53 protein-coding genes and 2 tRNA genes (1 of these 55 running past the window's edge) are annotated in these 57,671 nt (G+C 48.4%); 19 read left to right on the top strand and 36 right to left on the bottom strand.

What is annotated here, in order from left to right; translation table 11 throughout:
- Both HC229_RS12305 and HC229_RS12300 read left to right on the top strand, forming a co-directional pair.
- A protein-coding gene (locus tag HC229_RS12305; RefSeq protein WP_191020797.1) for a FecR family protein crosses the window boundary here: on the top strand, window positions 1-633 show its 3' portion. It extends 267 nt beyond the left edge of the window; 633 of the gene's 900 nt are visible here — the last part of the coding sequence; its start codon lies beyond the left edge, outside the window; its stop codon occupies window positions 631-633.
- Window positions 634-3,135: a TonB-dependent receptor plug domain-containing protein gene (locus HC229_RS12300; RefSeq protein WP_191020796.1), complete on the top strand. Its 2,502-nt coding sequence runs from the start codon at window positions 634-636 to the stop codon at window positions 3,133-3,135.
- Here HC229_RS12300 and HC229_RS12295 read toward each other — a convergent pair.
- Both HC229_RS12295 and HC229_RS12290 read right to left on the bottom strand, forming a co-directional pair.
- The gene (locus tag HC229_RS12295) at window positions 3,132-3,779 is read right to left on the bottom strand and encodes an NAD-dependent epimerase/dehydratase family protein (RefSeq protein WP_191020795.1); all 648 of its coding nucleotides are present in this window, start codon (window positions 3,777-3,779) and stop codon (window positions 3,132-3,134) included. The two genes, HC229_RS12300 and HC229_RS12295, sit on opposite strands and share 4 nt — an antisense overlap.
- A gap of 12 nt (window positions 3,780-3,791) precedes the next feature.
- Entirely contained in the window at window positions 3,792-4,217 is a 426-nt protein-coding gene (locus tag HC229_RS12290) for a helix-turn-helix domain-containing protein (protein ID WP_191020794.1), read from the bottom strand.
- A gap of 152 nt (window positions 4,218-4,369) precedes the next feature.
- On the opposite strand from HC229_RS12290, the gene HC229_RS12285 reads away from it, so the two are divergent.
- A complete protein-coding gene (locus HC229_RS12285; RefSeq protein ID WP_191020793.1) occupies window positions 4,370-4,972 on the top strand; it encodes a helix-turn-helix domain-containing protein in 603 nt (200 codons plus the stop codon).
- 491 nt (window positions 4,973-5,463) lie between these two features.
- Here HC229_RS12285 and HC229_RS12280 read toward each other — a convergent pair.
- The 15 genes from HC229_RS12280 to HC229_RS12210 all read right to left on the bottom strand — a co-directional run bounded on the left by HC229_RS12280 (window position 5,464) and on the right by HC229_RS12210 (window position 22,199).
- Window positions 5,464-5,535, bottom strand: a tRNA-Arg gene (locus tag HC229_RS12280).
- 7 nt (window positions 5,536-5,542) lie between these two features.
- Window positions 5,543-5,992, bottom strand: a complete 450-nt coding sequence (locus HC229_RS12275; RefSeq protein WP_191020792.1) for a GatB/YqeY domain-containing protein — start codon at window positions 5,990-5,992, stop codon at window positions 5,543-5,545.
- A 90-nt stretch (window positions 5,993-6,082) separates the two neighbouring features.
- Window positions 6,083-8,062, bottom strand: coding sequence for a cell division protein FtsZ (gene ftsZ, locus HC229_RS12270; RefSeq protein WP_191020791.1), 1,980 nt, complete (start codon window positions 8,060-8,062; stop codon window positions 6,083-6,085).
- Window positions 8,063-8,112: 50 nt separating this feature from the next.
- Window positions 8,113-9,558, bottom strand: a complete 1,446-nt coding sequence (gene ftsA / locus HC229_RS12265) for a cell division protein FtsA (protein WP_191020790.1) — start codon at window positions 9,556-9,558, stop codon at window positions 8,113-8,115.
- 7 nt (window positions 9,559-9,565) lie between these two features.
- Entirely contained in the window at window positions 9,566-10,285 is a 720-nt protein-coding gene (locus HC229_RS12260; protein ID WP_191020789.1) for a cell division protein FtsQ/DivIB, read from the bottom strand.
- The gene (murC, locus tag HC229_RS12255; RefSeq protein WP_191020788.1) at window positions 10,282-11,622 is read right to left on the bottom strand and encodes a UDP-N-acetylmuramate--L-alanine ligase; all 1,341 of its coding nucleotides are present in this window, start codon (window positions 11,620-11,622) and stop codon (window positions 10,282-10,284) included. The genes HC229_RS12260 and murC overlap by 4 nt, the downstream gene beginning before the upstream one ends.
- A 201-nt stretch (window positions 11,623-11,823) precedes the next feature.
- A complete protein-coding gene (gene murG, locus HC229_RS12250; protein WP_191020787.1) occupies window positions 11,824-12,927 on the bottom strand; it encodes an undecaprenyldiphospho-muramoylpentapeptide beta-N-acetylglucosaminyltransferase in 1,104 nt (367 codons plus the stop codon).
- 70 nt (window positions 12,928-12,997) lie between these two features.
- Complete coding sequence (locus HC229_RS12245; protein WP_191020786.1) at window positions 12,998-14,335, bottom strand: FtsW/RodA/SpoVE family cell cycle protein; 1,338 nt, start codon at window positions 14,333-14,335, stop codon at window positions 12,998-13,000.
- A 118-nt stretch (window positions 14,336-14,453) separates the two neighbouring features.
- A complete protein-coding gene (murD, locus tag HC229_RS12240) occupies window positions 14,454-15,788 on the bottom strand; it encodes a UDP-N-acetylmuramoyl-L-alanine--D-glutamate ligase (RefSeq protein ID WP_191020785.1) in 1,335 nt (444 codons plus the stop codon).
- A gap of 2 nt (window positions 15,789-15,790) precedes the next feature.
- Window positions 15,791-17,026, bottom strand: a complete 1,236-nt coding sequence (mraY, locus tag HC229_RS12235; protein WP_191020784.1) for a phospho-N-acetylmuramoyl-pentapeptide-transferase — start codon at window positions 17,024-17,026, stop codon at window positions 15,791-15,793.
- A 3-nt stretch (window positions 17,027-17,029) separates the two neighbouring features.
- Window positions 17,030-18,493 carry a UDP-N-acetylmuramoyl-L-alanyl-D-glutamate--2,6-diaminopimelate ligase gene (locus HC229_RS12230; protein WP_191020783.1) on the bottom strand — a complete coding sequence of 488 codons (1,464 nt, stop codon included), beginning with the start codon at window positions 18,491-18,493 and terminating at the stop codon, window positions 17,030-17,032.
- A complete protein-coding gene (locus tag HC229_RS12225) occupies window positions 18,490-20,502 on the bottom strand; it encodes a penicillin-binding protein (protein ID WP_191020782.1) in 2,013 nt (670 codons plus the stop codon). Before HC229_RS12225 ends, HC229_RS12230 begins: the two co-directional genes overlap by 4 nt.
- The gene (locus HC229_RS12220; RefSeq protein WP_191020781.1) at window positions 20,493-20,834 is read right to left on the bottom strand and encodes an FtsL-like putative cell division protein; all 342 of its coding nucleotides are present in this window, start codon (window positions 20,832-20,834) and stop codon (window positions 20,493-20,495) included. Before HC229_RS12220 ends, HC229_RS12225 begins: the two co-directional genes overlap by 10 nt.
- Window positions 20,831-21,745, bottom strand: coding sequence for a 16S rRNA (cytosine(1402)-N(4))-methyltransferase RsmH (rsmH, locus tag HC229_RS12215; protein WP_191020780.1), 915 nt, complete (start codon window positions 21,743-21,745; stop codon window positions 20,831-20,833). Before rsmH ends, HC229_RS12220 begins: the two co-directional genes overlap by 4 nt.
- Window positions 21,720-22,199 carry a division/cell wall cluster transcriptional repressor MraZ gene (locus HC229_RS12210; RefSeq protein WP_191020779.1) on the bottom strand — a complete coding sequence of 160 codons (480 nt, stop codon included), beginning with the start codon at window positions 22,197-22,199 and terminating at the stop codon, window positions 21,720-21,722. Before HC229_RS12210 ends, rsmH begins: the two co-directional genes overlap by 26 nt.
- A 384-nt stretch (window positions 22,200-22,583) precedes the next feature.
- Here HC229_RS12210 and HC229_RS12205 point away from each other — a divergent pair, with 384 nt between their 5' ends.
- The 3 genes from HC229_RS12205 (at window position 22,584) to HC229_RS12195 (ending at window position 24,798) form a co-directional block, all read left to right on the top strand.
- Window positions 22,584-23,348 carry an alpha/beta fold hydrolase gene (locus tag HC229_RS12205; RefSeq protein WP_191020778.1) on the top strand — a complete coding sequence of 255 codons (765 nt, stop codon included), beginning with the start codon at window positions 22,584-22,586 and terminating at the stop codon, window positions 23,346-23,348.
- Between the two features lie 173 nt (window positions 23,349-23,521).
- Complete coding sequence (gene yihA, locus HC229_RS12200) at window positions 23,522-24,136, top strand: ribosome biogenesis GTP-binding protein YihA/YsxC (RefSeq protein ID WP_191020777.1); 615 nt, start codon at window positions 23,522-23,524, stop codon at window positions 24,134-24,136.
- A gap of 59 nt (window positions 24,137-24,195) precedes the next feature.
- A complete protein-coding gene (locus HC229_RS12195) occupies window positions 24,196-24,798 on the top strand; it encodes a hypothetical protein (protein WP_191020776.1) in 603 nt (200 codons plus the stop codon).
- A gap of 16 nt (window positions 24,799-24,814) precedes the next feature.
- Here the strand turns inward: HC229_RS12195 and gldC are convergent, their stop codons facing one another.
- Together gldC and gldB are read right to left on the bottom strand one after the other, a co-directional pair.
- Complete coding sequence (gene gldC, locus HC229_RS12190) at window positions 24,815-25,153, bottom strand: gliding motility protein GldC (protein ID WP_191020775.1); 339 nt, start codon at window positions 25,151-25,153, stop codon at window positions 24,815-24,817.
- The gene (gldB, locus tag HC229_RS12185) at window positions 25,153-26,109 is read right to left on the bottom strand and encodes a gliding motility lipoprotein GldB (protein ID WP_191020774.1); all 957 of its coding nucleotides are present in this window, start codon (window positions 26,107-26,109) and stop codon (window positions 25,153-25,155) included. Before gldB ends, gldC begins: the two co-directional genes overlap by 1 nt.
- A 62-nt stretch (window positions 26,110-26,171) precedes the next feature.
- Here gldB and nadE point away from each other — a divergent pair, with 62 nt between their 5' ends.
- Window positions 26,172-26,984: an NAD(+) synthase gene (gene nadE, locus HC229_RS12180; RefSeq protein WP_191020773.1), complete on the top strand. Its 813-nt coding sequence runs from the start codon at window positions 26,172-26,174 to the stop codon at window positions 26,982-26,984.
- 75 nt (window positions 26,985-27,059) lie between these two features.
- A complete protein-coding gene (locus HC229_RS12175) occupies window positions 27,060-27,689 on the top strand; it encodes a LuxR C-terminal-related transcriptional regulator (RefSeq protein ID WP_191020772.1) in 630 nt (209 codons plus the stop codon).
- Here HC229_RS12175 and dnaG read toward each other — a convergent pair.
- From dnaG to HC229_RS12150, 5 genes are all read right to left on the bottom strand, one after another.
- On the bottom strand, window positions 27,686-29,671 hold the full coding sequence (gene dnaG / locus HC229_RS12170; protein ID WP_191020771.1) for a DNA primase: 1,986 nt from the start codon (window positions 29,669-29,671) through the stop codon (window positions 27,686-27,688). The genes HC229_RS12175 and dnaG overlap by 4 nt on opposite strands.
- 431 nt (window positions 29,672-30,102) lie before the next feature.
- Window positions 30,103-31,149: a hypothetical protein gene (locus HC229_RS12165; protein ID WP_191020770.1), complete on the bottom strand. Its 1,047-nt coding sequence runs from the start codon at window positions 31,147-31,149 to the stop codon at window positions 30,103-30,105.
- Window positions 31,150-31,172: 23 nt separating this feature from the next.
- The gene (locus tag HC229_RS12160; RefSeq protein WP_191020769.1) at window positions 31,173-31,883 is read right to left on the bottom strand and encodes a hypothetical protein; all 711 of its coding nucleotides are present in this window, start codon (window positions 31,881-31,883) and stop codon (window positions 31,173-31,175) included.
- Window positions 31,870-32,430, bottom strand: coding sequence for an RNA polymerase sigma factor (locus tag HC229_RS12155; protein WP_191020768.1), 561 nt, complete (start codon window positions 32,428-32,430; stop codon window positions 31,870-31,872). The genes HC229_RS12160 and HC229_RS12155 overlap by 14 nt, the downstream gene beginning before the upstream one ends.
- A gap of 1,283 nt (window positions 32,431-33,713) precedes the next feature.
- Complete coding sequence (locus tag HC229_RS12150) at window positions 33,714-34,691, bottom strand: polyprenyl synthetase family protein (protein ID WP_191020767.1); 978 nt, start codon at window positions 34,689-34,691, stop codon at window positions 33,714-33,716.
- Between the two features lie 123 nt (window positions 34,692-34,814).
- Here HC229_RS12150 and HC229_RS12145 point away from each other — a divergent pair, with 123 nt between their 5' ends.
- Window positions 34,815-35,639: a hypothetical protein gene (locus HC229_RS12145; RefSeq protein WP_191020766.1), complete on the top strand. Its 825-nt coding sequence runs from the start codon at window positions 34,815-34,817 to the stop codon at window positions 35,637-35,639.
- Window positions 35,640-35,673: 34 nt separating this feature from the next.
- On the opposite strand, the gene rlmN is transcribed toward HC229_RS12145, so the two are convergent.
- On the bottom strand, window positions 35,674-36,717 hold the full coding sequence (gene rlmN, locus HC229_RS12140) for a 23S rRNA (adenine(2503)-C(2))-methyltransferase RlmN (RefSeq protein ID WP_191020765.1): 1,044 nt from the start codon (window positions 36,715-36,717) through the stop codon (window positions 35,674-35,676).
- Between the two features lie 310 nt (window positions 36,718-37,027).
- Here rlmN and HC229_RS12135 point away from each other — a divergent pair, with 310 nt between their 5' ends.
- Together HC229_RS12135 and HC229_RS12130 are read left to right on the top strand one after the other, a co-directional pair.
- Window positions 37,028-37,543, top strand: coding sequence for a hypothetical protein (locus tag HC229_RS12135; protein ID WP_191020764.1), 516 nt, complete (start codon window positions 37,028-37,030; stop codon window positions 37,541-37,543).
- The gene (locus HC229_RS12130) at window positions 37,543-38,184 is read left to right on the top strand and encodes an O-methyltransferase (RefSeq protein WP_191020763.1); all 642 of its coding nucleotides are present in this window, start codon (window positions 37,543-37,545) and stop codon (window positions 38,182-38,184) included. Before HC229_RS12135 ends, HC229_RS12130 begins: the two co-directional genes overlap by 1 nt.
- Here HC229_RS12130 and HC229_RS12125 read toward each other — a convergent pair.
- The 8 genes from HC229_RS12125 to HC229_RS12090 all read right to left on the bottom strand — a co-directional run bounded on the left by HC229_RS12125 (window position 38,140) and on the right by HC229_RS12090 (window position 45,019).
- Entirely contained in the window at window positions 38,140-38,757 is a 618-nt protein-coding gene (locus HC229_RS12125) for a phosphatase PAP2 family protein (protein WP_191020762.1), read from the bottom strand. The two genes, HC229_RS12130 and HC229_RS12125, sit on opposite strands and share 45 nt — an antisense overlap.
- Window positions 38,754-39,080, bottom strand: a complete 327-nt coding sequence (locus tag HC229_RS12120) for a Sec-independent protein translocase subunit TatA/TatB (RefSeq protein WP_191020761.1) — start codon at window positions 39,078-39,080, stop codon at window positions 38,754-38,756. The genes HC229_RS12125 and HC229_RS12120 overlap by 4 nt, the downstream gene beginning before the upstream one ends.
- A 72-nt stretch (window positions 39,081-39,152) precedes the next feature.
- Window positions 39,153-41,390, bottom strand: a complete 2,238-nt coding sequence (locus HC229_RS12115) for a M1 family metallopeptidase (protein ID WP_191020760.1) — start codon at window positions 41,388-41,390, stop codon at window positions 39,153-39,155.
- Window positions 41,391-41,424: 34 nt separating this feature from the next.
- On the bottom strand, window positions 41,425-41,925 hold the full coding sequence (locus tag HC229_RS12110; protein WP_191020759.1) for a DUF6702 family protein: 501 nt from the start codon (window positions 41,923-41,925) through the stop codon (window positions 41,425-41,427).
- Window positions 41,926-41,934: 9 nt separating this feature from the next.
- Window positions 41,935-42,675, bottom strand: a complete 741-nt coding sequence (locus HC229_RS12105; RefSeq protein WP_191020758.1) for a peptidase associated/transthyretin-like domain-containing protein — start codon at window positions 42,673-42,675, stop codon at window positions 41,935-41,937.
- Window positions 42,659-43,333 carry a hypothetical protein gene (locus HC229_RS12100; RefSeq protein WP_191020757.1) on the bottom strand — a complete coding sequence of 225 codons (675 nt, stop codon included), beginning with the start codon at window positions 43,331-43,333 and terminating at the stop codon, window positions 42,659-42,661. The genes HC229_RS12105 and HC229_RS12100 overlap by 17 nt, the downstream gene beginning before the upstream one ends.
- A gap of 64 nt (window positions 43,334-43,397) precedes the next feature.
- Window positions 43,398-44,141 carry a hypothetical protein gene (locus HC229_RS12095; protein WP_191020756.1) on the bottom strand — a complete coding sequence of 248 codons (744 nt, stop codon included), beginning with the start codon at window positions 44,139-44,141 and terminating at the stop codon, window positions 43,398-43,400.
- Between the two features lie 125 nt (window positions 44,142-44,266).
- On the bottom strand, window positions 44,267-45,019 hold the full coding sequence (locus HC229_RS12090; protein ID WP_191020755.1) for a hypothetical protein: 753 nt from the start codon (window positions 45,017-45,019) through the stop codon (window positions 44,267-44,269).
- A gap of 159 nt (window positions 45,020-45,178) precedes the next feature.
- On the opposite strand from HC229_RS12090, the gene pepE reads away from it, so the two are divergent.
- Complete coding sequence (gene pepE / locus HC229_RS12085) at window positions 45,179-45,889, top strand: dipeptidase PepE (protein ID WP_191020754.1); 711 nt, start codon at window positions 45,179-45,181, stop codon at window positions 45,887-45,889.
- A gap of 277 nt (window positions 45,890-46,166) precedes the next feature.
- Here pepE and HC229_RS12080 read toward each other — a convergent pair.
- A tRNA-Gly gene (locus HC229_RS12080) sits at window positions 46,167-46,242 on the bottom strand.
- A 196-nt stretch (window positions 46,243-46,438) separates the two neighbouring features.
- Between HC229_RS12080 and HC229_RS12075 the strand changes: the two genes are divergently transcribed.
- Entirely contained in the window at window positions 46,439-46,876 is a 438-nt protein-coding gene (locus HC229_RS12075; protein ID WP_191020753.1) for a GNAT family N-acetyltransferase, read from the top strand.
- A 5-nt stretch (window positions 46,877-46,881) separates the two neighbouring features.
- On the top strand, window positions 46,882-48,456 hold the full coding sequence (locus tag HC229_RS12070) for a L,D-transpeptidase family protein (protein WP_191020752.1): 1,575 nt from the start codon (window positions 46,882-46,884) through the stop codon (window positions 48,454-48,456).
- Here HC229_RS12070 and HC229_RS12065 read toward each other — a convergent pair.
- Window positions 48,445-49,158, bottom strand: a complete 714-nt coding sequence (locus HC229_RS12065; RefSeq protein ID WP_191020751.1) for a murein L,D-transpeptidase catalytic domain family protein — start codon at window positions 49,156-49,158, stop codon at window positions 48,445-48,447. The genes HC229_RS12070 and HC229_RS12065 overlap by 12 nt on opposite strands.
- Window positions 49,159-49,428: 270 nt before the next feature.
- On the opposite strand from HC229_RS12065, the gene HC229_RS12060 reads away from it, so the two are divergent.
- Window positions 49,429-51,846 (top strand): DUF5916 domain-containing protein, encoded by a 2,418-nt coding sequence (locus tag HC229_RS12060; protein ID WP_191020750.1) that lies wholly within the window; start codon window positions 49,429-49,431, stop codon window positions 51,844-51,846.
- A gap of 180 nt (window positions 51,847-52,026) precedes the next feature.
- Window positions 52,027-53,544, top strand: coding sequence for a 2,3-bisphosphoglycerate-independent phosphoglycerate mutase (gene gpmI, locus HC229_RS12055; RefSeq protein ID WP_191020749.1), 1,518 nt, complete (start codon window positions 52,027-52,029; stop codon window positions 53,542-53,544).
- Window positions 53,545-53,621: 77 nt separating this feature from the next.
- Here the strand turns inward: gpmI and HC229_RS12050 are convergent, their stop codons facing one another.
- Window positions 53,622-54,893: an acetyl-CoA hydrolase/transferase family protein gene (locus HC229_RS12050; RefSeq protein WP_191020748.1), complete on the bottom strand. Its 1,272-nt coding sequence runs from the start codon at window positions 54,891-54,893 to the stop codon at window positions 53,622-53,624.
- Window positions 54,894-55,044: 151 nt separating this feature from the next.
- Between HC229_RS12050 and map the strand changes: the two genes are divergently transcribed.
- The 3 genes from map to HC229_RS12035 all read left to right on the top strand — a co-directional run.
- Complete coding sequence (map, locus tag HC229_RS12045; protein ID WP_191020747.1) at window positions 55,045-55,866, top strand: type I methionyl aminopeptidase; 822 nt, start codon at window positions 55,045-55,047, stop codon at window positions 55,864-55,866.
- Window positions 55,866-56,630 carry a class I SAM-dependent methyltransferase gene (locus tag HC229_RS12040; protein ID WP_191020746.1) on the top strand — a complete coding sequence of 255 codons (765 nt, stop codon included), beginning with the start codon at window positions 55,866-55,868 and terminating at the stop codon, window positions 56,628-56,630. Before map ends, HC229_RS12040 begins: the two co-directional genes overlap by 1 nt.
- 453 nt (window positions 56,631-57,083) lie before the next feature.
- Window positions 57,084-57,671 (top strand): type IX secretion system plug protein (locus HC229_RS12035; protein ID WP_191020745.1); only part of this gene is annotated, 588 nt, incomplete at its 3' end.

Raw genomic sequence — 57,671 nt, 5'->3', positions numbered from 1 at the left:
TATTGGATGACGATCGCACGTACCACACAGTTTCGCACAGGTTACGCCCAATTCCAGAACATTACGTTGCCGGACGGATCACGGGTAACCCTGAATTCAGATGCGTCGCTGAATTACAAAAAATTCGACTGGAACGACAACCGCAAGCTGAACCTGGAAGGAGAAGCCTGGTTCAAAGTGGCGAAAGGCAAGCGCTTCTCGGTGGTGACGCCTACGGGAACGGTATCGGTTTTGGGCACGCAGTTCAACGTCAAATCGCGGGAAGGAAAAATGGAAGTCAGTTGCTTTGAAGGAAAAGTCGCGCTGGAATTCCACGGGAAGCGCGCCATTCTTACCAAAGGAAATTCGGTCGTAATCGAAAATGGCCAATGGACAGAAGCCTCAACAGCGTCGGCCGAACCCGAGTGGATGCACCGACAGATCGCGTTCAAATTTGCTTCGATACACGAAATCACTTCGGAATTGCAACGCGTGTACAACATCCGTATCGATTCCAAACTCAGGACATCCAGGACATTCACGGGCGTGATGCCGGCAGACGATCTCGACACCGCGCTGCGCATTCTCGAAACCGCTTTCGACGTGAAGAGATGGGAAACCGCTAAAGGCAGATACACGTTAAAACGGCATTGATTGGATTTTAGGAAACGCCTCTTTGCACTTGCATGCTTCTTCGCCTTGTCCGTATCGGCACAAAACGGCGAGGAACGAATCACGCTGCGCGATTTCCTGCGCCAGCTGGAGGCCGAAAAATCCGTCAACATCGGTTTTATAGACGAAGATATCGCAAATGTCGTCGTCACGCCGGTAAAGGGCGACTTAAAAACAATCGTGTCGGCACTCGAAAAGCAGACGGGTTTGTCGTTTGAATTTATCTCGGATACTTACCTCGTTGTGGGCGATTCCGTGGGCGAAAATCCAATTTGCTTTCTGGTTTTGGACGCCGATTCCTTTCTTCCGATCCCGTCGGCGACGGTCCAGCTTCCGCAGCAAAACCTTCAGAGCGACGATGGCGGAACTTTTTGTATTCCGCAATTTACCGGTTTCGCCGTCACGCATGTCGGATACGAGCCGGTCGTCATCCGATCACGTCCGCGAAATGACAAGATCCTGATGCGCCAATCGACGGAAATGCTCAAGGAAACCCAAATTGTGCATTTTTTGACGCGCGGCATAAAAAACCGTCCCGACGGCAGCTACCACATCAAATCGAAAAACACCGGGCTGTTACCCGGCCTGACCGAACCCGACGTGTTTCAGACATTACAGCAGTTTCCCGGAGCCGTGAGCTTTGACGAGACGATCTCGAATTTGTCGATACGCGGCGGGACGCACGACCAGAACCTGTTTTTATGGAACGGAATGCGATTGTTCCAAACCGGGCATTTCTTTGGGTTGATCTCGGCGCTGAACCCGAATTTGTCCCATTCGGTAACGCTTCACAAAAATGCGACGCCAGCTCAGTTGGGCGATGCGGTTTCCGGAACGGTGGTGATCGAAACGTTGCCGGAAACGGGAAGTTATTTTGAGAATTCCGTCGGGGCGAATATGCTCAACATGGATTTCAACACGGCGTTCAAGACTTCCGACAGAACGAGCTGGCAGTTCAGCGGCCGGCGTTCCACTACGGACTTTTTCGATTCGCCAACGTACCGAAGTTACTTCAAACGCATTTTCCAGAATACGAAAGTCACAAACCTTTTTCTCGACCAGGAAGTCGACTATAAAAGTTCCGAAAAGTTTTATTTTTACGATTTTACGGGACAGTTTAGACAAAAGATCGGGAACCGTTCCGAACTCCAGGTCAATTCGATTTTCATCGAAAACGAGCTCGAAGTCTTCCAGCGGCTTACCGGAAACAATGCCACGAACGATGAAGAAAGCGAACTCAAGCAACAATCCCTGGCCGCCAACGCCATTTTGCGCACCGATTGGAACGGGCGTCACCATACCAGCTTCTCGGTGTTTGCGACGCGTTACCGTGTGGATTCGGAAGACCGCTCGATCGAGGTCGGGAACCGCATCCTGAACCAGCGCAACGTCATCATCGAGAAAGGACTCACCGCACGTCATACGGTCACTTTTTCTGAAAACCTGAAAGTCAAGACCGGTTATCATTTGAACGAAACCGGCGTTGTCGACGAAAACTCCGACAACTTCGGACAGGACGAGGAATCGAGCCGCTTTTTGACGTCTCATGCGCTATTTGCCCAATCGGAATGGAAATGGAAAAAGTGGTTCCTTTTTGGAGGTGTGCGCCAAAATTTCTATCAAACTTTAAACCGATACCGCACCGAGCCCCGGTTGGTAGCCACTTACGATGCGGGAAAAGGTTTGGAAATCTCGGTGCTTGCGGAGATGAAAAGCCAGACGGTGCAGCAAACCGTCGATCTTCAGCAGGATTTTTTCGGATTGGAAAAAAAGCGATGGACCGTCGCCGACAACCAGGCCAACCCGTTGATTACTTCGCGCCAGGCGTCGTTGGCAATCCTCTATCGGAAAAATCGCTGGCTACTGTCGGCTGAACCGTTTGCAAAAAGGGTAAGCGACATCAGCAGCCGCAGCCAAGGCTTCCAGAACCAGTTCGAGTTTGCCGAGGCCATTGGCGGTTACAGCGTCTACGGAGCCGAACTTCTCGTGCAGAAACAGTGGCGAAATTTGACGACATGGCTAAATTACCAATACAATCGCAACGAGTACGATTTCAAGTCGTTTTCTCCGTCTGTTTTCCCGAATGTGTATAGTATTCCGCACGCATTCAGGGCCGGCGCGATTTACGACGACCTCAAATGGCAGTTTGCTTTGGGCGCCAATTGGTATTCTGGCAAGTATTATACTGAAACGGCTTCTCCGATCCCGATTTTCGACGAAGACCAAAATCTTGCGATTGCCTACAAAGAACCGAATACCGCACGATTGGACGATTACTTTCAGGTGAATGCTTCGGCAGGATTCACGCAATCATTGTCCGCCAAGGCAAAACTCAAGATCGGCGCATCGGTGCAAAACGTACTAGGCGCGCAAACGAGCATCAACCGAAGCTATCGTATCAATTCGATTGACGCGACGATACAACAGGTCAATATCTCGTCTCTGGGACGGACGTTCAACGGCTTCGTCCGGATTTTCTTCTAAGAGTTCGCTACGATTCGGATGTCCGCGACTTCGAGTATATGTCGCGAGTACCCTTTCGAGGTGGCCTTTATCATCGCTCTCCCGACATCTCCAACCGATAACACTGATTTTGGCGCAATGAATTTCATCATTTTTCCCATCCACTCGTAGAGGGTTTTCCAGTTTTTCTGGCCTTTCATCGGAAGCATGACGCCCGGCCTGAAATTGTAGACCGCCTTGAATGGCAACCGCATGAGGTCGTTTTCGGTTTTTCCTTTGACGCGCGCCCACATCAGGCGAGCGCTTTCCGTGCTGTCTGTATGGCTTCCCGAGACGTAGTGAAACACCGAATTCGGGTTGGCATCCAGAAACGCTTTTGCGAACGACAATGTAGTGTCATACGTGATCCTCTTGTATTTTTCCTCTCCCATTCCTATCGAGCTCACTCCCGAGCAAAAGAAACAGGCGTCGTAACCGCGAATCTCATGTTCGCGCTCGCCTAGCCTGAAAAAATCTGGGACGACCAACTGACTTAACTTCAAGTGTTGCCTGTCGTCATGCTTTCGGTTGATCGTCAACACTTTTGAGACTTCATCGTTTTGCAGGCATTCGAGCAACACGCCTTCTCCCACCATTCCTGTTGCTCCCGTTACTATCACTTTCATGTGTTATGACTTTTATTTGATATGGTTCAAATGGAAGATTTTTTCCAGATGACTGTATTTTTCCTGCTCCGTTTCCAACAACCGTTCATAAAGCGACTGTTTCTCGGCATGCAGCCGATTGTTGGCCTCGAATAGCTCGAACAGGTACCGGAACAGGATGTTGTGATCGATCGTCGCAGCGGTCGCAGTCGGTTCTACCGATTTTTCCAGGTATTCGAGGATTTTCGCTTCGTCGAAATTCCGGATGATCTCGGGATTCACATTAAGTGCTTCAGCAACCGATCTTAGCTTTTCCTCGTCGACCTTCGCATTTTTCTCGATAATGGATACCGACTGCTGACTGAGTCCCAACGAGAAGGCCAGCGTTTCCTGCTTGACGCCAAGCAGTTCGCGCACACGGCTGATATTGCGTCCGATATGTCGTTCAACTGCGTGCACGAGCTTTGATTAAAGTTAGGGATTGTTAGGAGATTATCGGCAAAAAGATAATGGGCAATTTGATTATCTTCGTAGTTACCTGATTGCAAATTTACAATACAAAGTTTATAACCTCACAGAAATTGGTATTTTGTGAATAACTATTTTTCGCCATGCAACACGACATCTCAGCCGAAAACGTAAAGTTCATCCGTAAAAAATTCAAGGAAACCCAGGCGGAATTCGCCAAGCGCATCGGATTGAGCCGGGAATCGATTGTCAAATACGAAAAAGGTTCGCCGATTCCGGAAAACAGGCGCTCTTTGTTCAGGGCGCTTCTCGCCGAGATCAAGGAAAACGACGGAACCAAAAATCTCGTACCGTATTTCAATGCGGAATTTGGGGATGACGTCGACAAGGTTTCCGAGCAACGTCCGACGCTTCGTCCGGATTACTTCATGGACATTCCTGAATTTGCCGGCTGCACTGCGTTCCGGACATATTCCGACAGCATGGAAAGCAAGATTAAGAGCGGTAGCATCCTATTCGGCACCAACATCGAAGCATGGCGCCAACATCTCGAATACGGCCAAATCTATGGGATCGTATGCGACGACGGCAGAAAATACCTCAAATATATCAGGCGCGATCCCGTGAATCCCTTTTCGAATTTCCTGTTGCAGTCTGAAAATCCCGCTTATGATGATTTTTCGATCCCGAAAGATGTCATCCGATCGATTTGGCTGATCAATGGGTGGCTGAATAAGCAGACGTGATTGGTGAGTGATAAGGTTCTAGCGATCTATTGTACATTTTATTTCCCTGCGCTACAAACATTTCGTTTGCGAACCTAGATTTTTTGAATTTTCGGACAACCAAGGACGTTCCGCCAACTTATTCCAAAACGCTGTGACGCTTTCTATTTTAAAGAATAGTTACGATGCTGGCATTTGCTAAAAGGCGCCGCGCGTATGGATAACGCAACGACAATATTTTTGATCAAACGAGCACTAGTAAATGATCGTGTATTGGATTTGTTCGCTTACAACCGCTGTCGGAATTGCGCTACAACAATGCGATCCAAAACCAAGTATGCTGCTACAAACGGCGGAGCGGTCGGGATTCGCGAAGAACCGATATCGGAATCATGAATGAGGACTGCGCTACGCACGGTCCTTGAGAGCTCCGCTGTCAAAGTGAAAAGGGTAAGCCCCACACAGCTGAAGCGGAGCTTGGCTGTGTGGGGCTTACCCTTTTCACTCTTTCGTGATCCCGAGAGGACTCGAACCTCCATCATCAGAACCGGAATCTGACATTCTATCCGTTGAACTACGGGACCTTTTATTTTACGCCAAAAGACGCTTTACTACCAAGGAGATGGTTTTGCCATCTGCCTGCCCGGCTAATTTTTGGGAAGCCAGCCCCATTACTTTACCCATATTGGCCATTCCGCCGAGGTTGCCTTCCGAAATGATTTTCTCGACGACGATCTCGATTTCCGCTTCGGACAATTGAGCCGGAAGGAATTTTTCGATGACGGCCGCCTGATCGATTTCAGGTTGCGCAAGATCGGCACGGCCCTGTTCGTTATAGATCGCAGCACTGTCCTTGCGCTGCTTGACCAAACGCTGTAATATCTTGATTTCCTCGTCCTGGCTGAGTTCCTCTTTTGCACCGCTCTCGGTCTGAGCCAAAAGGATAGCCGACTTTACTGCGCGCAGCGATTCCAAAGCGACGGTATCTTTTGCACGCATCGCATTTTTGATCTCTTCGGTAATCTGGACCTGTAGACTCATGGTACTCTTTTTTAGGTGGTGCGAAGGTAAAAAAAATAACCCGAAAACTCTTGTGGATTTTTCGGGTTAAAAAAGAAAAAATGGTTTTGGTTAGTCTACATTGTCGTGTAGAAAAGAGTTGTTCGACCGCAACTGCAAATCGTCGTTGCTGTCGGTTCCGAGCGACATGCGTGAATTGCCATTGTTGATCGGATTTGAACTTATGTCTATGCCGGAGCGCTTGTACGCCGGCTCTTTCTCAAATTCGTCAATGCGCGCATTGTGGAACTTGTAATTGAACTCCTTCAATTTGCGTCTTCTCTCGTCGGCGCGGTGTTTCAAAGTTTCCTCGATCGACATTTCGAGCGGGGAAACCTCTTCATAAGCCGAGCTGAAGTTCGATGTCGGAATTTGAGTTTCGACGTGCTTCATCTGGATATCCAGTTCCGGTTCGGTCGGCGCTACGGGAGCGCTCGCCGCTGGTTTGGAGTCCATTAGGCTTTTTTCGACTTCCATATATTCTTCAAGCGAATACTTGACAATACCGGTCTCGTTGAGCTCCGTGACCGGAACTACGTGAACCGCCTCGTTTACTTTGATATCGCGCGTTTCCTGGGTGAGGTCGAATACGATTTTATCTTCTGTAACGATATTCGACTGGATCGGAAGGTCGAAAGAAAAAGCAGCCTGCTCCTCTTTTACGAAAACCGGATCCTGGACTTTCATCTCCTTAACCTCTGGCGTCGTCATGAAAAAATCGAAGTCCTTAACGGCCGAAACGACTTCAAACGTAACGTCGAGGTTCTTGATGAATTCCGACGTCGGGACCAGGTCCATCTCAAAAACAGGACGCGGTGGCGCAACCGGGGCCGCGATCTCTACCTGTGCAATCGGAGCAGGAACGATAACCGGTTCCTCTTCGGTCAATTCAAAAACGACCTTTTCTACGATATCTTCAACGGAATTGTGAGGAGCGCTTTCCTCAACTTTCAAAAAATCAACCGACGGCAGGACGTTTCCCTTAGAAAGATTGTGCTCCATTTTTTGTTCGCCGTCGAGCGAATGGATGATGCGTTTTGGTTCCGTATTCACGATCTGGGTTTGCTGTTCGATGTTGAAACCCGTAGCAATTACGGTCACGGCTACAGATTCGCCCAACGTTTCGTCCTCGCCCACACCCATGATGATGTTTGCGTTGTAACCGGCTTCCGATTGGATATAGTCGTTGATTTCGCCGATTTCGTCAATCGTGATTTCACTGGTTCCGGACACGATCAAAAGCAAGACATTCTTCGCTCCTGCGATTTTATTGTCATTCAAAAGAGGGGAATCCAAAGCGGCAACGATCCCTTCTTTCGCGCGGTTTTCACCCATTGCCACAGCCGATCCCATAATGGCGGTCCCGGAGTTCGACAATACGGTTTTCGCATCTTTCAAGTCGATGTTTTGCGTGTAGTGGTGCGTGATGACCTCGGCGATTCCGCGGGAAGCGGTGGCCAAAACCTCGTCGGCTTTCGAAAACCCGGCTTTGAAGCCAAGGTTTCCGTAAACTTCGCGCAATTTATTGTTGTTGATCACGATAAGCGAGTCGACTTGCTTGCGCAGACGTTCCACGCCCTGGAGCGCTTGTTCCTGGCGGACTTTCCCTTCAAACTGGAACGGGATGGTCACGATTCCTACGGTAAGGATATCTTTTTCCTTTGCCAATTGCGCGATCACAGGAGCCGCACCGGTCCCCGTACCACCGCCCATACCGGCCGTGATGAATACCATTTTGGTGTTGCTGTCGAGCATTTTCTCGATCTCCGCAACCGATTCTATAGCCGATTGTTGCCCAACCTCAGGATTTGCCCCGGCGCCCAAACCTTCCGTAAGGTTCACACCCAATTGGATCTTGTTCGGAACCGGGCTGTTGCCCAACGCCTGGGAATCGGTGTTACAAACGATGAAGTCAACACCCTTGATGCCCTGCTTAAACATGTGGTTGATGGCGTTGCTTCCGCCGCCTCCAACTCCTATTACCTTAATGACATTCGACTGATTTTTTGGTAAGTCGAATGAAATGCTTCCGAATTCTGAGTTGCCTGTCATACTATCTGCTATTTAATTCTTGCTTTGTTTTTGTTTTGTTGCCGTTTTGGTTATTCGGCGTTGTCGAGGAATTCCTTGATCTTTTCGACGTATTTGTCAAAGAACGAACGCCTGATCTTGCCTTCGGTCGTTTGAGGCTCGCGCTTCACTTCGACATCGACGACTTCCATCCGTTCGAGGATTTTCTCCTCTTTGACCGGTTCCGGCTGGGCGAACACAGGCGGTTGGGCTTGGGTCGGCTGCTGATATTGGAACGGGTTGGCCTGCTGAACCGGCTGTTGCCTGAACACCGGCTGCACGATTTGCTCCATCTGGACGCGGACCGCACTTTGAGTTCTGTTATTCACGCTGTTCATGACAAGTCCGACTGCCGTCGCATACATCGGTGACGAAATGTCCTCGCTTGAATTCCCGGCCAGGTGCTCGTTCGGATACCCGATACGCGTATCCATCCCGGTAATGTATTCCACCAATTGCTTGATGTGCTTCAATTGTGATCCGCCTCCGGTCAATACGATTCCCGCGATGAGTTTCCTGCGCGGATCTTCGTGCCCGTAAGCTTTGATTTCGGCAAAAACCTGCTCGATGATTTCCACTACTCTCGCGTGGATGATTTTCGACAAGTTCTTCAACGAGATTTCCTTCGGCTCGCGACCGCGAAGACCCGGAATCGAAACGATCTCGTTGTCTTTATTTTCGCCCGGCCATGCCGATCCGAATTTCACTTTCAGCAATTCCGCCTGCTTTTCGATGATCGAGCAACCTTCCTTGATATCTTCCGTAATGACATTCCCGCCGAATGGGATGACCGCCGTATGACGGATGATGCCATCTTTGAAAATCGCCAAATCCGTAGTGCCGCCACCGATATCGATAAGCGCAACTCCGGCTTCTTTTTCTTCCTGGCTCAAAACAGCGTCGGACGAAGCCAGCGGCTCCAGCGTCAAGCCCGAAAGCTCGATTCCGGAACTCTGCACGCATCTTCCGACATTGCGGATGGACGAAGCCTGGCCGACCACGACATGAAAGCTCGACTCCAAACGACCGCCGTACATGCCGATCGGTTCCTTGATCTCGTGCTGACCGTCGATCTTAAATTCCTGGGGCAAAACGTGGATGATTTCCTCACCCGGAAGCATGGCCAGCTTATTCACCTGGTCGATGAGCAATTGTATGTCTTTATCGCCGATGACCTCGTCGGGATTGTTCCGCGACACGTAATCGGTGTGTTGGATGCTGCGGATGTGCTGACCCGCAATTCCCACGACGACGTCTTTGATTTTGTAACCCGAATTCGCCTCGGCCTCCATCACCGCTTGCTGGATGGATTGTATCGTTTGGGTGATGTTGTTCACCACGCCTCGCGCCACGCCAAGACTTTTGGATTTCCCCATTCCGAGGATCTCGAGTTTGCCGTACTCGTTTTTCTTACCGATCATGGCCACGATCTTCGTCGTCCCGATATCCAACCCTACTGCAATGTTCTCTTTTTCCATATCCGAATTATTTTGAGCAAACCACCTGTTGCGTAAAAATCAGGTTGATCCTCTTATAGTTGTTAATCGTACTGTCAAGCGCGGCTTTCTGGAAGAATGCCTTGTAATTCCTGAATTTCCTCTCTACGTGTATCGGTTTCCCGAAGTCGATCTCGTAAGCGTAATTCCTGTTCTTCATCACCAAAGCACCGTTTTCGAGCACTTTGATCCCGATGATGTTCTTCCTGAGGAAATCATCGTCGTTTATCATCCGGAAAACGTTCATGATTTCCTTGTTCTCAGGGTCGACCTTTCCCGTAACCAACGGCACTCTTGCAGTGTAAAGTTCCGAAAGCGGCATCGTCTTGCCCTTGTAATCGATATAGAAAGAACCGGTTGCACCGAAGACCCTCACGATGGGAGTTTTCTGTTTTACTTTTGCTTTCAATACGCCGTCCACACTCACGTAAACTTCTGATTCTTCAACCATTTCGTGGGCGTTGACGGTTTTTTCCAACTTGTTCAAATCTAAATTTTCTTTCCCAACGGTTTCGGAAGCCCTATTTTTTTCTATTAACAATTTATTAACCGCTTCGGGCGTCACGAACAGGTTTTCGATGCGGTCGAATTTGACCTCCGATTTTTGCAAAGCCCTGTGTTCATTGCGATTTGCGCTGAACGCGTACAAAAATCCTATCGCGATGAAAATCAGCAGTAAACGAATATTTTCCCAATTGAAACGCTTCATGACAATGCCTTTTTTATTTCCGGAACCAACTCCCCTATATCGCCTGCGCCTATCGTGACCACGACATCCGAATTACTGCTGAGGATCTCATGGATCAGGTCGTTTTTCGCCACGTGTTTTTTATTCGGATTTTCTACTTTCGAAAGCAGCCATTCCGAGGTGATGCCTTCCATCGGAAGTTCCCTTGCCGGGTAAATGTCAAGCAACAGCAAATCATCGAAATTCGACAAACTTCTCGCAAAATCGTCTGCAAAATCCTTGGTGCGGCTGAACAAATGCGGCTGGAAAACTGCGAGAATTTTTTTGTCCGGATACAATTCGCGCACCGCCTGGTGAACCGCGTCGATTTCGGTCGGATGATGGGCGTAATCGTCTATGTAGACGCGATCTGCGGTCTTGATCTGATACGAAAAGCGACGCTTGATTCCCTTGAACGAAATCAACGCTTTCCTGATTTTATCTGCCGAAACGCCGAACGTGCGCGCCATTGCCAACGCCATGAGCGCATTGCTCAAATTGTGCCAACCCGGCAGCGCAAACCGCATGTCGGGAATCGTCTCGTCCGGCGTTTGGACGTCGAATAAATATTCCCCGTTGACGATCCTGATGTTGAACGCTTTGAAATCCGCTTTGTTGTTGACTGCGACTGTTTTTCCGTCAAGCGGAAGTCCGTCGGCCACAAACAGCAGCCCTTTGTCGTCAACCTTATCTGCAAATTCACGAAATGACGCTTCAATCGTGGCCGAATCTCCGTAAATGTCGAGATGGTCGGCGTCCATCGAAGTGACGCAGGCGATATTCGGATGCAGGTGCAGGAACGAACGGTCGAATTCATCAGCTTCCACGACGGTCATTTTCGTACCGTTTCCGATAAGATTAGAGTTGTAATTCTCGACAATTCCACCCAAAAACGCGGTTACTTCAACACCCGATTCGAACAGGACGTGGCCCAAAATACTCGAGGTCGTCGTCTTGCCATGCGTACCGGCGACGGCAAAACAAAACGTGTCTTTGGTGATGATGCCTAAAACCTCTGCGCGTTTTTTCACAGTGTAGCCGTTTTCGAGGAAGTAGTTCCACTCCGCGTGCGACTTCGGCACGGCCGGCGTGATCACGACGAGTGTATTCTCCGCTTTGAAATTTTGTGGTATGTTTTGGATGTTATCCTGAAAGTGAACGCCGATTCCTTTTTGCTGCAACGCGAACGTGAGTTCGGTCGCCGTCTTGTCATAACCCATGACGTTCTTTCCCGCATATTTGAAATAGCGTGCCAGGGCGCTCATGCCAATGCCGCCGATGCCGATGAAATAGACGTTATGGATTTGGTTCAGGTTCACTTTTAATTCGTTGTTAGTTGTTAGTTGTTAGTTGTTAGTTGTTAGTTGTTAGTTGTTAGTTGATAGTTGTTCGCTAATTGTCTCATTCGTTAATTGCCCCATTCGTTAATTATCTAATTGACTAATTATCTAATTGACTAATTATCTAATTGCCTCATTCGCTAATTCGCTAATTGCCCCACTCGCTAATTATCTAATTATCTAATTATCCAATCGCCCAATCAATTTCACAATCTCCTCCACGATATCCTTTGTGGCGTTTTCCTTTGCCAGCTTACCGATGTTGTCTCCCAATTTTCGCTGAAGATTTTCGTCTGACAGCAAATTGCGGAACGTGGGCTCGAATTGCGTATCGAGTTCGATTTCACGCATCAGGATCGCGCCTTCCTTGTCGACGATGGCTTTCGCATTCTTGGTCTGGTGGTCTTCGGCTACGTTGGGTGACGGTATAAAAATCACGGGTTTGCCCACGAGGCACAACTCTGAAACCGACGACGCTCCGGCCCTCGAAATCACGATATCCGCGGCAGCGTAAGCCAGATCCATGCGATCGATGAACGACATGACCTGTACGGACGGTTTTTCGTCGAAATGCTTGTATTCGTCGAAATACAACTTGCCGCATTGCCAGATCAACTGCACGTTTTGCGAGGCGAAATTCACAAGCTCCTTGGCGATCAATTGGTTGATGCGACGCGCACCGAGGCTTCCGCCAAGCACCAAGACCGTCTTTTTATCGCGGTCGAGTTGAAAATAGTCGTAAGCTTCGCCACGCTTTCCTTTTAGATCGATCAGGTCCTGGCGCACGGGATTTCCCGTCAACGCGATTTTTTCTTTGGGAAAGAAGCGCTCAAGCCCTTCGTAAGCCGTGCAAATCTTTGCCGCTTTTCGCGACAGCATTTTATTTGTTATTCCCGGGTAGGAGTTCTGTTCCTGGACAAGTGTCGGAATTCCAGCCAAACCGGCAACCTGCAACAACGGGCCGCTTGCAAAACCACCGGTTCCGATGGCGACGTCCGGTTTGAAATCGCGAATGATGGAGCGCGCACGCAACAAACTCGAGATCAATTTTACCGGAAACATCGTATTGTCGAGTGTCAACCTGCGCTGCAAACCCGCGATCCACAAACCTTTGATCTTGTAGCCGGCCTGAGGCACTTTTTGCATTTCCATTTTGTCCTGGGCGCCCACGAATAGAAATTCCGCCTCTGGAAACCGCTGCTTCAATTCATTGGCAATCGCGATCGCCGGGTAGATATGTCCACCGGTGCCGCCTCCGCTTAATATGAATCTGGGTTTTTTCAATGTTGATTTGTTTATATGTTTATTTGAGGATCGTTCATTTGCTCATTCGCTAATTCGCTAATTCGCTAATTCACTTCCCTCTCACGGCATCCATCGGATTCGTGTTGTCTTCGATCGAAAAGTCTATCCCGTTCGCCAATGCGATAGCGCGTTCCTTCATCATTTTTTCGGCTTCCTCTTCTCGTGCGATCTGGGCATCGATCATCCTGCGCAAGGCCTCCTCCCGTTTTTCCTTATCGTCGATTTCCTGTGCGATTTCTTCTTCTTTTTTGGTCACGCCGATAATGATCCCGAGCGAAATGCACGTCATCCAGATCGACGAACCTCCGCTTGAAATCAGCGGAAGCGTTTGTCCCGTCACCGGAAGCAAATTCACCGCCACGGCCATGTTGATCATCGCCTGGAACACTATCGGAAATCCTAATCCGACGACGACGAGCTTGCCGAAAACGGTTGGTGCTTTGTGAGCGGCGACGATGAATCGGAAAAACAAAAGCAGGTACATTACCATGACGCCTATGCCGCCTATCAATCCCCATTCTTCTACGATGATTGCGTAAATGAAATCGGATGACGATTGCGGGAGAAAGTTTTTCTGTACGCTTTTTCCCGGGCCGAGGCCGTATAATTGACCCGATGCGATGGCGGTTTTGGCCAGGTCAGTTTGATAATGCTCATCTGAAGTATCGCGATCTTCGGTTCGCTGCCCAAAACTTTCGATACGGCTTTCCCACGTATGGACGCGATTGAAGAATTTCGCATCGGGAAACGCATGGGCCAAAGCGACGAAAATCACCAGCGCGCCAATTCCGGCTCCGATGATGATCCCGATATAGCGCAACGGATATTGTCCGATGAAAACCAGCATGACGACCATAGAGAACATTAGCGCAGCGGTCGAGAAATTCGCCGGCAACACCAATCCGATGGTCACAAAAACCGGCAGCCACAATTCAAAGAACGATTGCTTGAACGTGAGGGGCGCCTCGCGCTTTTTTGACAGATAACGCGCGACGAAAACCATCATTGCCAACGACGCCAATGTCGAGGTCTGGAATCCGATCCCGATAAACGGAATTTGTATCCAGCGCGCGGCGTTTGCCCCGGCGATTACCGTTCCCTTGACCAAAGTGTAAAGCAACAACGCCCAAACGATGGGCATGGCGATCATCGAAATTCCCTTGAAATAATGATACGGCACCTTGTGCACCCAATAGATCATCAAAAACCCGATGAAGATGTGCAACGCGTGTTTTACGAGAAAACTAACCGTGTTCCCCGTGCCAGATCCGACGTACGCCAAATTCGAGCTCGCGCTGAACACGGGCATGAACGAAAACAGCGCCAAAAGCGCGATGAACGCCCAGATGACCTTGTCTCCTTTTAAGCTGTATAGTAGATCTTTCACTTTTGATTTTGTTATTTTATTTGTTTAAAGTTTAATGTTTAAGGTTCCCTTCTAAGATCGACTCGTTATCTGTCTCCGACCAACTTTAAACCTTAAACTTTAAACCTTGAACCTGTAACTACAGATTCTGAACTGCATTTTTAAACTGCTTCCCGCGATCTTCGTAATTCTCGAATAAATCGAAACTCGCACAGGCCGGTGACAGCAATACGATCTCTCCTCTCTCGGCAAGTTTTTGGGAAGTGCGGACGGCATCGGTCATGTTGTCGACCTCTACCATCATGTCTACCACGTTACCAAAGGCGTCGATGATCTTGCGGTTATCGACACCCAGGCAAACGATGGCTTTGACCTTTTCGCGAACCAATGGCATAAGTTCCGAATAGTCATTTCCTTTATCGACGCCACCTACGATCCAAACCGTTTGGGCTGTCATCGAATCCAGCGCATAAAACGTAGCATTCACGTTCGTCGCTTTGGAATCGTTGATGTATTGGACGTTCCCGATCTTGAGCACTTTCTCGAGACGGTGCTCGACACCTTGAAAATTCGTCAGGCTTTCGCGAATCGTCGCTTTGCGGATCTGCATCAGCTTGGCAACCGAAGCCGCCGCCATGGCGTTCTTCAGGTTGTGCTTGCCCTCGAGGGAAATTTCTCCCGTTTCGATGATGAATTCTTCTTCGTTGATGTTGATCTCCATTTTGTTGTCTTTTAGGTAGGCGCCTTTCCTGAGCGTTTGGGTTAATGAGAAAGGAATCAGTTGTGCTTTTGTCTTATTGTTTTCGAGCCAGTTTACGATGGCTTCGTCGTCTGCGTCATAAATCAGGTAATCGTCTTTGGTCTGGTTCATCGTAATCCTGAACTTGGCCTCGATGTACTTCTCGTATTTGTAATCGTAACGGTCCAGATGGTCGGGACTGATGTTCGTGATTACCGCGATATGAGGCGCGTATTTGATGATTCCGTCGAGCTGGAAACTCGACAACTCGAGTACGTAACAATCGAAGTTGTCTTCGGCGACCTGCCAGGCGAAACTCTTTCCGATGTTGCCTCCGATGCCGGCGTTTAATCCACCGCTTTTGAGCAACCAGTGCGTGAGCATCGTGGTGGTGGTCTTGCCGTTGCTTCCGGTTATCCCGATGGTTTTGCCTTTGGCGTATTTCGAAGCGAACTCGATTTCCGAAATCACCGGAATGTCCTTTTTCCGAAGCTTCTTCACGATGTCGGCCTTATCCGGGATCCCCGGGCTTTTCATCACGATGTCGGCGTTGAGGACTTTGTCTTCGGTGTGTCCGCCGTCTTCGAACTTGATGCCGTTGAGTAAAAGAACTTCTTTGTAATTGTTTTTGATCTTCCCAAAATCCGACAGGAACACTTCATATCCCTGTTTTTTCCCGAGGATCGCCGTCCCGACGCCGCTTTCGCCTCCGCCTAAAATCACGAGTCGCTTCATTTCTATCGGAGTTTAAGCGTTACGATGGCCAAAATGGCGAGCAGGATCCCTGAAATCCAAAAACGGGTCACGATCTTGCTTTCGTGGTAGCCTTTTTTCTGGTAGTGATGGTGAAGCGGCGACATCAGGAACACCCGTCGGCCTTCGCCATATCGCTTTTTGGTCCATTTGAAATAACTGACCTGTATCACCACGGAAGCGTTTTCGATCAGGAAAATTCCGCAAATGAGTGGAATCATCAGTTCCTTGCGGACGGCAATCGCCAAAACCGCGATGATGCCGCCAATGGTCAGACTTCCGGTATCGCCCATGAACACGGCCGCCGGATACGAATTGTACCACAAAAATCCGATGAGCGCGCCCACAAAAGCCGCGATATAAACCGTCATCTCACCCGAATTCGGGATGTACATGATGTTGAGATAATTCGAGAAAATGATGTTTCCCGAAACGAACGTGAAAATCCCGAGCGCAAGCACCGAGATCGCCGAGGTCCCGGCCGCCAGTCCGTCGATGCCGTCGGTGAGGTTGGCCCCATTGGAAACCGCGGTGATGATAAAAATCACAACCGGAATGAAAATCAGCCACGCCCAATCCTTATAGTCGTCTCCCATCCATTTCAAGGCTTCGGCATAATCGAGTTCGTTGTTCTTGAAAAACGGTATCGTCGTAGTCGTCGATTTTTCTTCTACCGGCGCAGGATAAATCGTGGTTTCCATCGTGTTCTGGGTAGAAAAAACATCAGTGTATTGCGTGTCGGTGCGCACCGTGACCTCGGGATTGAAATAAAGCGTGCATCCGACGATCAGTCCCAATCCGACCTGGCCGATGACCTTGAAAATCCCTTTTAGCCCGGCTTTGTCTTTTTTGAAGATTTTGATGTAATCGTCAATGAATCCGATCGTGCCCATCCACAGCGTGGTCGTGATGAGCAAAATGATATAGATGTTGTTGAGCTTGGCGAGCAACAAAACCGGGATCAATGTCGAAATGATGATGATGAGACCGCCCATCGTAGGCGTTCCCGCTTTTTGCGTCTGCCCTTCCAAGCCAAGTTCACGCACGGTTTCCCCAACTTGCTGATTGCGCAAAAAGTTGATGATTTTTTTTCCGTAAATCGTCGAAATCAGCAAAGACAGCAACACCGCCAATCCCGACCGGAACGTGATGTACTGGAACACGCCCGTTCCCGGAATGTTCATCGACTTGTCAAAATATTCGAACAGATAGTACAGCATTGCTTATTTATTGAATTGGTCCAACAGTTCTTTTACGATCGCCATATCGTCGAAATCGTAGCGCACTCCTTTGATTTCCTGGTAGGTTTCATGTCCTTTTCCCGCAATGAGGATGATGTCGTTCGGCCCGGCCAACTGGCACGCCATCTTGATCGCTTGCTTGCGGTCGACGACAGCGACGGTCTTTTTATAGTTTTGCGGCTGCACGCCTTTTTCCATTTCGGAAATGATGTCCTGCGGATCCTCGCTTCTCGGATTGTCCGACGTCAGGATTACCTTGTCACTAAGCGTCGAGGCGATATCGGCCATGATCGGACGCTTGGTCTTGTCGCGATCGCCTCCACAGCCTACAACCGTGATCAATTGCTCGTTTTTGGTGCGGATATCGTTGATCGTTTTCAACACGTTCTCCAAAGCGTCCGGCGTATGTGCATAATCGACGATGGCCGTTATTTTTTGATCGGAAACGATAAACTGGAACCGTCCCGAAACGCTTTCCAGCTCCGAAAGCAAACGCAACACCTCAAGCGACTCAAGCCCGAGGTTGACGGCCGTTCCGTAAATCGCAAGCAAATTATAAGCGTTGAACGTCCCGATCAGCCTTACCCAGACTTCACTTTCGTTGATCTTGAGCAGCAACCCGGACAATTGGTTCTCCAAAATCTGGGCGCGATAATCGGCATACGATTTCAACGCATAGGTCAACTTTTGCGCAATCGTGTTCTGCAACATCACCAGGCCGTTCTTGTCGTCGAGGTTGGTGAGCGCGAAGGCTTGTCTCGGCAAATGGTCGAAAAACGACTTTTTCACGTCGCGATATTCCGCGAATGTGTCGTGATAATCCAGATGGTCGTGCGATAGATTCGTGAATACGCCTCCCGCGAAAAGCAACCCTTCGGTGCGTTTTTGGTGGATGCCGTGGGACGAAACTTCCATAAAGCAAAAGTCGACGCCGGCCTCGACCATCTCGCGCAGGTATTTGTTTATCGTCAGCGAATCGGGCGTCGTATGCGTCGCCTTGTGCTCCACCTCGTCTACCATGATTTTTACCGTCGATATCAAACCTGATTTATAACCCGCTTTCTTGAAAAGTTGGTACAAAAGCGAGGCGATCGTCGTCTTGCCGTTCGTTCCCGTGATTCCCGTCAGTTTGAGGCTTTGGGATGGATTTCCGTAGAAATTCGCCCCCAGGAACGCGAGCGCCTTATTGGTATCTTTGACCTGGATGTAAGTGATTCCGGTAACGATGATGTCCGGGAAACTATCGCAGACGATCGCCGTAGCGCCCTGGTTGATCGCTTTCTCGATGAAGTCGTGACCGTCTGAAACGCTTCCGCGGATGGCTACGAATACATCATCATCCCCGATTTTGCGCGAATCAAAGTCGATGTTGCGCACGGCAATGTCGGTCGAACCTTTGACGGCTTCGATCGATACCTTGTACAATAAATCCTTCAGTTGAGTCATGACAATTCAAGTGTGATTACGTCGTTCTCCCCAAAGCGTTGCCCCGGTTGGATCGATTGCTTTTTTACTTTTCCGATGCCGATCACCTTAACCTTTACGCCAAGGTTGCCGAGCAATGCCACGGCGTCCATTCCAGGCATTCCTTTGACGTTCGGAATCGTTTTTTCCTTGACCTTTTGGGTCTGTGTATAATAATCGTTGTAATTGATTTCCTGTTTTTTGCTCTTGCGCTCGAGGTTTTTCACTTCGTTCGTAGACGGGGCGTCAGTGTAAATTTTCTGGGCAATGCGCTTGAACACAGGCCCGGCAACATCAGCTCCGTAATAGTTGTTGCGCGAAGTGTTCGGTTCGTGCACGACGACGATCACGGAATATTTCGGATTGTCTGCCGGGAAATATCCGACAAACGAGGAGACGTAGTGCTTTTCGACTCCGTCGCGACGGTTGTAATTCGCCTGGGCGGTTCCTGTTTTGCCCGCCATCGGAAAGTTTTTGGAATACAATTTTTTCCCTGTTCCGTTCTTGACGACATTTTCAAGGCAGGCCTGCAATTTCTTGACGGTCGCCTCTGAACAGATTTGCGGATTGATCACCTGTTTGTCGAACTTCTTGATCGTTTTGTTCCACTCGCGGATTTCCGAAACAAATTGCGGCTTGACCATTTCGCCGTTGTTGGCCACGGCATTGTAATAGGTCAGCGTTTGCAAAGGCGTGATCGAGACACCGTACCCGAACGCCATCCACGGAAGTGCCAAATGGCTCCAGTTGCGTCCGCCTCGGACAGGGATGAACGGCTGGCCTTCTCCTTCGAAAGGCAATCCGAGTTTTTTGTCGAGCCCGTAATCCTGGAGGTGTTGTACGAATTGCATCGGGTCGTTTTTGTAGGCATCGTAAACCGCCTGGACCAAAACCGTATTCGACGATACTTCAAAGGCGCGCCCGAGCGAAATCTTGCCGTAACCGCCTTCGTGTGAATCGCGGACGTGTTTGCCCCGAATCGTAAAATCGCCACCACGGCTGTCGTAAATGTCGCTGGTGTCTGCTTTCTTATCTTCAAACAACGCCATGAGATCGGCGAGTTTGTACGTCGAACCCGGCTCGTGCGATTCAGAAATGGCATAATTGACGCGCTCGTAATACGTACTGTCTTCTTTTTTATTGCGGCCAAGGTTGGCGATCGCTTTGACGTAACCTGTTTTGGTTTCCATGACCACGACACAGCCGTGATCGGCGTCATAGTCGCGCAGCTGCTTGAGCAACGCATGGTGGGCGATATCCTGGATGTAGACGTCTATCGTCGAGATGATGTCGTAACCGTCAATCGGGTCGACCTCATTCACGTCGCGGATCGGCTTCCATTGCCCTTTCGCTATCTTTTGCTTGAGAATGCGGCCGTCTTTCCCATCGAGGTATTTTTTGTACGCACCTTCGATTCCTTTGGCGTAGTGCTTGCCGTCTGCGCGGATTTCGTCGTAACCGATAGTGCGCTTGGCAATCATGCCTATCGGATGTTCGCGAACCGTGTATTGCTCGGTGATGATGCCGCCTTTGAATGCACCTTTGTTGAACAGCGGGAACGATTTGATGCGGACGTATTCCGTATAACTCAGTCCTTTCGTGATCAGGTAATAGCGATTTCTGGTATTTCTCGCTTTGGTCAGACCGGCATAGAAATACGACTTCGGCTTTCCTAAAAGCACCGACAACGAATCCGCCAAAGCGCCTACATTTTTGGAAAAATCTTCCTGTTTCGGGGCAACGGCATCGAACCGGATGTCGTAATTGGGAATCGAGGTAGCGAGCAAACTTCCATCGGCAGAATAGACGTTGCCTTTATTGGCCGGAATCACGAAATTCTTTACTGTGCGCTCCTTTGCCAACTTGCGGTAATAGTCGCCTTCCACCCACTGGATGTTGCACAACTTCACCGTAATGGCCACCGCTATGATGAAAATCATAAAAGCGAACAGATAGATGCGGTACGATATGTTCTTTTCTTCTACTGCCATATTTTCGCGAAAAATCCTTTTTCTTCTGGCTTTTTGACTTTTATTTTTTGTGGCGGAACCGGCGATGGCACTATGCCTCTTTCGAGCATTTTATCGGAAACCGTAGATTCCATCTTGAGCTGCATCAATTCCGATCGTCGATCTACAAATTCCGACCTCAACTCTTTCACCTCATTGTTGAGCGCCACGATCTTGAACACTTTTTGTTCGTAACTCTGGGTGTTCGCAATCATGATGATGGCCAAAACGATCAAAAACACGATGAAGCGCCAGTTTTTGGTTGCGTCCTCGTTGATCAGGAATCTCGCCTTGAGTATGCTGTATACGTTCATGGCTGGATTTTTTCGGCTATGCGCAGTTTGGCGCTGCGTGCGCGGTTGTTTTCACGGATTTCGGCTTCGTCGGGAACGATGAGTTTGCCGATCGTTTTGAACGGAACCGAGAAATTCCCGAACATATCGCGCTCGGGCTCTCCTTCGAACATTCCATTTTTCATGAAGCGCTTTACCAGGCGGTCTTCGAGAGAGTGATACGAGATCACGCTCAGGCGGCCGCCCGGTTTCAGGATTTCAAGCGATTGCTCGATGAATTCCTTGAGCACGTCCATTTCCTGGTTGACTTCTATCCGGATCGCCTGATAGATTTGGGCCAGGATCTTGTTACTTTTATGTGCGGGCAAAAAGCGGTTGAGAACTTTCTTGAGTTGTTCGGTGTCCCGGATTTGTGAAACTTCACGGGATTCGATGATGGTGCGTGCGATCACGGGAGCGTTTTTCAGTTCGCCATAATCGAGGAACACCCGACGAAGGTTCGCCTCGTCATAGAAATTGACGACTTTGAACGCATCGAGTTCGTCTTTTTGGTTCATGCGCATGTCGAGAGCGCCCTCAAACCGTGTCGAAAAACCGCGCTCAGGCACGTCGAATTGGTGGGATGAAACGCCAAGGTCAGCGAGGATGCCATCAACTTGCTTTACGTTGTGGAAGCGCAGGAAACGTTTGATGAATCGGAAGTTCTCGTTTATGAGCGTGAACCTTTCGTCTTCGATCGCATTTTCCAAAGCGTCGGTGTCCTGGTCGAAGGCAAACAGTTTGCCGTTCGGCCCGAGTCGTTTCATGATTTCGCGCGAGTGTCCGCCACCGCCAAAGGTGACGTCAACGTAAATTCCGTCAGGCTTGATATCAAGGCCATCGACAGTCTCTTTCAGCAATACGGGATTATGATATTCCATTGTCGCCCTCATTTAAATTCCCCATTACATCTTCGGCCAGGTCGGCAAAATCGATTTCACTGTTGTCAAGCGACTTTTCATACAAATCCTTGTCCCATATCTCGACGATGTTCACCGCAGACGACAAGACGATGTCGCTTTTCGGCTTGATCTGGGCGAACTGCTGCAAATCTTTGGAGATCAAAAGTCTTCCCGCCGCATCGATTTCGACCAATTTCACGCCCGCCGTAAAGCGTCGGATGAAATCGTTGTTCTTTTTCACGAAGCGGTTGAGCTTGTTGATCTTGGCCATCATGGCATTCCACTCGCTCATCGGATACAATTCGAGGCACGGCTGAAAAACCGAACGCTTCAAGACAAAACCGTCCTGAAGCGACGCAGCCATCTGCTTCTTCAAAGGCGCCGGCAATGTGAGCCTGCCTTTGTCGTCTGCCTTGCATTCGTATGTTCCTATTATTGCCTCCAACTGCAGTTTTGGATTTGATTGTGACAAAAATATAACAAAATTTCCCACATTTTTCCATTTCCACCCACTTGTTGATAAGTTTTACCATTTGTTCACCCACCCAAATGGTTCAGCATCACAATAATTCAACGTCGATTGTTTAACGAATTCTTATAATTTTAGAGGTTTTTGGAAAATAATTTTGGGCTTGCGTCAAATCTCATTTTGAATTTTACGGATTTTAGAATTTGCGTACGATATCCGCGTGCAATCGAAACCATTTCAAAATGTTGATAATTGACTGATTGCCACACATCTGAAATACCGCATGCCGAATCAGCAAAAAATCAATTGCCTAATACCAAAACTGCTATCTTTGCAGCGACCTGAACAATACTCGCATTAATGGATAACGATCTTATCAAAGAAGGCAAATACAAATACACCGAGAGCGGTGAGGGCACGCCTATCATCGTGCTTCACGGCCTCATGGGAGGTTTGAGCAATTTCAGCGGTGTTTTCGACTATTTTTCGCAGCATGGCTACAAGGTCATCATCCCGGAACTGCCGCTCTATACCCAAAGCATCCTCAAGACCAATGTCAAGGCTTTTGCGCGTTGGGTCAAGGATTTTATCACGTACAAAGGTTTTGACCGCGTGATTTTGCTTGGAAATTCGCTTGGGGGACACATTGCTTTGTACCACGCGAAAATGTATCCGGAGAAAATGCTGGGATTGATCCTTACCGGAAGCTCCGGGCTTTACGAAAGCGCCATGGGTGACAGTTACCCAAGACGTGGCGACCGCGAATACATTCAGAAAAAAGCGGAAGAGGTTTTTTACGACCCGAAGATCGCTACGCCGGAATTGGTCGAAGAAGTCTACCAGGTTGCCAACGACCGCATCAAACTCATCAAGACCTTAACGATCGCCAAGAGCGCCATACGGCATAACATGGGAAAAGATTTGCCGAAAATGCACATCCATACCTGTTTGATATGGGGCGCCAACGATAAAGTCACGCCTCCTGAAGTCGCCGAGGAATTCCACCAGCTTTTACCGCATTCGGATTTGTACTGGATCGACAACTGCGGACACGCCGCGATGATGGAGCATCCCGAGGAATTCAACCGCGTTATGCACGATTGGTTGAGGAAACAGAATCTCTAATTAGCGAATGAAATCAATTAGCGAATTAGCGAATGAGAAAAATTAGTGAACTCGCACTCATTCCAATATCGACCATTCATTGCCGATGATTTGACATTTTTCCATTTGCAAATTATGTATCCGATCATTGCCATTCGCTAATTCGCTAATTTACTAATTCGCTAATTAAACCCATGAAAATCAACACCGCCGAATTCGTCATCAGCAATTCCGATCCGAAAAAATGCCCGAACGAGCCAATTCCGGAATATGCGTTCATCGGTCGTTCCAACGTGGGAAAATCGTCTTTGATCAACATGCTGACGAATCATAAGAATCTCGCCAAAACATCTGGAAAGCCGGGAAAAACCCAGCTGATCAACCACTTTAAAATCAACCAGAATTGGTTTCTCGTCGATTTGCCGGGTTACGGATATGCCAAAGTTTCCAAATCTGTAAAGGCGACGTTCCAGAAATTCATTACCGAGTATTTTGAAAAACGGGAAAACCTGACGTGTGCGTTCGTTTTGGTGGATATTCGGCACGAAGCCCAAAAAATCGACATTGAATTCATCAATTACCTTGGCACGATCGAGGTTCCGTTTTGCATTGTGTTCACTAAAGCAGATAAAATCGGGAAGGTAAAAGCCGACCAAGCAGTCGCAGCTTATCGAAAAGCGCTGCTATCGAACAATTGGGAAGAAATGCCCAAACATTTTGTGACTTCGTCGGAAGATGCGAGAGGCAAGGAAGAGTTATTGACCTTTATCGACGATGTAAACAAGCAGGTATTCAACCAAGGATTTTAATGCTTGTTCGCAAATCATCGATATCCCTTATGTTTTCCGATTGCAAACAAACCGCCACAATGATCAAAAAAATTGCATTGCTCTTAAGCATTTGCGCGTTATCCTCATGCAATGTCGCTGAGTATAAACTCGGACGTGACACCCGATTCGAACAACTGAATTTCTCGAACGGAAAATGGCTGCTGGGATTTGTCGAAGGTCCTGCTTTAATAAAGTCCGATATTACTGAAAAGGCTAAAAATGACCTTTCCGGACTATCCAATGGCCGAATCGACTATCTCGGCGACGTTCGGCTACTCATATCCGAAAAAACGCCGATGAATCCGACCAAAATCCAAATGAAAGCACTTCGCGACGGAACCGGATACGACTATTTCATCAATCTCCATTGCGTCAGCAGCCGATGGGTCAACGAACGTGATTTTACGACGCAATACGGAAACTATATCGCGATGAACACTGCATTCGCTCACGTAATATGCGAGGTTTACGACCTGAAGAACCAGAAAATCATCTATCAGCAGAGTTGCTCAGGGCGGCTTAGCGAAGACGAAAGCTTAACTTTAAAGCCAAGTTCGACGGTTCTGTTAAGTGCCTACCGGAAAATAATCAAGGACATGGAGAACGTTCTGAAAAGGCGCCGTAAGTCACAAGCGATTTAAGATATAACGCTCGTTTTTATTTTTTGACCAAATCCATCTTTTCCGCAAAGTATTCGCAGAAATCGCGCATCGAATCGGCCATTTTTTCGTCGTCGGTGGCGCGTTGGAACGTGTCCGACAGTGCCACGAGCGTTTGATGGAAGAATTTCTTCATCTCATCCACGGGCATGTCTTTCGTCCATAGATCGATGCGCAGCGTTTCCTGCGACTTGTGATCCCAAATCGACAACAGCATCGCCTTGGCACGCTCGTTCACGACGCCTCCGTCCTGGGCGGACCAATACATTTTTTCCGGAACGTGGTTTTCGTCTGTGGCAATCGTGATTTTTATTTCGGAATTTTTAAGCTTACTCATTATTTCTTGGGTTTGTATTTGGACTTTTCGAAGATGGTGCGGGCATCGGTCTTGAGCATGTCGGCCAACGCGACTTCGTTATTCTCCATATAAGATTTGACGATTTGCCATCCTATGTATTGACCGACGCGACCCGGGCTTTCATTGTCGATTTCGAGATAAAACTTTGAAAACGGAGCTTGGGCCAGGAATCGTTCAAACAGTTTTTGGTCGGTATCGTACAACACTTTACTTTCGATGAAATACGACCATATATAACCCTCGTTTTCTTCGCACCATGCATATTGCCCAGGCAAATAGCCAATTTTATCGGCACCGGCCTCATTCGGCAGGAAAAGGTCCTTCAGATACAATTGTTTTCCGAAATAGAGCATCTGCCCCAAAAAAGTATTGTCAGGCGGACGTATCTTGTATTGCGACCAGGCCGACACTATATCCGGCAAAATCTGGCTTTGTTCAAAATTCTGACGGATGTATTCCGGAAATTCGCCCGTGTAGAATTTATGGTTCTTACCGAGATAAAGCTCGAGCGAAACAATCAGCGTATCTTTGGCAAACAGCACTTTATTGCCATGATCCATCGTTCCGACGACGGTGTAGACGACAGGAGTTTTCGCCTGGGGAAAGTAATATTTAATGTGTCGGAACAAATCCTCGATCTTCTGGCGTTCTCCGCTGAAATCCGAATATTTCTTATCGACTTCCGTATAAACATCGCGCCACAACGGATCCTTAAGCCTTTCGATATAAGGTGCGTTTGACGAATCGGGAAAGAAGAACGGATACTCGTACCGAAGATCCTGCATCGTTTCGGGCGACGCTTCAAAAAAGGCCTTATCGAACCGGTGCACCTGCATGTTTACAGGTATTTCTTCGACCTCTTTTTCGATTTTGGATTTTTTGTCGCACGAGGCAAGTATGACAATTAAACCCAAAAATGTAAGCAGATTCCTCATTTGTTGATTAAATTAGCGTGATAAAATCCGGCTGCAAATATACCGTAAAAAACCTCAGCAACATGTCCAAAAAAAGCGCGATACGACCTGCAGAAACTGTCGAACACATTGTAAAATGGCTAAAAACGTATGCCGAAAACGCAAAAGTCAATGGTTTTGTTGTCGGTATCTCCGGCGGAATCGATTCGGCCGTAACCTCCGCACTTTGCGCGAGAACCGGATTTTCGACGTTATGCGTGGAAATGCCGATCCATCAGCCGCCTCATCATGTAACGCGCGCCCAGGAGCACATCGATCGGTTGACGAGCGAATTTCCGAACGTCTCGTCGGCCCGAACGGATCTCACTCCTGTTTTCGAAACGTTCAAGGCCGCATTTCCCAACGCCGACGACAACGGCAATTTGTTCCTTACCCTGGCCAATACCCGCGCCCGCCTGCGCATGACGACATTGTATTATCACGCCGGGCTCAACGGGCTCCTGGTCGCGGGAACGGGAAATAAAGTGGAAGATTTTGGTGTAGGCTTTTTTACAAAATACGGAGACGGAGGCGTCGATGTCAGCCCGATTGCAGATTTGATGAAGTCCGATGTTTACGCGCTTGCGGAATATCTTGGCGTTCCCGAATCTATCCAGGTGGCAGCTCCCGCCGACGGTTTGTTCGTCGACGACCGCACGGACGAAGACCAGTTAGGCGCGACCTATGACGAATTGGAATGGGCGATGCGGGAGTTTGAGCAAAATAAGACATCTGATGACTTCTCAGGACGCGAAAAAGAGGTGTTCCAAATCTTCGAAAGTCGCAACCGGGCGAACCTTCACAAGATGATTCCGATTCCCGTTTGTGAAATTCCTTCAAATCTGAAATTAAATTAACATAATTTTATAAGACAATTCATTTTTTTTCTAATTTTGAATGCCCCATTGTTTTAACCCATTAAACCCAACAGTATGATAAATGTTTGTTTAGCCGACAATTTTCCGGTGGTCCACTTTGGGGTAAAGTCTTATTTCAAAGACCATCCCGAGATTCACGTGGTCTCCAACGTAGGGAACTTTTTCATGATCCCCGAAGCGTTGCGCAACAAGCAAATCGACATCCTGATCCTGGATCTTGAACTCGACGGACTCACCAGTATTTACGAAGTCAAAGCCATCATAAAGAATCATCCGCAAACCAAAATCATCATATTCACGAGCCTTTCGGAACAGATCTACGCGCCAAACGCCATCAAGTCCGGCGTTTCCGGTTTCGTTCACAAATCCGCAAAGCTGGAAACCTTGGGGATAACGATTCAAAAAGTACACAACGGCACGATCATGCTTAGCGATACCATCAAGAAAAATCTTGCGCTCATCGCCAAGCAGAACAAAAGCGAACGTTTGTACCGCAAGCTGTCGAACCGTGAAATTGAGGTGCTGCGCTATTTAAGCGACGGAAAGAAAAACAATGAAATTTCAAAAATCCTGAACCTCAACGAAAAGACCGTGAGCACGTACAAACTGCGACTGCTGACGAAACTCAACGTGACCAATTTGGTCGATCTTGTCAATAAAGCGAAAACCCTCGAAATCGTCTAACTATAGCGCGTCATTACTCTTCCTAATTTTTTCGAGAACGATCCGATGAGCGCGTAGTAATCCATAGCCATGGACAATACTTCGGAATTGTCCGCATCGGTTTCGCGCGACAATTCGTTTTTGAGGTCGTTGATGATACGGTCTACCAGGAACCATCGCAATGTCAGAATGGTTTCGGATACATATTGCGCGATCGACTGGTCTTTAAGCTTTACCACGATGTTCTGGGATTCCCAGTTGTGGAGCTGCTCGCGTTCGTCCACCATCAGGATGTCGGTGACTTCCGGGGCGAATTCGGGCGGCAGTTGCGCCATATATTGATCGACAACGAACTCCTCGTTGTGTTGGCAGTACGCCATGAGGTTGTCAAAAATACCTTTAAACAAAGGATTCGCGAGTTCGGTTTCGTCTTCCTGCAAGCTTAGAAAGATGCGGTCAAGGACTTTTGCTTCGCGCTTAATTCCGATTTCTTTGATCTCGCCTTCTTCGTTCGTTTCAAAGACGACGTCGTCAAATTCCTCAACTTTGTGGCCGTAAAGCAACAGGATTTCCAGGATTTTGCGTTCGAGTTCGTATAGCACGTCGACTTTTTGCTGAACTTCTTCGGAATCAGGCCGAACCACTTCAAACGCTTTGTCTTTTTGTTCCGCTTTTAATTTTTTGCCGGCATCGTCTATATCTTTTTGCACGAGTTGCGCGAGCGTGCTTATCAAGACCTGTTCGGAAATATCCATGATGCGCGAGCATTCCTGAATGTAGATCTCGCGTTGGATGCGATCCGGAATTTTCGAAATGCTCGTGACCATGTCCCGGATCAGGCCCGCTTTCTTTACCGGGTCGTTTTGCGCCTCGTCTACAAGCAAGCCGGCTTTGAACTGTATGAAATCCTTGGCGTTGTTCTCAAGGTAATCGACAAGTTCGCCGTGTGGCGTTTTTCGCGCAAAACTATCGGGATCGTCTCCTTCGGGAAACGTACAAACCTTGACGTTCATGCCCTCCTCAAGAATCAGGTCGATGCCTCGGATGGAAGCGCGGAGGCCGGCGGCGTCACCGTCAAAAAGCACCGTGATGTTTTTCGTAAGGCGACTGATGAGCCTGATCTGATCTGGAGTCAATGCCGTTCCTGAAGAGGACACCACATTTTCGATTCCGGCCTGGTGCAATTGAATGACGTCCGTGTATCCTTCGACGAGATAACAATTGTCGAGCTTCGCGATGGCTTGCTTGGCCTGGAAAATACCGTAAAGCACCTTGCTTTTGTGATAGATTTCGCTTTCGGGCGAATTCAGGTATTTGGCGACTTTTTTGTCGTTTGTGAGAATCCGTCCGCCAAAACCGAGCACGCGACCCGACATGCTTTGGATCGGAAACATCACGCGATGGCGAAATCGGTCTACGGTACGACCGTCTTCGCGCACGATCGTAAGCCCGGTGCTTCCGAGAAATTGCAGTTTGTAACCTTTCCCGAGCGCTTCTTTTGAGAACGCATCCCAGATTTCAGGCGAATAACCTAGCGCGAATTTCTCGATCGTTTCGCGTTTAAAACCGCGTTCCTTGAAATAGCTCAACCCTATCGCTCTCCCTTCTTCGGAATTGAGCAAAATGTCGTGAAAATACTTTTGGGCGTATTCGGATACGAGAAACATGCTTTCCCGGTTGTCGAGGGCCGCCTTTTCTTCATCGGTTTTGAGCGTTTCCTCAATTTCGATGTTGTACTTTTTGGCGAGGTAGCGGATGGCTTCCGGATATGTGAAATGTTCGTGTTCCATCAAAAAAGCCACGACGTTTCCTCCTTTTCCCGACGAAAAATCCTTCCAGATTTGTTTGACGGGCGAGACCATGAACGAAGGAGAGCGCTCGTTCGAAAATGGGCTCAAACCTTTCAAATTCGATCCTGCGCGCTTGAGCTGGACGAAATCGCCGATCACCTCCTCGAGGCGGGCGGTTTCGAAAACAGTGTCGATGGTGGCTTTTGAAATCATTCAGCGGGAAGTCAACTGTCGAAAGGCAACGACAAATGAGAGGCGAAAGATACGAAAGGATGTTGATTTGTCATTTGTTCATTTGCGGAATCGCAAGCGCGTGACCCAAAAGTGACACTTTCATCCAGTGTCCACGATTGGACGCAACGATGAACAGCGACGTCGATTGGAGTTGTCGTTTGGATTTGGTTTCGGACTCGACGATTAGCCCCGATGGCAGCGGATAGCCCGCAGCGCGAAAAGCCTGATTTTTGCGCCTCCGGACCGGCGACCGGCGGAAGCCGAGGCCGGGGCGACAAAAAACCGCTTTTGGCGAGAGGACTATGAGCGAACAGCGGGATCCGCTCCCAACCTCAAACTTCAAACCTCAACAAAAAAAACGCCTCGGTTTCCCAAAGCGTTTCCACCTTTTATAACTAACTAACCAAATTTTAATTGAGATCGAGTCGCACTCCGAATGAAATGTTGTGCTGGTCGACTTCGTTGTCTTCGAATACCGGATTGAGGTCGTATTTGCAATACAAGCTTACCGCCTGGTAGCCCACGTAAGCGCTCACACCGTACACGAAATCATTGACATTGTAATCGCCGACGGTTTTTTGCGTGACCTCGTTATTGTTCGTGTCTTCGTATTCTAGTACGCGCTTCGACCGGACGTTTGCCCCAACGAATCCGCCGATTCCGACCCTGAAACCTTGATGCGAAAAGAATCTTCCGTATTTGTCCCTGCCTGAAAAATCGAATTCCAAATGTACCGGGGCAACCAGGTTTACGTTGCGGAATCGCGAATCGCCCAAATTCACCGGGCTTTCGACCAGCACGGTTTGGTCGCCGTCTTCTTCATAATAGCGGTTGTCAGTAGGCCGGACGGTATTCCACTGCATCGAAAGCCCGTATTTCAAATGAAGCAGGTTGTGATTTTTAAGCAGTCTAGAATTCCACGACAAACCAAGTTCATAAAAATGGGATCCCCAAACGCGGTAGTCGGAATGAGCCATCGCACCATCGGTGAGGAAATGGTTAAGTCCAAAGGCGAAAACCAACTGGGACGTGGTGCGCTGCTCGCCTTTCATGGTGTCCTTTGGCTGGCTGCTGTCCTCGAGTTTGAAACCTCTGGTGGAAGCCGTAAACTTAAATCGGCGCGTGGAGTCGCGCTCGGTTATCTTGCCATCGACTTTTTCCTGGACGAGCTTTTTAAGTTCTTCTTGGGCGGCGGCGGTTCGCCTTTCGATGTTGGCCGCGCGGGTTTCGGCAAATTCGATTTTCTTTTGGTCTGCGACGTCCTGGGACATCTGGCCCGACTGCAATTGTTTGTTGACGGCGTCGACTTCGAGTTTCAGGGCTTCTTTTTCTTCTTTGGTGATAACCGAAATCTTGTCGCTGATGATCTTGATGCGATCTTCGAAGGTTTGCTGGGCAACCGCTTTGCCTACAAAAAGGCATAGCAAAGCCGATACGTAAAAAATAACGTTTCTCATGGTGTTCGATTTAATTGATTGATTTAGTGATTTTCTTCGACGTTGCGGTTCTCGACGGCAACCTTGACTTGTTGGTAGTTGCGGTTAAGGGCGCGCAATGCTCGCTGGCGTGGCGAGAGCTTTTCCTCGGCCTGGCTGTCTACTTCGAGCAGGAGTTTGCGCGCATTGACTTTGGCTCCGGATGCATTGTTGCTGCGTTTTTCGCGTGCCGCCGCCAATAGGGCGTCGATTGTTGCATCGTCCGTGGCGGGCTGGGCTTGATTGAACTGATTCGTTTTTTGATCGATGATTGGTTCAGGTTGATGATGATTGATGGTATTGTCGGCCAACTGCTGTTTTTGAACCGGATTCGCTCCCAAATGCCCAACCTTTCGGACAGCGCCTTTTTGGCTTCGCACCCGAGGTTCGGATTCAGCGATCTGCGTTTGCGGTGTCGCCATTTCAATTTCGACAGGCGCGATTTCCTCAGTTCCTTCGACAAATTGGCGATCGATCTCCTTACTTGTGCTTTTCACTTCTTTCTCGTTGAAGAACAACGTCCCGATCAACAAAAAACCCAACAGACTCGCTGCGATGAAAAGCCAGTTGAAATTTCTTTTTACAGGAATTGGTTTCGGTTGTGCCTCCGCAGAAGACAACATGGCATCCAATCTGTCCCAAGCTGCGGCGCTTGGCGTTATTTCCCGTTGGCTGAGTTTTTCCGAGAACTCCTTTTCCATTTTATTCCGTGCCATACTCGTAATTCTTTAATTTACTGATATTTTGTTGCAAAAGCCGTCTTGCGTGCGACAATTGGGATTTTGACGTCCCTTCGTTGATTCCGAGCATCTCTGCAATTTCGCGGTGTTTGTATCCCTCAATTGCGTAGAGGTTAAAGATCATCCGGTAGCCGTCCGGCAAATCGTCTATGAGGCTTTGGATGTCGTCTACACTAAGACCGCTCTCGATATCATTGAAGCCGCCTTCTACAAAATATGTGTCTTCGACAAAATTCACTCGTTTTTGCACGCGCAGCCACGAAATGCATTCGTTGACCATGATGCGCCTGATCCAACCTTCAAAACTCCCTTCGTGCTTGAAATTTGCAAGGTTGGCGAACACTTTCATGAAAGCGGTGATCATCAGGTCTTCGGCGTGGTGGACGTCTTTTGCATATTGTCGACAGACGCTGAGCATTTTGGGAGCGTGCTGCGAATAGATTTTTTGCTGGGCGTGTCGATTGTTCTCCACTGCCAAAGCGATGATCTCATGTTGCTCCTGATGTAATGCTATTACCTTCAAAACTTTTTTTAACGGGTTTCTGGTAGCTTAGACGACGCCTTTTGGAAAAGCGTTGCACGAAAAGCCGAAAAATTTAAAAATAAATGAAAAACCACTGATTTACAGGTGGTTAAAAACAACCAATTACAGTGTGATTATTCGCGAATTCGCGGCAACATCACTAAATATGCTGCATTTGAGCCAGACTGACGTTTCAAAATAAGCCAGGAAGTGAATACGCGCCCAAATATTTTAGCCGCAAATACACAAATTTAAAAAGGAAATAGTTCGCTTCAAGTGCAAAAATAAGATTGAGCAACGAACGAAATATTTTAGCCGCGGGTACGCGAAAGCGTCAAGCTAAAAGTCAATTTGCGAATTCGCGGCAACATTACTAAATATACTGCATTGCGCCAGACGGACGTTTCAAACCGAGCCAGAAAGCGGTCAGTCAACAGAATATTTAGCCGCAAATACACGAATTTAAAAAAGGAATAGTTCGCTTCAAATGCAAAAATAAGAATCGGACAACGAACAAAATATGTTAGCCGCGGATACGCGAAAGCGTCAGGCTAAAAGTCAATTCGCGAATTCGCGGCGACATCACTAAATATGCTGCATTTTGAGCCAGACCGACGTTTCAAAATAAGCCAGGAAGTGAATACGCGAACAACTATTTTAGCCGCAAATACACAAATTTAAGAAGGAAATAGTTGGCTTCAAGTGCAAAATAAGGATGGATAACGAACGAAACATTATAGCCGCGAATACGCGAATTTAGATAGGGAAATAGTTCGCTTCAAGTGCAAAAATAAGATTGAGCAACGAACAAAATATTTTAGCCGCGGGTACGCGAAAGCGTCAAGCTAAGAGTCAGCGAATTCGCGGCAATATCACTAAATATGCTTCATTCGAGCCAGACTGACGTTTCAAAACGAGCCAGGAAGCGGATCAGTCCACAAAATATGTTAGCCGCAAATACACGAATTTAAAAAAGGAATAGTTCGCTTCAAATGCAAAAATAAGAATCGGACAACGAACAAAATATGTTAGCCGCGGGTGCGCGAAAGCGTCAAGCTAAGAGTCAATTCGCGAATTCGCGGCAACATCACTAAATATGCTGCATTTGAGCCAGACTGACGTTTCAAACCGAGCCAGGAAGCGAATCAGTCCAAAAATTATTTTAGCCGCAAATACACGAATTTAAAGGAAATAGTTCGCCTTCAAGTTTCGGAATCACACTCCGACAAACTCATCCCGTTAACAAATTCTCAAATATCGCGTCAGTCTTAAAACGAATGCGATCACTTTTTGCGTTCGATCACGTAATTCACCATAAGTTCCAACGCGCTTTTGTATTCCGATTCAGGATATTTTTCAAGCAGCACGATCGCCTGGCTCCGGAATTCCTCCATTTTCGCTTCGGCATAACCCAAACCGTTGCGCTCCTTGACGAAATTGATGACTTTTCTGACGCGCTTCTTGTCTTTATTGTGGTTCTTGACCGAATTGACAACCCAGGCTTTTTCCTTTTCGGAACAATTGTTCAGGACATAAATCAGCGGCAACGTCATTTTTTGTTCCTTAATGTCGATGCCGGTCGGTTTGCCGATGGCTTCCTCCGAATAATCAAACAGGTCGTCCTTAATCTGGAACGCCATTCCGATAAGTTCCCCGAATTTGCGCATGTTCTCGACCTTCTCCAAATCGTCCGTGACCGATCTCGCGCCCAACGCACAACAACTGGCGATCAAGGTTGCGGTCTTTTTGCGGATGATTTCGTAATAGATTTCTTCTGTAATATCAAGCCTGCGCGCTTTCTCTATTTGCAGCAATTCACCTTCGGACATTTCGCGAACCGCGACGGAAATGATCTGTAGCAAGTCGAAATCTCCGTTGTCGATCGAAAGCAAAAGCCCTTTCGAAAGCAGATAATCTCCGACGAGTACCGCAATTTTGTTCTTCCAAAGCGCGTTGATCGAGAAGAATCCGCGGCGACGGTTGGAATCGTCGACCACATCATCGTGCACAAGCGTGGCGGTGTGGATCAGTTCGATGACCGACGCTCCGCGATAGGTGCGCTCGTTGACGGTTCCGCCGGAAGCCATCTTGGCCACGAGGAATACGAACATCGGACGCATCTGCTTGCCCTTCCTGTTGACGATGTAATACGTGATGCGGTTGAGCAACGCCACCTGGGACGACATCGATTCGTAGAACTTCTTTTCGAAAAGTTCCATCTCCGGCCTGATGGGTTGCTTTATTTGAGCGCTGATGTTCATTTGCCTCCCAAAGATAATCTAATGTTGCCACAAGTTCAAAGGTTAAATGAAGACGCTTTTTTTACCTTTGATTTAAATCGATAGGATTTTACCGATCTTAGCCGACCGCAAACTTTAAGCAATATGAAGATTAAATTCCTGCTATTTCTTGCCGCGACCCTATTGCTGGCGGGAAGTTGCTCTACAGAGGATGAACCTGTGCTCAATAAAAACGTGGTGCGTGACGTCAATTTTTTTGATCGCATGGCGGATGACATTTCCGTTATCGCCGAACAGGAATACCGCAACCAATTGGCAAATTCAGGAGGCCCGTCGGCACCGGAGAGCTTGATTCCTGATTGTGCGTCGGTTACGACTACGACAAGCGAAAGTTGGACAAGCGTGATCGATTTCGGAACGTCGGGATGCACATTGGCTTCAGGCGCGATCATAACCGGGAAGATTACAATCAGCGGCAGCCTGGATTTTACCGCACCGGTCTATCATGTCGATTACACGTTCGACGATTTTCATTACGCCAACCATCGTATCGCGGGGAATCAATCCATCGATTTCTCTGTGCAAAGTACCGCGGCCCAGCCCGATTTGCACGACGTCGCCGACCTCAATGTGGACATGGAAATCACCAAACCGGACGGCGTGGTTTTCCAGCACAGTGCCGACCGAAGCCGCGAATTGGTGGAAGGGCAAGGAACGTCTTCAGATTGGTCGGACAATGCTTATCAGATAACCGGCTCTTCCACCTCGACATCTTCGCGCGGCACGATTACCAGCGCGATCGACGTACCCTTGTTGTGGCGTCTGACCTGTCCGTTCATCGGAAAAGGGCAAATGCGTTTCACGATGGATTCGGATGACGCCCGTCTCGATTACGGCGATGGGATTTGCGACTATTTTGCGCTGTTGACCATCAACGCAGAATCGCCCGAAACGATCTTATTGAATTAGTCCATAAAAAAACGCCCGGCTGAGAGGGCGTTTTTTATTCGTCTTTGTTGGCGAGTTGACCGCAGGCTGCGTCGATGTCTTTACCGCGGCTGCGCCTGACTTTGACCACGATATCATTTCTTTCGAGAGCGGAAATGTAAGCGTTAACGGCTTCGGCGGGCGCTTGCTGGAATTCCCCATCGTCAATCGGATTGTATTCGATCAGGTTGACCTTGCACGGCACATATTTACAAAATTTCACGAGTGCCTCGATCGATTTTTTGTCGTCGTTGATTCCCTTCCAGACCACGTATTCGTAGGTAATGCGACTCTTGGTCTTGGCATACCAATATTCGAGTGATTCACGCAAATCGGTCAACGGAAAATTATTGGTGAACGGCATGATTCGGTTGCGTATCTCTTCGACTGCCGAGTGGAGCGAAACGGCGAGTTTAAACTTCACTTCGTCATCCGCAAGTTTCTTGATCATTTTAGGTATGCCCGAAGTGGAAAGCGTGATGCGTTTTGGCGACATGCCGAGGCCTTCCTCCGAGGTGATTTTCTCGATCGCTTTCATCACGTTCGGATAATTCATCAGCGGCTCGCCCATTCCCATGAACACGATGTTCGACAACGGACGATTGTGATACAGCCTGCTCTCGCGATCGATAGCCGCCACCTGGTCGTAGATTTCATCAGGATTGAGGTTGCGCATACGCTTGAGTTTGGCCGTCGCGCAAAAGTTACAGTCCAACGAACATCCTACCTGACTGGAAACGCAGGCTGTCGTGCGTGTCTCAGTCGGAATCAACACCGATTCGACAAGCAGGCCGTCGTGAAGGCGAACGGCGTTCTTCACCGTTCCGTCTTCGCTCTTTTGCATTTTGTCGACCTTTATATGGTTGATCACGAAGTGTTGTTCGAGCATAGCGCGCGTATCTTTCGACACGTTGGTCATGTCCTCGAAACTGTGGGCACCTTTGCTCCATAACCATTCGTAAACCTGATTGCCGCGGAACGCTTTATCGCCGTTTGCCACAAAAAAATCGCGCAATTTTTCCTTCGTCAACGCCCGTATGTCTTTCTTTTCCATTTCCACGGTGCAAAGATACGGTTTAAGTTGAAAGTCAACGCATGCGATGGTGTTACGGATTTCGTAAAGTCACCTGGAATCGGGAATTGGATTGAACTGGATTTGGAATTTAAGAAAATGTACAGGAAATCTGTAATTTGGCGAAGTGGAATTGGCTTAAATTTGATAAACATAACAGATTTTAAAAAATCTGTTATGTTTGGAAAAAACTAACTTCCAAACCGCTCGCAATCAATCCGAAAAAACCATTGACCTAGCAAATTCCTCAGAACGCCAAGGCAAAAAAGAGGAATTCGTAACTTTGAAAAAACATCCGATGAAAATCAATCTCCTAATTATCGCATTTGTTACCTCGATTTCCATCCATGCGCAAGTCCAGAAGGTCGGTTATTCCGAAAAGGACAATCTAACGGCTCTGTACTATTCCGTAAAGGCTATCGATACGGTCAAAATTCCAGGGAATTGGGAACGCGACAAACGCGATCTGGCGACATCGGTTTACCTGACGAGCCCTGACCGCAACATCGGATTCTACATCGACACGAAATCGAAAAAATACAAAGCTGCCTCGAATGAATCTGAAGCGCTCAAACTGTACGTGGCTGACAAGCTCAAAAAAATACGGCGCGCCTGGGAAGTTGACTTGCTTGCCACAGATAACCAATCCTATCAGCTCTATAAGATCAAAAACCTGCGCCATCCCGATGGAAACCAGGTTGCCTTGTGGGGAAGCCGCGGCAGATATACGTACAACATCGTCTGTTATGGCGCGATGGACGACACGACGAAGTCCGAATTCCTGATCCATTTTTTCACGAATACCAAACCCTGATGCATTTCATTTCCGAAGAACTCGAATCGTATACCGAACGCCATTCACAGGCAGAACCTCAACTTTTGGCAGATCTCAATCGGGAAACCCATCAAAAGATACTGCAACCCAGAATGCTCAGCGGACATTTACAGGGACGGGTTTTGAGTATGCTTTCGAAGATAATCCGTCCCGGGAACATTCTCGAGATTGGAACCTATACGGGCTACGCGACTCTTTGCATGGCGGAAGGCCTAACCGAAAACGGAACGATCGATACCGTCGATAACAACGAAGAATTGTTCAATTTCCAACGTAAATATTTCGATAAGTCGCCTTGGAAAAATCAGATTTTCCAGCATTTGGGAAATGCTCTCGAAATCATCCCGAACCTCAACAAAAGGTACGATCTCGTCTTTATCGATGCCGACAAGCACAATTATGCCAATTACTTCGAAATGGTCGTCCCGATGATGTCAAAAGGCGGAATCATATTGTCTGACAACGTATTGTGGAGCGGAAAAGTTTTGGAGGAAGTCAAATCGAACGACAAAAGCACCCAATCGCTACTGGACTACAACAAAATGGTGAATGAAGATCCCCGAGTCGAAACGGTTCTATTGCCCATCCGCGACGGGCTCACTGTTAGTCGGGTGATCTAGATCGCCTTTTTGCTCAGGGAAGAATCTGTTGCGCAAATATCCGTAGAGGTAAATGACGATTGTCCCGGTAACCAATCCCCAGACATATCCCGCCAATATATCGCCGGGATAATGCAATCCGAGGTAAATTCGGCTGTACGCGAAAACAACAGGAAATATGAAAAACAATCCTGTGTATTTGAGATATGGACGCAATACGCGATAGCAAAAGAATGCCACCGCCATGGAGTTCGAAGCGTGCCCAGAGATAAAACTGAACGATTTGCGCTTGATCACGGCCCTTATGAATTCCACGATTTCCGGATCGCTTCCCGGCCGCAACCGTTGAAAACCATTTTTGAAAAGATTTGTCGTTTGGTCGGTGATCGTCAGCAACAGCGCGATGCAGCCGATTATCAACAAGGCATGCTTCCAGCCCAAACGCTTAAAGGTCAGGTAGAGGATTATCGCAAAAATCGGGATCCAACTGGTGAATTTGGTTATGATGAGCCACAATCCATCGAAAGTCTCGGAGCCGAAACTGTTGAGCCAGATGAATAACTGCTGGTCGAGTTCGATGAGTTTATCGATCATCGGCTTTGTCTTTTTATCGGGCCAGACGCAATGTCTTCCAATTCCTGCCTTGTCTTCTCAAGATCTTCGGAGTTGCCCATCAAGCTGTCCTTTGCCTTGTCGATTTCAGCGGTAATGTTTTCTTTCACGTCGAAAAGCGATTTGTCGAGACCGTTCGCTTCGGCCCCTTTGTGGATTTCGCTCTTGATCTCGTTCGTGGCGTCCTTGAGTTGTCGCATGCCTTTTCCGAGTGCGCGCGCCATTTCCGGAATCTTGTCGGACCCGAACAGCATCAGTACGATAAAAAGGATAAAAATCAACTCTCCTCCGCCTATTCCGAACATGGTGAAAAATTTAGGTATTGTACAAAGGTACGAAGTTACGCGCCCCGAGGTTTTGAGTTAACAAAATTTTCGTCAGTCGAATTTGGTTTTGACGGCTTCTTTTGGCCAGGTGTTGTTGGCAATATCGACATCGGCGGTCTCCTCCTTGGGATCGACCTGGATTTTTTTCACGGTTTTCTTCACGGCGAAAACACGGGAAACCTCGGCATCGCTTTTTCGCCATATCTGGGCCGGGAACGTATGTGTTTCACTCGTTCCATCCTCAAATGTCAGTTCGACGATAAGCGGCATGACCAAACCTCCGGGCTTGTCGAAAGTAACCTGATAGAAGTATTTCGGACTGTCCAAAGCCGCGCGCTGCTCCGCCGTAAAATTGGCCTCGAGGTATTCGTTGAGCGGTTGTACCTGTGTCGGGTCGAACGCTTTCCTGAGTTCCGGTTTAAAGTTCGAATCGCCCTCGGTCACCATGAACACAAGGGGCCCGGCCATTTGCCTGCGGTTGCGACGGTTGACCTCCGGAGAATCGAAATCCTTGGGTTTGTCCGCCGAAACATAAAATTGCCTGACCTCTTTTATACCGATGTCGTTATAATCAGTGGTGTAAAACCAGCCTCTCCAAAACCAGTCGAGGTCGGTTCCCGAGGCGTCTTCCATCGTACGGAAAAAATCCTCAGGCGTCGGATGCTTGAACTTCCAACGCTGTGAATACGTTCGGAAAGCATGATCGAAAAGATCGTGTCCCAGAATCGTTTCGCGCAAAATATTGAGAGCTGTCGCAGGTTTCCCATACGCATTGTTACCAAATTGACGAATGCTTTCGGAATTCGACATGATCGGCTCAAGGCCGGACTGCGCACCGCTCATATAAGGCACGATATTTTTGGCCGGGCCTCGTGTAGACGGGAAATTCGGGTCGAAAGTCTGCTCGGCGAGATATTCCATAAACGTGTTCAAACCTTCGTCCATCCACGTCCATTGGCGCTCGTCGGAGTTGACGATCATCGGAAAGAAATTGTGTCCGACCTCGTGTATGATCACGCCCAACATACCGTATTTGGTGCGATCGGTGTATTTTCCATCGGCATCCGGACGTCCGAAATTCCAGCAGATCATCGGATATTCCATTCCCTGATCCTGGGCGTTTACCGAAATGGCCTTCGGATACGGATAATCGAACGTATATTTCGAATACGATTTCAACGTGTGAGCGACGGCCCGCGTCGAATATTCCTCCCAAAGTGGGTTTCCTTCTTTCGGATAAAGGGAAATCGCCATGATGTTCTTGCCTCCTATGTTGACGGCCATCATGTCGCATATGAATTTTCGCGAAGTCGATATCCCGAAATCGCGCACGTTCGTGGCTTTGAATTTCCAGGTTTTGCGCTTGTCGGATTGGGATTTCTCAAATTCGATCGCCTCGGATTGTGTGCGGATGATTACCGGTTTGTCATACGATTTCGTCGCCAGGTCGTAGCGCTTGAGTTCCTCGGCTGAATAAACGTCTTTGCGGTTCTGCAAATCTCCCGTCGCATCGAGGAAATGATCGGCGGGAACATTGATGTTGACCTCGAAATCACCGAACGGCAGCGCAAATTCGCCCGATCCCCAAAACTGCATATTCTGCCAGCCTTCGACATCGTTGTAAACGGCCATCCTCGGATAGAACTGCGCCAATACGTAAAGTCGGTTTTTGTCTTTTTCGAAATATTCATATCCCGAACGACCGCCGTCTTTCATATAATTGTTGATGTTGTACCACCATTTTATCGTAAACGAAATTTTTTCGCCATGCTTGAGCGGCTTGTCGAGATCGATGCGCATCATGGTTTGGTTGATCGTGTATTTCATCGGATTCCCCTTCGCGTCCGCGACCTGTTCGATCCGGAACCCGCCGTCGAATTTTTCCTCGAGGTATTTCCTTGAAAACCCGGAAACGCTGATGGTTTTGTCGGCTTTTGTGCTTTCCTGCAGCGGACTCAACGAGGTACGGGCGGCCTGGTTCTGGTCGAGCTGCATCCAAAGATATTCAAGCGGCTCCTTGGCATTGTTGTGATAGGTTACCGTTTCGACGCCCGATAATTTCGCCTCCTTGTCGTCGAGGACGAGATCCATCTTATAATCGGCTTTTTGCTGATAATATTCAGGCCCGGGCGCTCCCGAAGCCGTTCGGTACATATTTGGAGTGGCCAGCAAATCGTACATCTGGCGGAATTTATTCGTGTCGGTATGCCCCGACTCTTTGGATTTTGGCGTTTCCTGGGCAAAAACCGCCAACGAGGAAAGCAAAAGCAAGCTTGAAATTCTGTTCATAGCATCAAAAAAAAGCAATTTAAGGATTTTTAGCTCAGAATGTGAGCTTCCCGCTAGGTTCGTCAATCGTAAGCAAAAGATTTTGTTTGCTGCCGTTGATATTGGTTTGTATGATATTCTGCTGTTCCGTTACGAAGTCGAAAAGCACTTTGTTGGTAATGTCGAGGGTTTTCACGCTGACTACATCGGTTATCCTGAAATAACATATGACGACGTTATTTTCCATTTCATACGACCTGAAGTCGAGCGCTAGCGGCTGTCCATTGACTGCAACGCGAAAATTGTCGGCAATGTATTTTTTCATCGAGGCGACATCAGCCTCAGCGACATTTTTTTCGCCTATAAAAAACTTTTTTTTGTGTTTTTTCTCAAGCGCGTTGTTCAGGTCGTCGACGAAAATACGTGTCGTGATTTGAAGCATTTTCTTTTCGGACGCATAGTTGACCTGGAAAATCCCAACGTAGAATTTATGCGTCCATGCCGAACTAAGCAGCAGCACAACAACGAAGGCGAGAGCGAAACCAATTTTTTTCATTGTGCAAAATTAAGGTTTCCCGCTGGTTTCGCGATCGTTTTCTTCTTTAGCGATCATCTCCAAATAAGTTGGGGCAAGTTGTGAAATGCGCTCTAAAACCATGGGTTTGTTTTTTGCGTTCAACGCTTTTGCGACTGCCGGGTCGTCTATACAAAAATACTGGAAGCCTTTTATGTAGTCTGACGGTATCCGAAGTTGTGCGATGTAAAGCGAATCGTCGAACTGGAAGCGCAACTTTTCGAAAAGGGCTTCTTTCTTTTCGATCGACACCTGTTTTTTGAGCATCTTGGTGCGTCCGCTGATCGCGTTGGCCACGATATCGACCGGTCCTGAAGTCGCAGTATAAACCTTTCGCTCGGCCGGCGTGTATTGCTTTTGTCCTTTCGGAACAAAACCCATTGCCTCGGCGCTGATATCTTTGTTGACAACGACGTCGTCAAGCTGAATGGGCTTTGGAATCAGAACAATAGTGACCGCCTTCTTTTTGATGTCTTCGGCCTGTATTTCGTAACGTTTATACTCGTAATTCTCTGAGGGAAAAACCAGCATCTGGTCTGGCTTTGCTTCCATCAGAAACTCACCGGAAGCATTGCTCACGGCAGTTTTCTCCGTTACGATATTGACCACTTTCACGTTCATTGCCGCCGAAGAATCCGTAGCGACAAGACGGAACCTCAAATTTTGGCCGAAACTCGCGCAACTTATCATCAGACACACCAAAACCAGCGTTCCCTTATTCAGTCTCATCATTCAATTCATTGTATTTCTGGGCCATCCCGACGAGGCAAAACTCGATTTTTGCCTTTACGTTGGTTTTTAGGGCCGCGATAAATTTGGGATCGTCGATTACGTAATATCTGAAACCTTCGACCATCTCCGGACGTATATGCAGTTTTTCCGTAAAATAATCATCGGCGAACATGCTCCTGAACTTGACCAGGCGAGCCTCGGTGCGCTCGATCACGAGATTCTTTTTGAGCATCTTGCTGCGGCCGTTGATCGAATTGATGATCCCATCGACGGAAAGCGCAAAGCCCGCCGTACCGCTCCCACCGACTGCCGCATGAGGATTGATGCCGGCCTGACGCAGTCTTCGTTCGGCAACCGTATACCGCTTCTGGCCTTTTGGGACGAGTCCGAGGTCTTCAGGATTAATGCTTCTCAAAACAACGACGTCATCGAGTTGTATCGGTTTGGGGATCATGACGATCGTAATCTGTTTTTTGGCGGCGTCACCTTCTTTTATCAGATAGCGTTTATATTCGAAATTTTCCGATGGAAATACCAATAATTCATCTGTTTTCGCCTCAATCGAAAATTCGCCGTTCGCATCGCTTACCGCCGTTTTCTCGCTGACCAGATTCAATACTTTTACATTGACTGCCGGAACAGAATCTATTCCAACCAACCGAAAATTAACCTGCTGCGCCCAACTTGCGCATACACTGAATACAACCAGAAACGCAGCGGCTCTACTTCTCACCTCTTTGTAGTTCGTTGTATTTTTGCGCAAGACCGGTAAGGCTGAAATCGGTTTTGGCCTTTACGCCCGCTTCCAAAATTGCTAGAAACTCTGGCGTTTCGACGACGTAGTACTGGAAGCCTTCGACCTTATCAGATGGGATCCTGAGCTTGTCCGTAAAATACGCCTTGTCGTACATGGCATTCAGTTTAGCCAGGCTTCGCTCGCGCTTTTCGGTTTTCAAGTCTTTCTTGAGCATTTTGGTACGACCCGTGATCGCATTGATTATCGGATCGATGGGAATCGACAAACCGGCCAATTGCCCGACCAAAAGCATCGGCTTGAATTCGCCGGCCTGCTTGAGCCTTCGCTCGGCGGGAGTGTATTGTTTTTGCCCTTTGGGAACAAGACCCAAATCTTCGGGATTGATGTCGCGATTTACTACCACTTCGTCCAGCTCGACAGGTTTCGGGACGAGCGCCAATACGATTTCTGTCTTCTTAAAATCTTCTTCCTTTACCAAATAGCGCTTGTACTCGTAATTTTCTGACGGAAAGACCAACATTTCATCGACTTTGACTGCGATGACAAATTCCCCTTTGGCGTCACTTTGGGCCGTATGTTCGGTCACGATGTTGAGCACTTTGACGTTTACGGCCGGATTACCTTCGGACACCAGTCGAAATCTGAGTTTCTGGGCGCACATTGCCAAGGAACAGAACAATAAAATGACGGTGTAGGTACTTGCTTTCAATGACGGTAAGTTCGTGTTTGTTGGTAACGAAGATCAGATCCTTAATCAGTGGCGTCGGCCCGAAGCTAAAATCGCGCCAAAAACGAGATCGGCCAGCACGGTTTCAGTGAGGTGAAAGGAAATCGTTATTTGGTCTCCCCTTTTAACGTCTTTCTATATCGCGTCGCGAGGACGCCAAGTTGGAGTTCGATCTGTTCGTTATTCTCAGATTCAAGCGCGTTGAGGAACTTTTTATCCTCTACCGAATAAAAGAGGAACCCATCTACGTGAGAAGCCGGAATTTTGAGTGTGTCGGTAAAATATTTGCGCTCGTACCGCTCGCTGAGCTTTTGTTTCCACATTTGTTTTTTCTCGACCTCGACCTCTTTCTTAAGTTGTTTGTCGCGTCCGCTGAGTTTGTTGAGTGCGCCATCGGTTCCTACTGCGGTGTAAGCCTCGTCGGTCGGGCGCTGCGATTTTGTCGTGGAACCGGTATGGGCGCGGCGTTCGGCAACCGTATATTCTTTTCCCTGTGGGATTCCGAGCGAACTCGTCGTGATTTTCCTTCCGTCGACGTTTACCGCCGAAAGTTGTGTTCCCGGACGATCGAGGTCTACCAGTAGCAGTTCCTCATCCATGTCGAACCCGGTAATCACCATTTTCCTTGTCACGATTTCGATTCCCCTGAACATGAGCGTATCCCCTTTTCGCACGTTCACCGTAAAGAAACCGCCCGGCGTTGTCGCAAGCTTCTCACCCGATTGCAGGTTGGTGATCTTGACCTCATCCGCTTCGGCGGGAAGTTCACTTACCGTTACTTTTCCGGCGAGCGCCTTGCGTTTTTGGGCCGAAGAATGCAGCGCCAGCAAAAGGGTCAGTAAGAGTAGAACACGTTTCATGCGGGAAGGTTTGAGTTTGTCGAGTAAATTTATTCGAGATGTTCGGAAAATGCTCACAAGTTTATGTTAATAGTTGCTTGAAACCGTGGGTCGCGACGAGGTAAACGGTTGCGTACTTTCGCAATTCTCCCGACCTTCCCCACTTCAAAACCAAGCCAAATGAAACGACTCATCATTGCGAGTACTTCGACGCTGCACGGCGGTCGATATCTCGAATACCTCATGCCCGATTTGCGTCGCTTTTTCGATGCCAAGAAAAAATTGCTTTTTGTTCCATACGCCCGTCCCGGCGGGATTTCCCACGATGATTACACCGTTCGCGCAAAACTGGCGTTCGAAAGTATCGGAATCGAAGTTTCAGGATTGCACGAATACGAAAACCCGGTCGACGCTGTCCGGGCCGCGGAAGCGATTTTTGTCGGCGGCGGCAATACTTTCCTGCTCGTCAGCCAATTGTACAGGTTCAAGGTCATGGATGAGCTGGCCGAGGCCGTGAAGAATGGCACGCCTTACCTCGGCAGCAGTGCAGGAAGCAATATTACCGGCCTGACGATGCAAAACACCAACGACATGCCTATCGTGTACCCGCCGGATTTCCGCACGTTGGGACTTATTCCGTTCAATTTGAATCCGCATTATCTCGACGCCGATCCTCGATCGAACCACATGGGCGAAACGCGGGAAACCCGCATAAAGGAATTTCATCAGTTTAATTCGCTCCCTGTTTTAGGCCTGCGCGAAGGGAGTTGGCTGGAAGTCGAGGGTGAAAAAATCACGCTTAACGGAAGTTTGACGGCGCGGTTGTTCCTTCAAGGTAAAGATGCGGAAGAATTGCGTCCTGGTTCTGATTTGAGTTTTATCGGCAGATAAGCCTGACGGAAATGGGACCGCGTTAAGGACTGAAGCGGAAAGCCCGCACGACCAAACCAATTTTGAGCGCGAGGATTTTGGCGACCCAAGAAGCCAAAAGGCGAAGTTGCGAAAAAGGGTTTTGGACGGAGGACTTGAAGCGAAAGGCCTGACGGCGGCAAAAGATATTTGACGCTAACCGGATTTCGAAGCCGCCGGAACGCCCAACTTTTAACTTTAAACCTTGAACTTTAAACTTCAAACCCAAAACAAAAAGCCCTAGATTTCTCTAAGGCTTTGGAGCGGAAGACGAGGCTCGAACTCGCGACAACCAGCTTGGAAGGCTGGAGCTCTACCAACTGAGCTACTTCCGCATTTGTCTCACAAAACCTTTACTTTCGTAGCTGTTCGATGATTTCTGTTTTGGTGGTGCAAATATAAGACAGAAGAATCCTTACACGCAAATTTTTCAGAAATTTTTTTTAAGGTTTTTTCGGTTCGTAATTCAATGTTAAGCCTATCCCGTTGCGCGCGAATTTGTTATACCTTTAATAAAAAACCCAAACATCCATGCCCGAAATCCGCGAAATCCCTTCTTCGGAAACCTATGCGGTGCGCCATCCCGTCTTGAGGCCCGGAAGACCGGTTGAAACTTGTCGGTTCGACGGTGACGACCTAAGTTCGACGACGCATTTCGGTCTTTATGAGACAGGTGAACTCGCTGCGGTGGCGTCACTTTTCCAGAGCAAACATCCCGCATTTCCGGATCATCGGCAATTTCAGTTGAGAGGAATGGCGGTCCTCGAAGATTACCAAGGGCAAAAGTTCGGACAAATCCTTATCGAGGCTATCGAAGACAAGGCGAGACGGGCCGCGGCCGAGGTCGTGTGGTTCAACGCACGGGAGGTCGCGACCGGTTTTTACGAGAAAATGGGATATAAGCTTACCGGAAAACCGTTCCAAATTGGGGAAATCGGCACCCATTACGTGATGTTCAAGCGAATGTGAAGCCTATGCGAAAACTAATACTTTTCCTCGTTCTGCTGGGCGCGTCCGTCGGATGCAAAAAACCCGGGGCGACACCCGACAGCAAGGTTTCGGTCATAAAACACGAGCCGGGCAGCGTCGCGTTCGACTCGTCCGCGGTGGTCAGACTGGGCGACAAACAACTCACATCGTTTTACCGCGATCAACAATTCCATACGTTTTGGGTCGGCCCTGAAAGACGAAAAAAAGCCATGGAAATTCTCTCCTCCGCAGCTCGGCATGGATTGGACCCTGACGATTTCTATCTCGAGAAAATCCGCAGGTACGAAAAAAAATACCTCGATTTATCCGAGGCCGAACAACTTACCTACGAATTCCTGCTGACGCAATCGGTCCGGAAATTCCTGATCCAGGTTTCCTGCGGAAAACTCAATCCGTACCACATTTACCCGAATTGGGACTTGCCCCAACCGAGTTTTAACGTCAACCAAACGCTGGCACAGGCGGTTTCTGGAGATTCGCTCCAACGAGTCGTTTCGAAAATCGAACCTCAGCACCTGGTTTACAAACGTCTCAAAAAAGCATTGTCGTTACTCGATTCGTTCGGAAAAGACACGCTAACGCAAATTGTTTTTTCCCATAAGATCAAACGCGGTGATTCCTCGGCAACGGTAATAGCGATCAAGCGACGCCTGATGTTTTGGGGCGATCTCGAACCGTCGGACAGCATAACGGCCTGGTTCGACAAAAAGACATCGAATGCGATGAAGAAATTCCAACTGAGACACGGATTGGTCCCTGACGGCGTAGTGGGCGCCGGAACCGTTGCGGCACTCAACTTCACCAAGATCCAACGCAGGCAGCAAGTCATCGCCAATCTCGAGCGTTGGCGCTGGTTTCCTCATGAAATGGGTAAACAGTACGTGATCGTCAATATCCCGGATTATCGCTTGCGCGTCGTCAAAAATGGCGATACGGTAGATACGAGGCGTGTCGTCGTGGGAAAAGAAAAACGGAAGACGCCGGTTCTGTCGTCGGTTTTTTCGGACGTCATCCTGAATCCTACCTGGACGGTTCCGCCTACGATAATAAAAGAAGATTTAGGACCCGATGCGGCAAAAGACACAAACTACTTCCGAAATCGCCGCCTGACGATCTACAATTACAAAGGCGAGGTCGTATCGGCCTCAAAATGGAATTCCGCCAAACCGAACAATTATCGCTATGTCCAGGATCCCGGTGACGACAATTCGCTAGGCAACGTGAAGTTCAATTTCAGGAACCGGTTTACGGTTTATTTGCACGATACGAATCACCGCGACTATTTCAGCCGGAATTACCGCAGCCTGAGCTCGGGTTGCGTGCGTGTACAAAATCCACTGCCGCTGGCCGCTTATCTGATCAACGATTCCGTAAGATGGAACCTCGACAAAATAAATGAGGTGGTCGCCACAAGGGAAACCACCTACATTAAGTTGAAAAACAAGACGCGCATCCATCAATTGTATTGGACGGCCTGGATGAATAAACGAGGCGAACTCGAGTTTCGTGAGGACATCTACAATTACGACGCCGACTTGTACAAGCGTTTACGACAGTAATTTGCTGAAGTTCTTTTCTCCTGACGGATGATAAATGAACAACAACGACTTGCCTTTGATCGTACCGATGATTTCCTTTGTCAGTTCGTTAGGCAGCGCCGGACATCCCTGGCTTCTGCCAAGACGGCGATGAGCAGCGATAAAGGATTCCGAAACATAGTCGGCAGCGTGCATCACGACGCCTCTTGCGCGGGCTTTGTCGTTTACGCCGGCCTGTAATCCGTCGAGTTTGAGCGATTGCCCATGCTTACCATTGTAGATTTCGCCCGTAGCGTAAAAGCCGAGGCTGCTCATATATGATTCCGACTTGTTCGAAAACTTAGTGGCGAATTCATCTCCGGTGTTGCGTCCGTGGGCGCAAAGCGAATTGAACAACACGGTGTTCGTGGCCAGGTCGATAACCCACAGGCGCTTTGTGTTGGAAGACATCGTAAAATCGATGACGGTCAAAATGTCTTTGGCGACAACTCCTTGGCTCTTCAGTTTGTAAAAACCTTCTAGGGCTTTGTAAAAACTTTGCTTCGTTGGCAGTGCAAATTTTCCTGCATTCAGGGTTCCGTACACATTCTCAATCTTCATTTCCACGGCCGACTTCTCATTGGCGGCAATGGTCTTCTTCACGGGTTTCTCGGTCTTCGTCGGTGTTGCGGATGTAAAGGCAAAAACGGCAAATAAGAGAACAGGGAAAATTCTGTAAATCATTGAACTTCTTGGTTTTAAATTTAGATTCAGGGACGCCAAAAATAAGGATTAAAAGTTACCATCCCAACTTTTTATAAAAAAATTACCGATTAACGGCAAAATATGTCGACAAAATGCATTAAGCATAGTGGCTTCACGATTCGCCGGGACGATGATTTAATCCAAAATTTCGAGAGTGAGGTAGTATAACGGTCTGAATTGCATTTTATTGTAAATAAATTGTTATTTGGAATTAAATACTAAATTTGTTCCACCAAACGCTTCCCCTGAATGACCCGTTTTACAACCCTTTCAGCGCTTTTCGCTCTCCTGTGTTGGCAATTCGCTGCGGGTCAGAAAAAAACACTTCAAGCCGTATCTGCTACCGAAAATATTACCGTTAACGGAAAACTAGACGAGCCGATCTGGCAATCCGCTCCGGTTGCGGCCGATTTTATCATGTTTGAGCCTGACAACGGCAAACCGATCGACCCTTCCAAAAAAACCGAAGTGCGCGTGCTTTACGACAATCAGGCAATCTACATCGGGGCGACGTTATACGACGACGAGCCGTCCAAAATGCTCAAGGAAATTACTGAGCGGGACGATTTCGGAACCTCCGAACACTTTGGCGTTTTCATTAACGGCTTCAACGACGGACAGCAGGACTATCGTTTTTTCGTGAGCGCCGCCGGCGTGCAAATGGACGCCTTGGCCGTCGAGGAGAACGAGGATTTTTCGTGGAACGCCATCTGGAGCAGCGACGTCCAGGTCACCGATTCGGGCTGGGTCGTGGAAATGCGCATTCCTTATGCCGCACTTCGGTTTTCCAACGAAACGGTTCAAACCTGGGGATTGAATTTCTATCGCGAACTGCGCCGGTACCGACAAAAATATACCTGGAACCGCATCGACACTAAAATCGGGGCGATCATTCCGCAGGCCGGAATCCTCGAAGGCATCGAGAACATCAAACCGCCCACGCGTTTGTTTTTCATTCCGTATGCTTCTTATTATTACGACTATACCGATCACCAATCCAGCAACACCTTCAAGGCCGGCCTCGACATCAAATACGGGATAAACGATTCTTTTACGCTTGACGCGATCCTGATCCCGGATTTTGGCCAGACACGCTTCGACAACGTCATCCTGAACCTTTCGCCTTTCGAGCAGCAGTTCAACGAAAACCGTCCTTTTTTTACCGAAGGCACGGATCTGTTCAACAAAGGCGCGCTCTTGTATTCGCGACGCATCGGAGGGCCACCGTCGACGACTGCGCTCACGAACGTAGACGAAGAAATCATCGACCAACCGAATTCCGTGGACCTGATTAATGCCTTAAAACTTTCAGGCCGAACCAAAGGCGGGCTGGGCGTCGGAATTCTCAACGCGGTCACCGAAAAAACGACAGCTACCATTCGAAATACCGTAACCGGCGATCAGCGCAAAGTGGTTGTCGAACCGCTTACCAATTACAACCTGGTCGTACTCGACCAGCGCTTCCAGGGAAATTCTTCGGTATCGTTGGTAAATGCCAATACGACGCGAAACGGCAATTATAGGGACGCCAATGTATCGGCTCTCGTGTGGGACCTGAATACGAAAAAGAACACGTACAAACTTGCAGGTGATTTCAAATACAGTTACATCCACGAGTCGAATCTCTCCGGAATAGGCGATTACGATGGCTTCAAAACCGCTTTGAACTTTATCAAGACGCACGGCAACCACCGTTACGATCTACTGGCGAAGTACATCTCCAAAGACTATGACATCAACGATCTGGGCATCGCCTTTATCAACAACTACTATAATTTCTACGCAAATTACAATTATCGGATCCTCAACCCGAACAAAACCTTCAATACGTTTCGTTTCGATTTGTCCTCTTCGATAGAATTCCAGAACCAAACCAGCAAGGTCCAGGATTATTATTGGGTCGCATCGACGAACTTCAACAGCAAGAAAAACGATTATTGGAATTTTTCGGCCAACATAAAGCCGATGATCACGTATGATTTTTACCAGCCGCGTGTCTACGGAAGATATTCCTACAATCCGCGTTCGGCCACGTTCAGCACGCTGTTTTCATCGAACTACAATCGAAAGTTCGCCATCGACGTGAATCCTTACGCGAGTTTTACGGACGACAACGACCGCAATATTTTCGAGTTCTACATCGGCCCGCGTTACCGCATCAACGACAAATTGTTGCTTGTGCTTTCGGGCGATTACATCTTTCATACGAACGACCGTGGCTTTGTCGATATCGATGGTTCGGACATTATTTTCGGGGAACGCGACCGCAAGACCGTCACCGCCGAACTTTCGGGACGCTATTCGGTCAACAATCGCATGACATTCAATGTGACGGCGCGCTACTATTGGAGTTATGCCGAATACGACGAACTGTTTGCGCTGCGCAACGACGGTTTTCTCGACTTCCGATCCAACGATCCGGCCGTGGTCGCTCCATATGACGAGAACCTCAACCTTTGGAATTTCGACCTTACCTATTCGTGGTGGTTCGCCCCGGCCAGCCAGATTTCGGTTTTGTACCGCAATAACGCCGGAGATTATCGCACCGCTATCGAAAACAACCTGAGCCGCAACCTCGACAACCTGTTTGGCAACAACCTGAATTCCGTATTTTCGGTCAGCATCCGATATTTTATCGATTACAATTCCCTCAGACGTAAATCTTAACGAACAATTCGCACCGCCCCAACTTTGCGATTTTGTAAATGCGTTATCTTTGCAAACTGTCGGTTATTTGTTCAATCCCTAACCGACAAATTCGCCAATTCGCTAATTCGCAAACCAGCCAATTCGCTAATTCGCTAATTTTCTAATTATCTAATCGACTAATTATCTAATCACCTTACCATGAACAACAAAGTCATCCTGATGATCCTCGACGGCTGGGGCATTTCTCCCGACCCGAAAGTTTCGGCACCAGACAACGCCAACGTTCCCTTCATCAATTCTCTTCCTGAAAAATACCCTCACGCCACCTTGCGCACCGATGGGCTCAACGTTGGCCTTCCCGACGGCCAGATGGGAAATTCAGAAGTAGGGCACATGAATCTCGGCGCCGGACGTATCATTTATCAGGATCTCGTCAAGATAAACCTGGCGGTCGAAGATGGCTCCATTGCGCGCGAAAAGCCGCTTGTCGACGCCTTCCAGTATGCCAAGGATCACAATAAGGACGTGCATTTCCTCGGTTTGGTTTCAGACGGAGGCGTTCATTCCCACATCAACCATATCAAAGGACTCGTCGATGCCGCCGACGATTTTGGGCTTAAAAACGTTTTCGTTCATGCGTTCACGGACGGACGCGATGTCGATCCAAAGTCCGGCGCATTTTTCATAGGCGACCTCAAACACTATCTTGAAAACAAATCGGCGAAAATCGCATCGGTCGTCGGGCGTTATTTTGCCATGGACCGCGACCGCCGCTGGGAACGCGTCAAGAAAGCCTACGATTTGCTCGTCCACGGAATCGGGACGCCTACGACAGATTCGGTCCACAGCATACACGAAAGCTACCAGAACGGCGTTACAGACGAGTTCATCGAACCCATCGTCGTCACCGGCGACAACGGGCAACCGCTAGCGACGATCAAAGAGGGCGATGTCGTGATCTTCTTTAACTTCCGTACAGACCGCGGACGCCAGATGACAGAAGCGCTTTCGCAATCGGATTTTCATGAGCAGAACATGCACAAGCTCAACTTGTACTATGTGACCATGACGAATTACGACGACACGTATGAGAATGTTCACGTGATTTACGACAAAGACAACATTACCGAAACCCTCGGTGAAATCATTTCAAAGGCGGGAAAGAAACAAATCCGGATTGCCGAAACCGAGAAATATCCGCATGTCACGTTCTTCTTTTCAGGCGGACGCGAAGAACCTTTTCAAGGCGAATCAAGGATTTTGAGAAACTCGCCAAAAGTGGCCACTTACGATTTGCAGCCTGAAATGAGCGCCTACGAACTCACCGACGCTTTGGTTCCGGAGCTTGAAAAAGGCGAAGTCGATTTTGTGTGCCTCAACTTTGCCAACGGCGACATGGTAGGCCACACCGGCGTTATGGAGGCAGCGATCAAAGCCTGCGAAGCGGTCGACCGATGTGCCGAGAAAGTCATCAACGCCGCCTTGGCAAACGGCTATACAACTATCGTGATCGCCGACCATGGCAATTGCGAAACGATGATCAATCCTGACGGAAGCCCGAACACGGCCCATACGACGAACCCGGTTCCGATGGTTTTGGTAGATCCTGACAGAAGATCGATCCGCGACGGAATCCTTGGCGACATTGCCCCGACGATTCTCGATATCATGGGAATTGCCAAACCGGATGCGATGACGCGCAGTTCGCTGCTCTAAGCACGTTCTGAGTACAATGCCAATTCGCGAATTCGAGGATAAACAAACCCGAATTCGCGAATTTTTTTTTGTTCCTATCAAGCCTTAAGCAATTCGGAATACTGTTGCTCGATGCGTTCCCGATGATCCGGGTGCGCAATGTCCGTCATGGCTTTGGCGCGTTGCTTCAGCGTTTTCCCGTAAAGGTCTGCGATGCCGAATTCCGTCACCACATATTGGACGTGCGCCCTGGTAGTTACGACTCCGGCGCCTTGCCTGAGAAACGGTACGATGCGGCTCTCCCCTTTTTTGGTTACAGACGGTAGGGCAATGATTGCCTTTCCGCCTTCGCTGAGTGCGGCTCCTCTCATAAAATCCATTTGTCCGCCTACGCCCGAATACATTTTGCCTCCAATGGAATCGGCGCACACCTGGCCCGTAATATCGACCTCGATTGCCGAGTTGATCGCCACCATTTTAGGGTTGCGGCGAATCACGGAAGTATCGTTCACGAATGACGATTCGCGCATTTCGATGAACGGATTGTTGTCTACAAAATCGTACAGGCGCTGGCTTCCGATAAGGAAAGTCGCCAAAGCGCGCCCTCTTACGACGCCTTTCGCACTGCAATCGATCACGCCGCTTTCGATAAGGTCAATGACGCCGTCCGAAAACATTTCCGTATGCAAACCGAGGTGTTTGTGATCTTTGAGATTCGCCAGGGCGGCATTCGGGATCGACCCGATTCCCATTTGCAGCGTGCTTCCGTCATCGATCAGCGAGGAGACGAAATGTCCGATTCGGGCTTCCTGATCTGAAATCGCAGCCATTTTCTGGGCGTATAATGCGACTTCCGCTTCGACGAGAAAATCAATCTTTGAAACCGGGATCACACTATCTCCAAACGTTCTCGGCATCCGTACATTTACCATCGCGATCACCGTCTTCGCATTCTCGATCGCGGCCAATGTCGCCTCTACCGAAACACCGAGCGTGCAATAGCCGTGTGAATCCGGAGGGGAAACCTGGATCAGGACGACGTCGATCGCGAGAACGTTTTTGCGGAACAACCTTGGGATTTCGCTCAAAAAAACCGGAGTGTACGATCCGTTGCCGGCTTCGAGCGTGTGACGGACATTCTTACCGATGAAAAACGAATTTACGTGAAAACTCTCATGCAGATCAGGATTTGCATAAGGCGCTTCACCTTCTGTGTGCATATGGCAGATTTCGACGTCGCGCAATTCAGCCGCCCGCTCTGAAAGTGCTTTGGTCAATAGGTTCGGCGTTGCCGCAGCTGCATGTACATACACGCGGTCTCCTGATTTTACGATCTGAACGGCCTGGGCCGCAGTGACATACTTGCTCATCTTCTAAATTTAGTGACAAAATTAAAGCAAGCCACCGCGTTCACCTATGATAATTGTCATATCGTACGTTCACATTTATTTCACGGATAATATTGTATTTTTGCAGCCGATTACGGCTAAGGCCGATTGTATTTCGTTAAAATCAACCGACATGATTATCCCTAAAACCCGCGAACAGATCGAACTCATGCGCCAAAGCGCGCTTTTGGTTTCCAAAACCCTGGGCATGATCGCCTCTGAAATCAAGCCAGGCGTCACGACGTTGCAACTCGACAAAATGGCGGAGGCGTTCATTCGCGACAATGGCGGCATTCCCGGATTTTTGGGACTTTACGGATGCCCGTCGACATTGCTGACAAGCGTAAATGAAGAGGTCGTCCACGGTTTGCCGACGAATCGCCCGATCGAGGAAGGCGACATCGTATCGGTCGACTGCGGCGTGTTGATGAACGAATATTATGGCGATCACGCCTATACGTTTGAAATCGGAGAAGTGGCACCCGCTACCAAGAAATTGCTTGAGGTGACCAAGGAGTCGCTTTACATCGGGATCAGGGAATTCAGGGCCGGAAACCGCGTGGGCGATGTGGCCAACGCCATCCAGACGTACACAGAAAGTTTTGGTTATGGAGTGGTGCGCGAACTCGTCGGACACGGGCTTGGCAAAAAAATGCACGAAGAGCCTGAAATGCCCAACTACGGGAAACGCGGCAAAGGCAAGATGTTCTCCGAAGGCATGGTTGTCGCCATCGAGCCGATGATCAACCTTGGCGTGCGCAACATCAAAACCCTCAAGGACGGCTGGACGATCGTAACGGCCGACAAAAAACCGTCAGCACACTTCGAACACGACGTGGCCATCATAGACGGAAAGCCGGAATTACTTTCCACCTACGCCTACATTTACAAGGCACTCGGAATCGAAAGTGATGAAGAGCAGGAATTCAGACGTGAGGCCTTAGTGCTATCGTAATGAAGAAACTCTTCAAATTCATACTCAACGCGATTCCGCGACCGATCCTGATCCGGTTGAGTTACGTCGCGCGCCCGGTTATCGCGGCAGTTTTGGCCGGCGACACTTTTACCGATCCTATCGACGGAAAAAGTTTCAGGAAATTCCTGCCTTACGGATACGGGAAGCAACGCGATAACGTATTGTCGCCGAGCACGCTTTCGCTCGAACGCCATCGCCTGCTGTGGTTGTACCTGAAAAATGAAACGGATTTTTTTACGGCTCCGAAAAAGGTGTTGCATTTTGCTCCCGAACAGGCGTTCTACAAATTGTTCCGCAACCAAAAAAACCTCGATTATACCACGACGGATTTGTATTCGCCTCTGGCCGACGTCAAAGCGGATATCTGCAATTTGCCGTTTGATGACAACCAATACGACCTCATCTTGTGTAACCACGTTTTGGAACATATCCCGGACGACACCAAAGCGATGCAGGAATTATATCGCGTGATGAAGCCCGGCGGAATGGGAATTTTCCAGATTCCCCAAGATTTGAAGCGGGAAACGACATTTGAGGACGACTCGATTACCGACCCTAAAAAGCGGGCGGAAATTTTTGGCCAATACGACCACGTTCGCGTTTACGGGCGCGACTATTTCGACAAGCTGAGAAGCATTGGCTTTACGGTCGTCGAAGAAGACTATACGAACAAAATCGCCCCGGGACTCGTGGAAAAATATTGCCTGGCGGCCGGTGAAATAATTCCTGTGGTATTTAAATAGGGATTTTTTTGTTTGGCGTTCGGATGAGTGCCGGTCAAATGCAGGAAATAAAAAAGGTCGCGCTTGACAGATATAACAGATCTTTCCAGATCTGTTATATCTATAAAAATAAGGTTTTCGCGCCACATTCAATTACAGTTTTCCTGTACTTTTTGTTAATTGGTTCTTGCCACAACTTTAGCATCCTCGAGATTTCTTAGGTTGTGATTCCCTGCCCGTTTCGACCTTTCACCACTTTTTAGCCCGGATAGCAGCGGCTAGCCTTTTGGCGGGAAATGCTAATTTTGCGCCGCAGCGAGGGCGACCGGAGGAAGCCCGAGCCGCGGTTTGCAAAATGGTTTTTCGCGCCGAAAGCTAATAGCGGATAGCCGGATTGGCTCCCATCATCGGCATTGTTTTTGGGGAACGCCTTGACGCATTTTTCCTATATTTACGAAATCTCAATTCCTCACCATGACAAGATTCCTCACGGCTGCTTTGCTGTTGCTCTTTGTTGCGACCAACGCTCAGGTCGAAACCGAAATCCAGGCGCCTTATAACATACGCTCGATCATGTTTACCCAAACCAGCGGACAGAATGTGATCCCGATTTTTTCGCTCAACGATGGATTCACTGTTCAGTTTGACGATTTGTATGGTAACGAGGCCAATTATTATTACCAAATCGTGCATTGCGATTACGATTGGAGGCCGTCCCAGCTCGTGAAACAGGAATATTTGTCGGGTTTTGACGACATCCGCATCCAAACCTATACGAACTCTTTCAATACGCTTCAGATTTATTCGCATTATACGATCTCGTTCCCGAACCGCCAGACGCAACTCAAAGTAAGTGGGAATTATATGTTGAAAATTTTGAATGAAGATCGGGACGTCGTATTCTCGCGAAAGTTCATTTTGTATGAAGATCTGGTCGCCGTTCCGCTTCAGGTAAAGCGCGCCCGTACGATAGACGCGATGCCGCATATGCACAACATGGACTTTGCGATCAAGTCTCCGAATATCATTTTCCAGAACCCGCTGAAAAACGTGAAGGTGATG

It is taken from the genome of Flavobacterium selenitireducens, from assembly GCF_014748335.1.
Classification (GTDB): Bacteria; Bacteroidota; Bacteroidia; order Flavobacteriales; family Flavobacteriaceae; genus Flavobacterium; species Flavobacterium selenitireducens.
Note: the sequence above shows the minus strand (reverse complement) of the source record. Positions and strands in the feature narration are given on the sequence as shown.

Coding starts and splice junctions, on each gene's coding strand:
- HC229_RS12295 (WP_191020795.1), bottom strand. CDS start 3,779: ATGAAAGTGATAGTAACGGGAGCAACAGGAATGGTGGGAGAAGGCGTG.
- HC229_RS12285 (WP_191020793.1), top strand. CDS start 4,370: ATGCAACACGACATCTCAGCCGAAAACGTAAAGTTCATCCGTAAAAAA.
- HC229_RS12275 (WP_191020792.1), bottom strand. CDS start 5,992: ATGAGTCTACAGGTCCAGATTACCGAAGAGATCAAAAATGCGATGCGT.
- ftsZ (WP_191020791.1), bottom strand. CDS start 8,062: ATGACAGGCAACTCAGAATTCGGAAGCATTTCATTCGACTTACCAAAA.
- ftsA (WP_191020790.1), bottom strand. CDS start 9,558: ATGGAAAAAGAGAACATTGCAGTAGGGTTGGATATCGGGACGACGAAG.
- HC229_RS12260 (WP_191020789.1), bottom strand. CDS start 10,285: ATGAAGCGTTTCAATTGGGAAAATATTCGTTTACTGCTGATTTTCATC.
- murD (WP_191020785.1), bottom strand. CDS start 15,788: ATGAAGCGACTCGTGATTTTAGGCGGAGGCGAAAGCGGCGTCGGGACG.
- mraY (WP_191020784.1), bottom strand. CDS start 17,026: ATGCTGTACTATCTGTTCGAATATTTTGACAAGTCGATGAACATTCCG.
- HC229_RS12230 (WP_191020783.1), bottom strand. CDS start 18,493: ATGACTCAACTGAAGGATTTATTGTACAAGGTATCGATCGAAGCCGTC.
- HC229_RS12225 (WP_191020782.1), bottom strand. CDS start 20,502: ATGGCAGTAGAAGAAAAGAACATATCGTACCGCATCTATCTGTTCGCT.
- HC229_RS12220 (WP_191020781.1), bottom strand. CDS start 20,834: ATGAACGTATACAGCATACTCAAGGCGAGATTCCTGATCAACGAGGAC.
- rsmH (WP_191020780.1), bottom strand. CDS start 21,745: ATGAGGGCGACAATGGAATATCATAATCCCGTATTGCTGAAAGAGACT.
- HC229_RS12205 (WP_191020778.1), top strand. CDS start 22,584: ATGGATAACGATCTTATCAAAGAAGGCAAATACAAATACACCGAGAGC.
- yihA (WP_191020777.1), top strand. CDS start 23,522: ATGAAAATCAACACCGCCGAATTCGTCATCAGCAATTCCGATCCGAAA.
- HC229_RS12195 (WP_191020776.1), top strand. CDS start 24,196: ATGATCAAAAAAATTGCATTGCTCTTAAGCATTTGCGCGTTATCCTCA.
- gldC (WP_191020775.1), bottom strand. CDS start 25,153: ATGAGTAAGCTTAAAAATTCCGAAATAAAAATCACGATTGCCACAGAC.
- gldB (WP_191020774.1), bottom strand. CDS start 26,109: ATGAGGAATCTGCTTACATTTTTGGGTTTAATTGTCATACTTGCCTCG.
- nadE (WP_191020773.1), top strand. CDS start 26,172: ATGTCCAAAAAAAGCGCGATACGACCTGCAGAAACTGTCGAACACATT.
- HC229_RS12175 (WP_191020772.1), top strand. CDS start 27,060: ATGATAAATGTTTGTTTAGCCGACAATTTTCCGGTGGTCCACTTTGGG.
- dnaG (WP_191020771.1), bottom strand. CDS start 29,671: ATGATTTCAAAAGCCACCATCGACACTGTTTTCGAAACCGCCCGCCTC.
- HC229_RS12165 (WP_191020770.1), bottom strand. CDS start 31,149: ATGAGAAACGTTATTTTTTACGTATCGGCTTTGCTATGCCTTTTTGTA.
- HC229_RS12160 (WP_191020769.1), bottom strand. CDS start 31,883: ATGGCACGGAATAAAATGGAAAAGGAGTTCTCGGAAAAACTCAGCCAA.
- HC229_RS12150 (WP_191020767.1), bottom strand. CDS start 34,691: ATGAACATCAGCGCTCAAATAAAGCAACCCATCAGGCCGGAGATGGAA.
- HC229_RS12145 (WP_191020766.1), top strand. CDS start 34,815: ATGAAGATTAAATTCCTGCTATTTCTTGCCGCGACCCTATTGCTGGCG.
- HC229_RS12135 (WP_191020764.1), top strand. CDS start 37,028: ATGAAAATCAATCTCCTAATTATCGCATTTGTTACCTCGATTTCCATC.
- HC229_RS12130 (WP_191020763.1), top strand. CDS start 37,543: ATGCATTTCATTTCCGAAGAACTCGAATCGTATACCGAACGCCATTCA.
- HC229_RS12125 (WP_191020762.1), bottom strand. CDS start 38,757: ATGATCGATAAACTCATCGAACTCGACCAGCAGTTATTCATCTGGCTC.
- HC229_RS12120 (WP_191020761.1), bottom strand. CDS start 39,080: ATGTTCGGAATAGGCGGAGGAGAGTTGATTTTTATCCTTTTTATCGTA.
- HC229_RS12115 (WP_191020760.1), bottom strand. CDS start 41,390: ATGAACAGAATTTCAAGCTTGCTTTTGCTTTCCTCGTTGGCGGTTTTT.
- HC229_RS12110 (WP_191020759.1), bottom strand. CDS start 41,925: ATGAAAAAAATTGGTTTCGCTCTCGCCTTCGTTGTTGTGCTGCTGCTT.
- HC229_RS12105 (WP_191020758.1), bottom strand. CDS start 42,675: ATGATGAGACTGAATAAGGGAACGCTGGTTTTGGTGTGTCTGATGATA.
- HC229_RS12090 (WP_191020755.1), bottom strand. CDS start 45,019: ATGAAACGTGTTCTACTCTTACTGACCCTTTTGCTGGCGCTGCATTCT.
- pepE (WP_191020754.1), top strand. CDS start 45,179: ATGAAACGACTCATCATTGCGAGTACTTCGACGCTGCACGGCGGTCGA.
- HC229_RS12075 (WP_191020753.1), top strand. CDS start 46,439: ATGCCCGAAATCCGCGAAATCCCTTCTTCGGAAACCTATGCGGTGCGC.
- HC229_RS12070 (WP_191020752.1), top strand. CDS start 46,882: ATGCGAAAACTAATACTTTTCCTCGTTCTGCTGGGCGCGTCCGTCGGA.
- HC229_RS12065 (WP_191020751.1), bottom strand. CDS start 49,158: ATGATTTACAGAATTTTCCCTGTTCTCTTATTTGCCGTTTTTGCCTTT.
- HC229_RS12060 (WP_191020750.1), top strand. CDS start 49,429: ATGACCCGTTTTACAACCCTTTCAGCGCTTTTCGCTCTCCTGTGTTGG.
- gpmI (WP_191020749.1), top strand. CDS start 52,027: ATGAACAACAAAGTCATCCTGATGATCCTCGACGGCTGGGGCATTTCT.
- HC229_RS12050 (WP_191020748.1), bottom strand. CDS start 54,893: ATGAGCAAGTATGTCACTGCGGCCCAGGCCGTTCAGATCGTAAAATCA.
- map (WP_191020747.1), top strand. CDS start 55,045: ATGATTATCCCTAAAACCCGCGAACAGATCGAACTCATGCGCCAAAGC.
- HC229_RS12040 (WP_191020746.1), top strand. CDS start 55,866: ATGAAGAAACTCTTCAAATTCATACTCAACGCGATTCCGCGACCGATC.